Origin of the sequence: Cribrihabitans neustonicus (genome assembly GCF_048820895.1) — a bacterium.
Lineage (GTDB): Bacteria > Pseudomonadota > Alphaproteobacteria > Rhodobacterales > Rhodobacteraceae > Cribrihabitans_A > Cribrihabitans_A neustonicus.
This window is the reverse complement of sequence record NZ_JBMERQ010000002.1, coordinates 221,832-276,892: the sequence shown is the minus strand read 5'-3', so window position 1 is coordinate 276,892 and position 55,061 is coordinate 221,832. Positions and strand designations below refer to the sequence as shown.

The 55,061-nt window shown below is 65.1% G+C and carries 55 protein-coding genes and 1 tRNA gene (2 of these 56 cut by a window edge); 27 read left to right on the top strand and 29 right to left on the bottom strand.

What is annotated here, in order from left to right; translation table 11 throughout:
- Both ACOHWE_RS06465 and mutS read left to right on the top strand, forming a co-directional pair.
- On the top strand, positions 1–445 hold the 3' portion of the coding sequence (locus ACOHWE_RS06465) for a flagellin N-terminal helical domain-containing protein (RefSeq protein WP_420665081.1). Its footprint begins 401 nt before the window's first position; 445 of the gene's 846 nt are visible here — the last part of the coding sequence; its start codon lies off the left edge, out of view; its stop codon occupies positions 443–445.
- Between the two features lie 101 nt (positions 446–546).
- Entirely contained in the window at positions 547–3,180 is a 2,634-nt protein-coding gene (gene mutS / locus ACOHWE_RS06460; protein WP_420665080.1) for a DNA mismatch repair protein MutS, read from the top strand.
- A gap of 106 nt (positions 3,181–3,286) precedes the next feature.
- Here the strand turns inward: mutS and ACOHWE_RS06455 are convergent, their stop codons facing one another.
- Both ACOHWE_RS06455 and hrcA read right to left on the bottom strand, forming a co-directional pair.
- The gene (locus ACOHWE_RS06455; RefSeq protein ID WP_420665078.1) at positions 3,287–3,850 is read right to left on the bottom strand and encodes a nucleotide exchange factor GrpE; all 564 of its coding nucleotides are present in this window, start codon (positions 3,848–3,850) and stop codon (positions 3,287–3,289) included.
- Positions 3,851–3,859: 9 nt separating this feature from the next.
- On the bottom strand, positions 3,860–4,924 hold the full coding sequence (hrcA, locus tag ACOHWE_RS06450; RefSeq protein ID WP_420665077.1) for a heat-inducible transcriptional repressor HrcA: 1,065 nt from the start codon (positions 4,922–4,924) through the stop codon (positions 3,860–3,862).
- 143 nt (positions 4,925–5,067) lie between these two features.
- Between hrcA and rph the strand changes: the two genes are divergently transcribed.
- The 4 genes from rph to ACOHWE_RS06430 are packed head-to-tail and all read left to right on the top strand — an operon-like array spanning position 5,068 to position 7,897.
- The gene (gene rph, locus ACOHWE_RS06445; protein WP_420665076.1) at positions 5,068–5,781 is read left to right on the top strand and encodes a ribonuclease PH; all 714 of its coding nucleotides are present in this window, start codon (positions 5,068–5,070) and stop codon (positions 5,779–5,781) included.
- Entirely contained in the window at positions 5,778–6,392 is a 615-nt protein-coding gene (gene rdgB, locus ACOHWE_RS06440; RefSeq protein ID WP_420665074.1) for an RdgB/HAM1 family non-canonical purine NTP pyrophosphatase, read from the top strand. Before rph ends, rdgB begins: the two co-directional genes overlap by 4 nt.
- Entirely contained in the window at positions 6,385–7,539 is a 1,155-nt protein-coding gene (hemW, locus tag ACOHWE_RS06435; RefSeq protein ID WP_420665072.1) for a radical SAM family heme chaperone HemW, read from the top strand. Before rdgB ends, hemW begins: the two co-directional genes overlap by 8 nt.
- 4 nt (positions 7,540–7,543) lie before the next feature.
- Complete coding sequence (locus tag ACOHWE_RS06430) at positions 7,544–7,897, top strand: YbaN family protein (protein ID WP_420665071.1); 354 nt, start codon at positions 7,544–7,546, stop codon at positions 7,895–7,897.
- On the opposite strand, the gene ACOHWE_RS06425 is transcribed toward ACOHWE_RS06430, so the two are convergent.
- The 7 genes from ACOHWE_RS06425 to ACOHWE_RS06395 form a co-directional block, all read right to left on the bottom strand.
- Positions 7,887–8,783: a ParB/RepB/Spo0J family partition protein gene (locus tag ACOHWE_RS06425; protein ID WP_420665070.1), complete on the bottom strand. Its 897-nt coding sequence runs from the start codon at positions 8,781–8,783 to the stop codon at positions 7,887–7,889. The genes ACOHWE_RS06430 and ACOHWE_RS06425 overlap by 11 nt on opposite strands.
- Before the next feature lie 26 nt (positions 8,784–8,809).
- A complete protein-coding gene (locus ACOHWE_RS06420; protein ID WP_420665068.1) occupies positions 8,810–9,619 on the bottom strand; it encodes a ParA family protein in 810 nt (269 codons plus the stop codon).
- A complete protein-coding gene (rsmG, locus tag ACOHWE_RS06415) occupies positions 9,612–10,220 on the bottom strand; it encodes a 16S rRNA (guanine(527)-N(7))-methyltransferase RsmG (protein WP_420665066.1) in 609 nt (202 codons plus the stop codon). The genes ACOHWE_RS06420 and rsmG overlap by 8 nt, the downstream gene beginning before the upstream one ends.
- An 11-nt stretch (positions 10,221–10,231) precedes the next feature.
- Positions 10,232–12,115, bottom strand: a complete 1,884-nt coding sequence (gene mnmG, locus ACOHWE_RS06410) for a tRNA uridine-5-carboxymethylaminomethyl(34) synthesis enzyme MnmG (protein WP_420665907.1) — start codon at positions 12,113–12,115, stop codon at positions 10,232–10,234.
- 13 nt (positions 12,116–12,128) lie between these two features.
- The gene (mnmE, locus tag ACOHWE_RS06405; protein WP_420665064.1) at positions 12,129–13,415 is read right to left on the bottom strand and encodes a tRNA uridine-5-carboxymethylaminomethyl(34) synthesis GTPase MnmE; all 1,287 of its coding nucleotides are present in this window, start codon (positions 13,413–13,415) and stop codon (positions 12,129–12,131) included.
- A 30-nt stretch (positions 13,416–13,445) separates the two neighbouring features.
- The gene (gene rho, locus ACOHWE_RS06400; RefSeq protein WP_420665063.1) at positions 13,446–14,717 is read right to left on the bottom strand and encodes a transcription termination factor Rho; all 1,272 of its coding nucleotides are present in this window, start codon (positions 14,715–14,717) and stop codon (positions 13,446–13,448) included.
- A 172-nt stretch (positions 14,718–14,889) separates the two neighbouring features.
- A complete protein-coding gene (locus ACOHWE_RS06395; protein ID WP_420665061.1) occupies positions 14,890–15,345 on the bottom strand; it encodes a CopD family protein in 456 nt (151 codons plus the stop codon).
- A 407-nt stretch (positions 15,346–15,752) separates the two neighbouring features.
- Between ACOHWE_RS06395 and ACOHWE_RS06390 the strand changes: the two genes are divergently transcribed.
- Genes ACOHWE_RS06390 through dnaQ form a run of 4 tightly spaced genes read left to right on the top strand, consistent with a single transcriptional unit; the run spans position 15,753 to position 18,493 of the window.
- Entirely contained in the window at positions 15,753–16,352 is a 600-nt protein-coding gene (locus ACOHWE_RS06390; protein ID WP_420665060.1) for a Maf family protein, read from the top strand.
- Positions 16,349–17,182 carry a shikimate dehydrogenase gene (locus tag ACOHWE_RS06385; protein ID WP_420665058.1) on the top strand — a complete coding sequence of 278 codons (834 nt, stop codon included), beginning with the start codon at positions 16,349–16,351 and terminating at the stop codon, positions 17,180–17,182. Before ACOHWE_RS06390 ends, ACOHWE_RS06385 begins: the two co-directional genes overlap by 4 nt.
- Positions 17,179–17,769, top strand: a complete 591-nt coding sequence (gene coaE, locus ACOHWE_RS06380; protein ID WP_420665056.1) for a dephospho-CoA kinase — start codon at positions 17,179–17,181, stop codon at positions 17,767–17,769. The genes ACOHWE_RS06385 and coaE overlap by 4 nt, the downstream gene beginning before the upstream one ends.
- Positions 17,762–18,493, top strand: a complete 732-nt coding sequence (gene dnaQ, locus ACOHWE_RS06375; protein WP_420665055.1) for a DNA polymerase III subunit epsilon — start codon at positions 17,762–17,764, stop codon at positions 18,491–18,493. Before coaE ends, dnaQ begins: the two co-directional genes overlap by 8 nt.
- Before the next feature lie 80 nt (positions 18,494–18,573).
- Here the strand turns inward: dnaQ and secB are convergent, their stop codons facing one another.
- Together secB and ACOHWE_RS06365 are read right to left on the bottom strand one after the other, a co-directional pair.
- Positions 18,574–19,071: a protein-export chaperone SecB gene (gene secB, locus ACOHWE_RS06370; protein WP_420665054.1), complete on the bottom strand. Its 498-nt coding sequence runs from the start codon at positions 19,069–19,071 to the stop codon at positions 18,574–18,576.
- Between the two features lie 55 nt (positions 19,072–19,126).
- A complete protein-coding gene (locus tag ACOHWE_RS06365; RefSeq protein WP_420665053.1) occupies positions 19,127–19,618 on the bottom strand; it encodes an FxsA family protein in 492 nt (163 codons plus the stop codon).
- Positions 19,619–19,734: 116 nt separating this feature from the next.
- Here ACOHWE_RS06365 and ACOHWE_RS06360 point away from each other — a divergent pair, with 116 nt between their 5' ends.
- From ACOHWE_RS06360 to ACOHWE_RS06350, 3 genes are read left to right on the top strand one after another with little or no spacing between them, the layout of a single operon-like run.
- A complete protein-coding gene (locus tag ACOHWE_RS06360) occupies positions 19,735–20,391 on the top strand; it encodes a Tim44/TimA family putative adaptor protein (RefSeq protein WP_420665052.1) in 657 nt (218 codons plus the stop codon).
- Positions 20,388–21,440, top strand: a complete 1,053-nt coding sequence (gene mltA, locus ACOHWE_RS06355; protein WP_420665051.1) for a murein transglycosylase A — start codon at positions 20,388–20,390, stop codon at positions 21,438–21,440. The genes ACOHWE_RS06360 and mltA overlap by 4 nt, the downstream gene beginning before the upstream one ends.
- The gene (locus ACOHWE_RS06350; protein WP_420665049.1) at positions 21,440–22,027 is read left to right on the top strand and encodes a Smr/MutS family protein; all 588 of its coding nucleotides are present in this window, start codon (positions 21,440–21,442) and stop codon (positions 22,025–22,027) included. The genes mltA and ACOHWE_RS06350 overlap by 1 nt, the downstream gene beginning before the upstream one ends.
- Before the next feature lie 7 nt (positions 22,028–22,034).
- On the opposite strand, the gene ACOHWE_RS06345 is transcribed toward ACOHWE_RS06350, so the two are convergent.
- The 4 genes from ACOHWE_RS06345 to hslV form a co-directional block, all read right to left on the bottom strand.
- Entirely contained in the window at positions 22,035–23,132 is a 1,098-nt protein-coding gene (locus ACOHWE_RS06345; protein WP_420665047.1) for an alpha/beta hydrolase, read from the bottom strand.
- 87 nt (positions 23,133–23,219) lie between these two features.
- Positions 23,220–24,530 carry an ATP-dependent protease ATPase subunit HslU gene (hslU, locus tag ACOHWE_RS06340; protein WP_420665046.1) on the bottom strand — a complete coding sequence of 437 codons (1,311 nt, stop codon included), beginning with the start codon at positions 24,528–24,530 and terminating at the stop codon, positions 23,220–23,222.
- A gap of 13 nt (positions 24,531–24,543) precedes the next feature.
- A complete protein-coding gene (locus ACOHWE_RS06335) occupies positions 24,544–25,614 on the bottom strand; it encodes a hypothetical protein (RefSeq protein WP_420665044.1) in 1,071 nt (356 codons plus the stop codon).
- 1 nt (position 25,615) lies between these two features.
- Entirely contained in the window at positions 25,616–26,188 is a 573-nt protein-coding gene (hslV, locus tag ACOHWE_RS06330; protein ID WP_420665042.1) for an ATP-dependent protease subunit HslV, read from the bottom strand.
- Between the two features lie 280 nt (positions 26,189–26,468).
- On the opposite strand from hslV, the gene ACOHWE_RS06325 reads away from it, so the two are divergent.
- The gene (locus ACOHWE_RS06325) at positions 26,469–26,660 is read left to right on the top strand and encodes a DUF1127 domain-containing protein (RefSeq protein ID WP_420665041.1); all 192 of its coding nucleotides are present in this window, start codon (positions 26,469–26,471) and stop codon (positions 26,658–26,660) included.
- Between the two features lie 222 nt (positions 26,661–26,882).
- Here the strand turns inward: ACOHWE_RS06325 and trxA are convergent, their stop codons facing one another.
- From trxA to regB, 8 genes are all read right to left on the bottom strand, one after another.
- On the bottom strand, positions 26,883–27,203 hold the full coding sequence (gene trxA / locus ACOHWE_RS06320) for a thioredoxin (protein ID WP_420665039.1): 321 nt from the start codon (positions 27,201–27,203) through the stop codon (positions 26,883–26,885).
- 62 nt (positions 27,204–27,265) lie between these two features.
- Complete coding sequence (gene addA, locus ACOHWE_RS06315; RefSeq protein ID WP_420665038.1) at positions 27,266–30,622, bottom strand: double-strand break repair helicase AddA; 3,357 nt, start codon at positions 30,620–30,622, stop codon at positions 27,266–27,268.
- Positions 30,619–33,552, bottom strand: a complete 2,934-nt coding sequence (gene addB, locus ACOHWE_RS06310) for a double-strand break repair protein AddB (protein ID WP_420665036.1) — start codon at positions 33,550–33,552, stop codon at positions 30,619–30,621. Before addB ends, addA begins: the two co-directional genes overlap by 4 nt.
- Positions 33,542–34,234 carry a nucleotidyltransferase family protein gene (locus ACOHWE_RS06305; RefSeq protein ID WP_420665035.1) on the bottom strand — a complete coding sequence of 231 codons (693 nt, stop codon included), beginning with the start codon at positions 34,232–34,234 and terminating at the stop codon, positions 33,542–33,544. The genes addB and ACOHWE_RS06305 overlap by 11 nt, the downstream gene beginning before the upstream one ends.
- The gene (locus ACOHWE_RS06300; RefSeq protein WP_420665033.1) at positions 34,234–35,232 is read right to left on the bottom strand and encodes an aminoglycoside phosphotransferase family protein; all 999 of its coding nucleotides are present in this window, start codon (positions 35,230–35,232) and stop codon (positions 34,234–34,236) included. The genes ACOHWE_RS06305 and ACOHWE_RS06300 overlap by 1 nt, the downstream gene beginning before the upstream one ends.
- Positions 35,229–35,705 carry a tRNA (adenosine(37)-N6)-threonylcarbamoyltransferase complex ATPase subunit type 1 TsaE gene (gene tsaE / locus ACOHWE_RS06295; RefSeq protein ID WP_420665031.1) on the bottom strand — a complete coding sequence of 159 codons (477 nt, stop codon included), beginning with the start codon at positions 35,703–35,705 and terminating at the stop codon, positions 35,229–35,231. The genes ACOHWE_RS06300 and tsaE overlap by 4 nt, the downstream gene beginning before the upstream one ends.
- A gap of 47 nt (positions 35,706–35,752) precedes the next feature.
- Positions 35,753–37,300 carry a PAS-domain containing protein gene (locus tag ACOHWE_RS06290; protein WP_420665030.1) on the bottom strand — a complete coding sequence of 516 codons (1,548 nt, stop codon included), beginning with the start codon at positions 37,298–37,300 and terminating at the stop codon, positions 35,753–35,755.
- Positions 37,301–37,389: 89 nt separating this feature from the next.
- Positions 37,390–38,817, bottom strand: coding sequence for a sensor histidine kinase RegB (regB, locus tag ACOHWE_RS06285; RefSeq protein WP_420665029.1), 1,428 nt, complete (start codon positions 38,815–38,817; stop codon positions 37,390–37,392).
- A gap of 115 nt (positions 38,818–38,932) precedes the next feature.
- Here regB and ACOHWE_RS06280 point away from each other — a divergent pair, with 115 nt between their 5' ends.
- From ACOHWE_RS06280 to ACOHWE_RS06270, 3 genes are all read left to right on the top strand, one after another.
- Positions 38,933–39,553 (top strand): SCO family protein, encoded by a 621-nt coding sequence (locus tag ACOHWE_RS06280; protein WP_420665027.1) that lies wholly within the window; start codon positions 38,933–38,935, stop codon positions 39,551–39,553.
- Between the two features lie 78 nt (positions 39,554–39,631).
- On the top strand, positions 39,632–40,186 hold the full coding sequence (locus ACOHWE_RS06275) for an ActR/PrrA/RegA family redox response regulator transcription factor (RefSeq protein WP_420665025.1): 555 nt from the start codon (positions 39,632–39,634) through the stop codon (positions 40,184–40,186).
- Positions 40,187–40,207: 21 nt separating this feature from the next.
- Positions 40,208–41,377: a glycosyltransferase 61 family protein gene (locus tag ACOHWE_RS06270; protein WP_420665024.1), complete on the top strand. Its 1,170-nt coding sequence runs from the start codon at positions 40,208–40,210 to the stop codon at positions 41,375–41,377.
- 15 nt (positions 41,378–41,392) lie between these two features.
- On the opposite strand, the gene ACOHWE_RS06265 is transcribed toward ACOHWE_RS06270, so the two are convergent.
- Positions 41,393–41,989 carry an HD domain-containing protein gene (locus tag ACOHWE_RS06265; RefSeq protein WP_420665023.1) on the bottom strand — a complete coding sequence of 199 codons (597 nt, stop codon included), beginning with the start codon at positions 41,987–41,989 and terminating at the stop codon, positions 41,393–41,395.
- Positions 41,990–42,221: 232 nt separating this feature from the next.
- Between ACOHWE_RS06265 and ACOHWE_RS06260 the strand changes: the two genes are divergently transcribed.
- From ACOHWE_RS06260 to ACOHWE_RS06245, 4 genes are all read left to right on the top strand, one after another.
- Positions 42,222–42,539: a hypothetical protein gene (locus ACOHWE_RS06260; RefSeq protein ID WP_420665021.1), complete on the top strand. Its 318-nt coding sequence runs from the start codon at positions 42,222–42,224 to the stop codon at positions 42,537–42,539.
- A gap of 139 nt (positions 42,540–42,678) precedes the next feature.
- Positions 42,679–44,067, top strand: coding sequence for an adenosylhomocysteinase (ahcY, locus tag ACOHWE_RS06255; protein ID WP_420665020.1), 1,389 nt, complete (start codon positions 42,679–42,681; stop codon positions 44,065–44,067).
- Between the two features lie 213 nt (positions 44,068–44,280).
- A complete protein-coding gene (locus ACOHWE_RS06250; protein WP_420665018.1) occupies positions 44,281–44,919 on the top strand; it encodes a PRC-barrel domain-containing protein in 639 nt (212 codons plus the stop codon).
- Positions 44,920–45,097: 178 nt separating this feature from the next.
- Positions 45,098–45,439, top strand: coding sequence for a DUF2853 family protein (locus ACOHWE_RS06245; protein ID WP_420665017.1), 342 nt, complete (start codon positions 45,098–45,100; stop codon positions 45,437–45,439).
- A gap of 304 nt (positions 45,440–45,743) precedes the next feature.
- Here the strand turns inward: ACOHWE_RS06245 and ACOHWE_RS06240 are convergent, their stop codons facing one another.
- Genes ACOHWE_RS06240 through tsaD form a run of 5 tightly spaced genes read right to left on the bottom strand, consistent with a single transcriptional unit; the run spans position 45,744 to position 48,935 of the window.
- Entirely contained in the window at positions 45,744–46,139 is a 396-nt protein-coding gene (locus ACOHWE_RS06240) for a DUF1761 domain-containing protein (RefSeq protein WP_420665015.1), read from the bottom strand.
- Between the two features lie 43 nt (positions 46,140–46,182).
- A complete protein-coding gene (locus ACOHWE_RS06235) occupies positions 46,183–46,605 on the bottom strand; it encodes an EVE domain-containing protein (protein WP_420665013.1) in 423 nt (140 codons plus the stop codon).
- Entirely contained in the window at positions 46,605–46,877 is a 273-nt protein-coding gene (locus ACOHWE_RS06230; RefSeq protein WP_420665011.1) for a YciI family protein, read from the bottom strand. Before ACOHWE_RS06230 ends, ACOHWE_RS06235 begins: the two co-directional genes overlap by 1 nt.
- 1 nt (position 46,878) lies before the next feature.
- Positions 46,879–47,841: an NAD(P)H-dependent glycerol-3-phosphate dehydrogenase gene (locus tag ACOHWE_RS06225; RefSeq protein WP_420665009.1), complete on the bottom strand. Its 963-nt coding sequence runs from the start codon at positions 47,839–47,841 to the stop codon at positions 46,879–46,881.
- Positions 47,838–48,935, bottom strand: coding sequence for a tRNA (adenosine(37)-N6)-threonylcarbamoyltransferase complex transferase subunit TsaD (gene tsaD, locus ACOHWE_RS06220; protein WP_420665008.1), 1,098 nt, complete (start codon positions 48,933–48,935; stop codon positions 47,838–47,840). The genes ACOHWE_RS06225 and tsaD overlap by 4 nt, the downstream gene beginning before the upstream one ends.
- Before the next feature lie 71 nt (positions 48,936–49,006).
- Between tsaD and ACOHWE_RS06215 the strand changes: the two genes are divergently transcribed.
- From ACOHWE_RS06215 to ACOHWE_RS06190, 6 genes are all read left to right on the top strand, one after another.
- On the top strand, positions 49,007–49,732 hold the full coding sequence (locus ACOHWE_RS06215) for a uroporphyrinogen-III synthase (RefSeq protein WP_420665006.1): 726 nt from the start codon (positions 49,007–49,009) through the stop codon (positions 49,730–49,732).
- A gap of 51 nt (positions 49,733–49,783) precedes the next feature.
- Positions 49,784–51,241 carry a COG4223 family protein gene (locus tag ACOHWE_RS06210; protein ID WP_420665004.1) on the top strand — a complete coding sequence of 486 codons (1,458 nt, stop codon included), beginning with the start codon at positions 49,784–49,786 and terminating at the stop codon, positions 51,239–51,241.
- A 13-nt stretch (positions 51,242–51,254) separates the two neighbouring features.
- Positions 51,255–52,763, top strand: coding sequence for a heme biosynthesis protein HemY (locus ACOHWE_RS06205; protein WP_420665003.1), 1,509 nt, complete (start codon positions 51,255–51,257; stop codon positions 52,761–52,763).
- A gap of 73 nt (positions 52,764–52,836) precedes the next feature.
- Positions 52,837–52,912 (top strand) — tRNA-Thr (locus tag ACOHWE_RS06200).
- 292 nt (positions 52,913–53,204) lie between these two features.
- On the top strand, positions 53,205–53,633 hold the full coding sequence (locus ACOHWE_RS06195) for a TetR family transcriptional regulator C-terminal domain-containing protein (protein WP_420665001.1): 429 nt from the start codon (positions 53,205–53,207) through the stop codon (positions 53,631–53,633).
- Between the two features lie 908 nt (positions 53,634–54,541).
- Positions 54,542–55,061: the 5' end (the start) of a long-chain-fatty-acid--CoA ligase gene (locus ACOHWE_RS06190; protein WP_420664999.1), read on the top strand. Its footprint extends 1,106 nt past the window's final position; 520 of the gene's 1,626 nt are visible here — the first part of the coding sequence; its start codon is at positions 54,542–54,544; its stop codon lies beyond the right edge, outside the window.

Genomic DNA, 55,061 nt, shown 5'->3' with positions numbered 1-55,061 from the left:
GGCCACTGATGTTGACGGCAATGGCGCCACCGGCATTTCAGTGGCCGCGTCGCTCGACCGGCAGGGCGCGGGCAGCACGACCCTCTCTACCATCACCGTCGACAGCGTGAACTTCGAGGGCGACGCCGCCTTTGACCTTGGCAACCGCACACCCATCACCGACAAGGCCTCCGCAATGGCGGCACTGGACGAGATGGAGGGCTTCATCCAGTTTGCCATCGACGGCGCCGCCCTGCTCGGTGCCAGCACCGAGCAGATGTCCAATCAAAGCGACTTCATCGGCAAGCTTGCGGATGTGGTGAAACAGGGCCAGAGCAGCATGGTGGACACCAACATGGAAGAAGCCGCCACAAAATGGCACGCACTGCAAGCGCAGCAGCAGCTTGGCTCGCTCTCGCTTTCGATTGCCAACGCAGCTCCGCAGGCGTTGAAGGCGTTGTTCTAGAGCCTCCCGGCAAGCCTCAGCCGGGCCCCCCTGATATCCGGGTTTTCCTCGGACCGGCGCCATAGTAGACATCCCCGGCACGAAACCGGTGGGGGCCCGTTATGACTGTCACGCCCATGATGGCGCAATATCTTGAAATCAAAGAGCAATACCCGGACGCCCTGCTGTTCTACCGGATGGGCGACTTCTACGAGATGTTCTTTGACGACGCTGTCGCCGCGGCGGAAGCGCTGGATATCGCGCTGACCAAGCGGGGCAAGCACAACGGCGCAGAGATCCCGATGTGCGGCGTGCCCTACCATGCCGCCGAGGGCTACCTGCTGACCCTGATCCGCAAGGGCTTCCGCGTCGCCGTGGGCGAGCAGCTGGAATCCCCGGCCGAGGCCAAAAAACGCGGCCACAAGTCAGTGGTGAAGCGCGACGTGGTGCGGCTGGTGACCCCCGGAACGCTGACCGAGGACTCGCTGCTGGAGGCGCGCCGCCACAACTTCCTGGTCTCCTATGCAGAGCTGCGCGACGAAGCGGCGCTGGCCTGGGCCGATATCTCCACCGGCGCGTTCCACGTGATGCCGGTGGCCCGGGTGCGGCTCTCGCCCGAGCTGGCCCGTCTCGCGCCCTCGGAGCTGCTGGTGGCCGACGGTCCGGCCTACGAGCACGCGCGTCCCTTGGCGGAGGAATACAAGATCCCGCTCACGCCGCTTGGCAAGGCCAGCTTCGACAGCACGTCCGCGCAGCAGCGCATCTGCGCCCTGTTCCACGTGAGCGCGCTGGACGGTTTCGGCACCTTCAGCCGCGCCGAAGTCTCCGCCATGGGGGCGCTGATCGACTATCTGGAGATCACCCAGAAGGGCAAACTGCCGCTCCTGCAGCCGCCGCAGCAGGAAGCGCAGGACCGCGTGGTGCAGATCGACGCCGCCACAAGGCGCAACCTGGAGCTGACGCGCTCGCTGTCGGGCGGTCGCGCGGGCTCGCTCCTGTCGGTCGTCGACCGCACCGTCACCCCCGGCGGCGCGCGTCTGCTGGAGCAGCGCATCGCAAGCCCTTCGCGCAGCCTCGACGTGGTGCAGGCGCGGCTCGCGGCTCTGGATCACGCGGTGGAGGCGCCGCAATGGGGCGAGGACCTGCGCGCCGCCCTGCGCAAGACGCCGGACCTGGATCGGGCGCTGTCCCGCCTGGCGCTGGAGCGCGGCGGCCCGCGCGACCTCGCCGCGATCCGCAACGCTCTGACCCAGGCCGAGATCATCACCGAATACTGCGCCACGCAGGATCTGCCGCCGCTCAGCGCCGAGGCGATCCAGAGCCTGCAAGGGTTCACTGATCTCCTCGCGCTGCTCGACGCCGCGCTGGTGGCCGAGCCGCCACTCCTGGCGCGAGACGGCGGCTTCATCGCACCCGGATACGACCCGGAACTGGACGAGGCCCGCACCCTGCGTGACGAGGGCCGTTCGGTGATCGCGGCGATGCAGAAGCAGTATGCCGAGCAGACCGGCATCTCCTCGCTGAAGATCAAGCACAACAACGTGCTTGGCTACTTCATCGAGACCACCGCCACCCACGCGGACAAGATGCTGTCGCCGCCCCTGTCGGAGACCTTCATCCACCGCCAGACCACGGCGAACCAGGTGCGTTTCACCACCGTGGAGCTGAGCGAGACGGAAACCCGCATCTTGAACGCCGGCAACCAGGCTCTGGAGATCGAAAAGCGGCTCTATGCAAGGCTTTCTGGCGCGGTTCTGGAAGCCGCCCCCCGGCTCAGCACCGCCGCCCGCGGTTTTGCCGAACTGGACCTGGTGACCGCGCTGGCCGATCTCGCCCGCGGAGAAAACTGGACCCGGCCCCGGGTCGATTCCTCCCGCGCGTTTGACGTGGAGGGCGGCCGCCACCCGGTTGTGGAACAGGCTCTGCGGCAGCAGAGCGGCGACACGTTTGTTGCCAACGACTGCCAGCTGACGGCCGAGGATGGCGCCGCGATCTGGCTGCTGACCGGCCCCAACATGGCCGGTAAATCGACCTTCCTGCGGCAAAACGCGCTGATCGCGCTGCTGGCCCAGATGGGCAGCTACGTGCCCGCCGAACGCGCTCATATCGGCCTTGTGAGCCAGCTGTTCAGCCGCGTTGGCGCGTCAGACGACCTCGCCCGGGGACGCTCCACTTTCATGGTGGAGATGGTGGAAACCGCCGCCATCCTGAACCAGGCCGACGACCGCGCGCTGGTGATCCTGGACGAGATCGGCCGCGGCACCGCCACCTATGACGGCTTGTCGATCGCCTGGGCGACGCTGGAACATCTGCACGAGGTAAACCGCGCCCGCGCGCTGTTTGCCACCCACTACCACGAGCTCACGCAGCTCGCCGCCAAACTGCCGGGCGTGGAGAATGCCACCGTTGCCGTGAAGGAATGGGAGGGCGAAGTGGTCTTCCTGCACGAAGTACGCAAGGGCGCCGCCGACCGCTCCTACGGGGTGCAGGTGGCGCAGCTTGCCGGCCTGCCGGCGTCGGTGGTAGCGCGCGCCCGCGATGTGCTCGACATGCTGGAACAGGGCAGCCGCGACGGCGGCGCGAAGATCCAGATCGACGACCTGCCGCTGTTTGCCGCCGCCCCCGCGCAAGCGGCGCCAAGACCGGCGCCCGGCCCCTCCCCCGTGGAACAGATGCTCGGCACAATTCAGCCCGACGATCTCTCCCCGCGCGAGGCGCTGGACCTGCTCTACCAGCTCAAACAGGCCGCGGACTGAAACGAGAAAGGGCGGCTCCAACCGGACCCGCCCATTTCATCTTTCTCAAAATACTCCCGCCGGAGGCACAGGCCCGCGAGGGCCTGTTCAACTCACTGGCGCAACGTCAGCTCGCCGGCGTCGAGGATACGCCCACCTGCGCCGGCCGCAGCAGGCGGTCGTGCAGCATGAAACCCTCGGCCGAAACCTGGATGATGTCGCCCGCCTTGGTGCCCGGCACCGGCGCTTCGAACATCGCCTCATGCATCTGCGGGTCGAACTTGTCGCCGACCGCGGGGGAAACCACCTTGACGCCGTGCTTCTCGAACACGCCGAGCAGCGCCCGCATGGTCAGCTCCACACCCTCGATCAGCGCCGAAGCTGCCTCGCGCTGCTCGTCGGTCGCGGCTTCGACGGCGCGTTTCAGGTTGTCATAGACCGGCAGCATGTCGCGGGCCAGTTTCGACCCGCCATACTGCTCCGCTTCCCGGCGCGCGCGGTCGCCGCGCTTGCGCGCGTTCTCGGCATCCGCCAGCGCCCGCATGAACCGGTCCTTCAACTCATCCCGCTCGGCCCGCAGCGCGTCGATCTCCAGCGCATCGTCGTCAATTTCCTCGGTCTGCGCCGCAAGCTCCTCAGCCTCGGCATCGGCGATGTCGTCCAGAAAGTCTTCGTTCTTGAGCTCTGCCATATTTCACCTCTAACTCCGGTCCGACAACAGCTTGCCGACCAGTTGTGCCGTATAGTCCACAATCGGCACGATCCGTCCGTAGTTCAGGCGCGTCGGGCCGATCACCCCCACCGCGCCGATTATCTTCCGATCCGCGTTCATATAGGGAGACACCACCAAAGAGGAACCCGAAAGTGAGAAAAGTTTGTTCTCGGAGCCGATAAAAATCCGCACCCCCTCGCCTTCTTCCGTCAGTTCCAGGAATTCGGCAATGTCCCGCTTGCGCTCCAGATCGTCGAACAGGTTGCGGATGCGCTCAAGCTCCTCGGCGGCGCCGGATTCGGCAAGGAGATTCGACCGGCCACGCACAATCAGACGGGCCTGATCGCTGCCGTCATCCTCCCACGCCGCCAGCCCGCTTTCGATCATCTCCTGCGCCAGCGTGTCGATTTCCTGCCTCCGGGAGGAGATCTCTTTCTGGATCTCGCGCCGCACATCGCTGAGTGTGCGGCCTTCGATCAGCGCATTGAGAAAGTTGGCCGCCTCCCGCATCGAGCTGGGCGTCTGCCCTGGCGGCGGTGCGAACAGGCGGTTCTCCACGTGGCCGTCCGAGAACACCAGGACCACCAGCGCCCGGTCATGAGCCAGAGAAACGAACTCGATATGGCGCAGCTCGGCCTCGTGCTTCGGCGTCAGCACCAGCGAGGCGCCATGGGTGACGCCCGACAGCGCCGAGCCGATCCGGTCCAGCATACCGCCGACATCGCCCGCGTTGCGCCCCAGCGTCGCGTCGATCTTTTCGCGGTCCTGCTCGTTGAGGTTCTCGACCTCCAGCAGCCCGTCGACAAACATCCGCAGGCCGAGCTGCGTCGGCACCCGGCCGGCACTCACATGCGGGCTGTCGAGCAGGCCCAGGTATTCGAGGTCCTGCATCACGTTGCGCACTGTCGCGGCGCTTACCTTCTCGCTGAGCGAGCGGGTCAGGGTGCGGCTGCCAACCGGGTCGCCGCTATCCAGGTAATTCTCCACAACCGCCCGGAACACATCGCGGGAGCGGTCATTCAGATCCTCCAGAATTTTGCGTGTATCCTTCATGTGCGTCTCTCGGAGATTTCCGGTTTCAACATAGGTATGCAAGGCCTGAATGTCATTAAGGAGCAGCGCGTCAAAAGGTCAATCAGGCTTGCATCCACGGCCCCGCGAAGGCTATCCCCGGGCCAGCAAAAGAAGGATCTGACATGCGACCCTCCGGACGAGAACTGAACCAAATGCGCCCTGTCTCGATCGAGACCGGTTTTACCAGACACGCCGAAGGCTCCTGCCTGATCAAGGCGGGCGATACTCATGTCCTGTGCACCGCCACCATCGAAGACCGGGTGCCGCCCTTCATCAAGGGCACCGGCCTGGGCTGGGTGACCGCGGAATACGGCATGCTGCCGCGCGCCACCAACACCCGGATGCGCCGCGAGGCCGCAGCCGGCAAACAAGGCGGCCGCACCGTCGAGATCCAGCGCCTGATCGGCCGGGCCCTGCGCGCCGGCGTTGACAGGGTAGCTCTGGGGGAGCGTCAGATCACCGTGGATTGTGACGTGCTGCAAGCCGACGGCGGCACCCGCTGCGCCGCGATCACCGGGGGCTGGGTGGCGCTGCGCCTCGCGGTGAACAAGCTGATGAAGGCCGGCGACGTGAAAATCGATCCGCTGGTGGATCCGGTATCGGCCGTCTCCTGCGGCATCTACGCAGGCCAGCCGCTGCTGGACCTCGACTACCCCGAAGACTCCGAGGCGGGCGTGGACGGCAACTTCATCATGACGGGCTCGGGCAAGCTGATCGAAGTGCAGATGTCGGCCGAAGGCTCGGTCTTCTCGCGCGAACAGATGGACGCGCTGATGGATCTCGCGGTCAAGGGCACCTCCGAACTCGCCGAGATCCAGAAGGCCGCCTGCGCATGACCCGCAAGTTCGAAGGCAGCCAGCTTCTGGTCGCCACCCACAACAAGGGAAAGCTGGAAGAGATGGCGCATCTCCTCGCGCCCTACGGCGTGGAGGTGATCGGTGCGGCACAGATGGACCTGCCGGAGCCTGAAGAGACCGAGGACACCTTCGTCGGCAACGCCCGGATCAAGGCCCATGCCGCCGCCAGGGCGACCGGCCTGCCCGCCCTTTCCGACGACTCCGGCATTACCATCGATGCCTTGGGCGGTGCGCCCGGCGTCCATACCGCGGACTGGGCTGAAACCGGAAGCGGCCGGGATTTCATGCAGGCAATGTCCCGCGCGCATGAGGAGCTGGAGGCCAAGGGCGCGGGGCACCCCCGGCTGGCGCAATTCCGCTCCACCCTGGTTCTCGCGTGGCCCGACGGGCATGACGAGGTGTTCGAGGGCGTCGCACCCGGCCATCTGGTCTGGCCCGTGCGCGGCGAAGGCGGCTTCGGCTACGACCCGATGTTCGTGCCTGAGGGATATGACGTGACCTTTGCCGAGATGGACCGCTGGGAGAAGAACAAGATCAGCCACCGCGGCAAGGCAGTGGCCAAGTTCATCGAGGGCTGCTTCGGTGGATGACTGGCGCAATGGGGGCTTTGGCCTGTACGTGCATTGGCCGTTCTGCCAGGCCAAATGCCCCTATTGCGACTTCAACAGCCATGTCTCGGCCAATATCGACCAGAGCGCCTGGGTCAGGGCCTATCTGAGCGAGCTGGAGAGACTCTCGCACGAGCTGCCGGGCCGGGTGTTGAACACCATCTTTTTTGGCGGCGGCACCCCCTCCCTGATGCGTCCCGAAACGGTCGCCGCGGTGATCGAGGGCGCGCGCTCCATATGGCCTTTTGCCAACGACATGGAAATCACGCTGGAAGCCAACCCCGGCTCGGTCGAGGCAGGCCGTTTTGCCGGCTACCGCGACGCCGGCGTCAACCGCATATCCATGGGCGTACAGGCCCTGAACGACAAGGATCTGCGCCGGCTCGGCCGTATCCATTCCGTGGCCGAAGCCCGCGCCGCCTTCGATATCGCGCGGAACTGTTTCGACCGGGTCAGCTTTGATCTGATTTATGCCCGCCAGGGGCAGACGCTTGCGGATTGGAAGGCGGAGCTGAACGAAGCGCTGTCGATGGCGATCGACCACCTGTCGCTCTACCAGCTCACCATCGAAGAAGGCACCGCTTTCGGCGACCGTTATGCCCGCGGCAAGCTGCGCGATCTGCCAAGCGATGACAGCGCCGCGGACATGTATCTCGCCACTCAGGAGATCTGCGCCGCGAACGGCTTGCCCGGCTACGAGATTTCCAACCACGCCCGGCCCGGCGCGGAGTCGCGGCACAACCTGATCTACTGGCGCTATGGCGACTACGCCGGCATCGGGCCTGGTGCGCATGGCCGAATAACCCTTAACGGGACCCGCTACGCCAGCGAAACCCACCGCGCGCCCGGCGCCTGGCTGGCCGCAGCCAAAGCCGGCAACGGAGAATCCCTTCGCGAACCGCTCACAGCCGAAGATGCTGCGGCTGAATACCTGATGATGGGGATGCGCCTCTCCGAAGGTCTGGATATGGGGCGCTACACCCAGCTTGCCGGCAAACCGCTGCCGCAAAAAGCCCTCGCCAACCTTGTGGAGCTCGGCATGGTGACTATCTTTGACCAGAGGCTCCGCGCGACCGGTCAAGGCCGCGCTGTTTTGAATGCCGTTCTGCGCGAACTGTTGATGGATTGAAGATATGCGATTTCTCTATGCCGGCCTCGGACTGCTTTGCGTTGCCCTGGCCGCCATAGGGATTGTGCTTCCCCTGCTCCCCACCGTCCCCTTCCTGCTTCTGGCAGCCTTCTTCTTTGCCAATTCCTCCGAACGCCTTCATGACTGGATCCTGGCGCATGCGGTCTTTGGCCCGATGATAGTCGACTGGCGCGAACGCGGCGCAATCCGGCCGCGCGCAAAAAAGGCGGCAACCCTGTCGATTACCGCCGTCTTTACTGTGTCTCTGGCCTTAGCAGTGCCAGTCCATGTGCTGGGCATTCAGGCCGTAGTGCTGAGCCTGGTGCTGCTGTTTATCTGGACCCGGCCTAGCGGCTGAGCAGATTGCAGAGTTCGTCCAGCTGATCGAGCGTGTCGTAGCTGATCGTTACCGAACCGGATTCGCCGCCCGGCTTGTGATCGATGGAAACGTTCATCTTCAGAGTTGCTGACAGATCCCCTTCCAGCGCTTTGGTGTCCGCATCCTTTTCCGCCGCGGTTTTCGGTTTACGCGGCGAATTGCTGGCAACGCCGGCGGCATCCTTTTTCACCAGCGCCTCGGTCGCCCGCACCGACAGGCCGCCCTTGACGATTCTCTTTGCGAGGTCCGAAGCATTGTCAGAGGTGATCAGCGCGCGGGCATGGCCGGCAGAGAGCTTGCGTTCCTGCACCAGCTGGCGCACGTCCTCGGGCAGATGCAGGAGCCGCACCAGGTTGGCGATATGGCTGCGGCTCTTGCCAAGCGCCTCCGCCATCTTCTCCTGGGTGTGGCCGAATTTTTCCATCAGCTGCTTGTAGCTCAGCGCCTCTTCCATCGCGTTCAGATCCGAGCGCTGGATGTTTTCGATGATGGCCACTTCCATCATCTCCAGATCGGAATATTCGCGGATCAGGACCGGCACTTCATGCAGCTTGGCGGCCTGCGAGGCGCGCCAGCGGCGTTCGCCGGCAACGATTTCATACTGCCCGCCCGCCTTCGGCCGCACGATAAGCGGCTGCAGTACGCCTTTCTCCCTGATCGAGGCCGTAAGGTCGTCCAGCTCCTCCTGCAGGAATTGCCGGCGCGGCTGGTTCGGGTTAGCGACAATCTTCTCGATCGGCACCAGGGTTTCGGCACTGCTGCGCGGTGCCTCGGCAAGGGTGCTCACGGGTTCCGGGTTCACATCCGCCATCAGAGCCGACAGCCCCCGGCCCAGCCCGCGCGGTTTTGCCTTTTTGTCTGCCATGACTGCCTCCGCATATTCTTCTGCATTCAAGCCGCTATTCTTTGGTGTTTGTTGAGAAGCTCCGCTGCCAGCGCCCTGTAAGCCTGGGCGCCCAGCGAATTGGTATCATAGTTGAGGACCGGAAGCGCATAAGACGGTGCCTCGCTGACCCTTACATTACGCGGGATCTTGGTCTGGAACACCAGATCGCCGAGGTTGTCGCGCGCATCCTGCTCCACCTGCTGGGAGAGATTGTTGCGCCGGTCGTACATCGTCAGCACAATGCCTTCTATCCGGAGCTCCGGATTGGCCGATTGCCGCACTTCCCGCACCGTCAGCATCAGCTGCGAGACCCCTTCCAGCGCGAAGAACTCACTTTGCAACGGTACCAGCACCGAATGGGCTGCCACCATCGCGTTGACGGTCAGAAGGTTCAGCGATGGCGGGCAGTCGATCAGCACATAGTCCCAATCGTAGTCCTCCATCGCCGACTGGCGCAACGCGTCGTGAAGGAGGAAGCTGCGCTTCTCATTGGCAAAAAGCTCGATATCCGCCGAGCTGAGGTCGACAGTGGCCGGGATGATGCAGAGATCTTCAATCTCTGTACTGCGGATCACCTCCTGCAGTGGCGCGTCATCAACCAGGAGATCATAGCTGGTCAATTCGCGTTCCGAAGCCTCTATGCCCAGCCCGGTCGAGGCATTGCCCTGCGGGTCGAGATCCACCACAAGCACCCGCAAGCCAGTTTCCACCAGCGCGGCGGCCAAGTTTATGGCTGTGGTTGTCTTCCCTACCCCGCCTTTCTGGTTGGCGACCGCGATAATACGAGGCCCCTCCGGGCGGGCGAATTCAGACACGGGCCACTCCCCTTATTTTTAGGATCACTGCTTCGTTTTCTGTAATACTACTAACTGGTTCCGCATCAAACCGCCATCTCCCCTGCGCGTTATCCACCTCTTTTTTCCAGCTCGCGCCCTTCGGAAACAGCGCGACGCCGCCGGGCTTGAGATGACGCTCGGTAAACTCGAACAGCAGTGCAAGATCCGCCAGGGCGCGGGCGGACATGATATCGGCCTCCTGCGGCGGAGCTTTTTCGATCCGCTCACTCCGGACCTCTACTTTAACACCGCACTCCCGCGCGGCGGTCCGGAGAAACGCGGCCTTGCGCTGGTCACTTTCAATCAGCACAACCTCAAGATCCGGAGCTTCCTCGGCAGACAGAATGGCGATAATCAAGCCAGGGAATCCTCCCCCGCTGCCGATGTCCACCCACTTCCCGGCCGGCGCTGAACCGGCACAGCGGAATACCTGGATCGAATCAACGATGTGCCGGGTCCAAAGATCTTTCAGGCTGTGCCGGGACACCAAGTTGATTTTTGGATTCCACTTGCAGATGACCTGCTCGAATTTTTCCAGCCGGGCTAATGTTTCACGTGAAACATCCAGCTGCTCCAGCATAGCCCGCGCCATCAGCCCGCTTTATCCTGCAAGTCCGCTTGGCTGGCGTTCCGGCGCAGTCGCGCCAGGAGCAATGCCAGAGCTGCCGGGGTCATCCCGTCAATCCGCGCCGCCTTGGCCAGAGTTTCCGGTCGCGCCGCCCCCAGTTTCTGCCGAAGTTCCTTGGAGAGACCATCAATACTGGCATAGTCGAAGCCGGGCGGAATAGCATAGCCTTCGTCTTTTTTCATCGCGGAAATTTCCCGTTCCTGTCTCGCGATGTAATTGGCGTAGAGCGCGTCGCGCTCAAGCTGGCGGCGGATCTCTTCGTCCACGCCGCCAAGCTCGGGCATCAGAGGCAGAATATCTTCAAAGCCTACATCCGGAAACGCAAGAACATCCTGGCCGCTGCGCCGGTTGCCATCTTGGTTTACACGGATACCAGCGGCGGCAACTGCCTTGGGAGTAAAGTGGGAGGACTGCAGCACGGCCCGCGCGCTCTCAAGCCGCTCCATCTTGTCGAGGAACACAGATTTCCGCTCTTCGCTTGCGCAACCCAGGTCCAGGGCTAGCGGCGTCAGGCGCTGATCCGCGTTGTCGGCGCGCAGCGACAGGCGGAACTCGGCGCGCGACGTAAACATGCGATAGGGCTCGGCCACGCCATTTGTGGTCAGATCATCAATCATCACCCCGATATAGCTGGAAGACCGGCTAAAGATCACCGGCTCCTGCCCCAGACTGCGCCGGGCGGCGTTCAGACCGGCTACCAGACCCTGCGCCGCGGCTTCCTCATAACCGGTGGTTCCGTTGATTTGGCCGGCGAGATAGAGCCCGGGAACGTCTCTCAAAGAGAGGTCCAGCCCAAGCGCCCGCGGGTCAACGTAGTCATACTCAATGGCATAACCCGGCTGCAGGATCTCTGCGTTTTCCAGGCCGGCAATGGAGCGCACGTAGGCTTCCTGGACGTCCTCCGGCAGGCTGGTGGAGATACCGTTGGGATAGACCGTATGATTGTCCGCGCCCTCCGGTTCCAGAAAGATCTGATGCGAAGTTTTGTCCGCGAAGCGAACGATCTTGTCCTCGATCGATGGACAGTAGCGCGGGCCGACTCCATCAATATGGCCGCCATACATCGCCGATCGGGTCAGGTTCTCCTGAATGATCTCATGGGTGCGCGGGTTGGTATGGGTGATGCCGCAAGCAACCTGCCGGGCAGAAACAGATTTGGTCAGGAAAGAGAAAAACACCGGATCGTTATCGCCAGGCTGGGCGTCGAGGATGTCCCAGTTAATGGTCCGCCCGTCCAGCCGGGGAGGCGTGCCGGTCTTCAGCCGCCCCAGAGGCAATGCGAAACTGTCAAGCCTTTCCGCCAGTTTAACCGAGGGCTGGTCCCCCATCCGTCCGCCGGGCCGCGAGACATCGCCAATGTGGATGACGCCGCGCAGGAAGGTGCCGGAAGTGAGGATCACGCTTCGGGCCGGCAGCGCGCTGCCGTCCGCCAGACGCACCCCGGAAACGGTGTCTCCGTCCATCAGGAAATCGGTGACTTCCCCTTCGAGGATGTCCAGGTCAGCCTGCTTGTCAGTGGCCTTCAGCATTTCCGCGCGGTAGATCTTGCGGTCGGATTGGGCCCGGGGCCCCTGCACTGCCGGCCCTTTGCGCCGGTTGAGCAGGCGGAATTGGATACCGGCCAGATCCGCCACACGGCCCATCACGCCGTCAAGCGCGTCGATCTCGCGCACGAGATGGCCTTTTCCCAGGCCACCAATGGCGGGGTTGCAGGACATCACGCCAATGTCTTGCCGGCGCAGGGTCACCAGCGCGGTGCGGGCTCCCATGCGCGCTGCGGCATGCGCCGCTTCGGTGCCGGCGTGGCCGCCGCCAACCACAATCACGTCATATGATGAATGTTTCACGTGAAACACTCCCCTATTTCCCAAGGCAGAAACTCGAAAAGATCTCGTCCAGAAGATTTTCGACGCCGATCCGCCCAACCAGCATTTCCAAGGCGCGAATCGCCGAGCGCAGTTCCGCGGCCGCTATGTCATAAAACTCCGGCCCGCGCTGCAGAATATCTTGCGCCGCGCGCAGGTTTTCAAGGGCAGCATTCATTGCCGTGCGATGGCGTTCGTGCGTGGCGATGCCGGCGTGGGCCGAGCGCTCCTTCAGGACGGAGGCGATATGGGCAACGAGCTGATCGACCCCCTGCCCCGACCGGCCGGAGATCGCCCCGTCGCTGTCATCGCGCAGGTCTGCCTTCGGCTTCAGCCGGATGTCGCCTGCGCGCATGCCAACGTCGAGCAGTTCGTCCTCTTCGGCGAGGAACACGCGCAGGTCGGCGGCTTCGGCCCGTTCCCGGGCGCGCGCGATGCCGATGCCTTCGACATGATCATCCGTATCACGCAGTCCGGCGGTATCCAGCAGTGTCACCGCCAGGCCGGCAAGATCCATCCGCACCTCGATGATGTCGCGGGTGGTGCCCGCGTATTCCGAGATGATCGCGGCGTCGCGGCCGGCCAGCGCATTCAGCAGCGTCGACTTTCCAACATTCGGTGCGCCGACAATAGCGACCTCGAAACCCGATCGGATGCGTTCGGCGATTCCCACGCCGACCGTCTCGCGCTCCAGGCCGGCTTGCACATTGGCGAGCAGCGCCAAGACCTCCGGTGTCACATCCACCGGCACCTCTTCATCGGCAAAATCGATGGTGACCTCGATCAGCGAGGCGGCGCGGATCAGGTCGCGGCGCCAGTCCTCGGCCAGCTTGCCGAGCCCGCCGGCGAGCACGGTCTGCGCCTGCTTGCGCTGCGCCTCGGTTTCGGCGTCGATGAGATCGGCCAGCGCCTCCACCTGGGTGAGGTCGAGATTGCCGTTTTCCAGGGCGCGCCGGGTAAATTCCCCGGGCTCGGCCATGCGCAGCCCGTCGATCGCGCCGAGTTCCCGCAGAACGGCCGCGACCACGGCGGTGCTGCCGTGGGTCTGGAATTCGACCACGTCTTCGCCGGTGAAGCTTTTCGGGGCGGTAAAGCTGAGCACCAGCGCCTCATCCAGCCGCTCGCCGGCGCCGTCGCGCAACAGGCGCAGCGCACTGCCCCGCGCCGGCAAATCGCGGCCGCAGAGGATCTTGCCGGCAAAGTGCGCACGCGGGCCGGAGACGCGGATCACCGCGACCCCGGCCTTTCCTTGGGCGGAGGCCAGCGCAAAGATCGTGTCCATGGGGTGGCCCTTCTTCCTTGCCGGCCCGGGTCAGGTATTCATCGAGTCGAAGAATTCGGAGTTCGACTTGGTCTGCTTCAGCTTGGAGAGCAGGAACTCGATGGCGTCGGTGGTGCCCATCGGGTTGAGGATCCGGCGCAGAACAAATGTTTTGGCGAGATCGCCCTTCTCCACCAAGAGATCCTCTTTCCGGGTCCCGGACTTGAGAATATCGATGGCCGGGAACACGCGCTTGTCGGCGATCTTGCGGTCGAGCACGATCTCCGAGTTACCGGTGCCCTTGAACTCTTCGAAGATGACCTCGTCCATCCGGCTGCCGGTGTCGATCAGTGCGGTGGCGATGATGGTAAGCGAGCCGCCTTCCTCGATGTTCCGGGCGGCACCAAAGAAGCGTTTCGGGCGCTGCAGGGCGTTGGCGTCAACACCGCCGGTCAGAACCTTGCCGGAGGACGGCACGACGGTGTTGAACGCCCTACCAAGTCTTGTGATAGAGTCGAGAAGAATCACAACATCTCGTTTATGTTCGACCAGGCGCTTTGCCTTTTCGATGACCATCTCCGACACCGCCACGTGGCGCGTCGCCGGCTCGTCGAAGGTGGAGGAGACAACCTCACCCTTCACCGAACGCTGCATGTCGGTCACCTCTTCCGGGCGTTCGTCGATCAGCAGCACGATCAGGTAGCACTCAGGGTGGTTCTTCTCGATCGAGTGCGCAATATTCTGCAGGATCACCGTTTTGCCTGTCCGCGGCGGCGCCACGATCAGCGAGCGCTGGCCCTTGCCGATAGGTGCCACCAGGTCGATCACGCGGGCGGAGCGGTCCTTGATGGTGGGATCCTCGATCTCCATCTTCAGGCGCTCGTCCGGGTAGAGCGGGGTCAGGTTGTCGAAGGCGATTTTGTGGCGCGCCTTCTCCGGCTCCTCGAAGTTGATCATGGTGACGTTGGTCAGCGCAAAATAGCGCTCGTTGTCCAGGGGCGCCTTGATCTGGCCCTCGACGGTGTCGCCGGTGCGCAGGGAATACTGACGGATCATGTCGGGTGAGACATAGATGTCATCCGGGCCAGGCAGGTAGTTTGCCTCGGGTGAGCGCAGGAAGCCGAAGCCGTCCTGCAGCACTTCCAGCACGCCGTCGCCGCCGATCTCCCAGCCTTCATCCGCGCGTTCGCGCAGGATCTGGAACATCATTTCGCCCTTGCGCATGGTCGAGGCGTTTTCGATCTCCAGCTCTTCGGCCATGGCGAGCAGCGACTTGGGGCTTTTCGCTTTCAGATCGGACAGATTCAGGGATTGGACGGTCATATATATACAGCCTCTGATCCCCCGCTTGCCCGGGGGCGGTCATGTGACAGGTGTGGAAGATTCGAGGCCCGGACGGGCTCGTTGAGAACGATACATAGGGACTCGCTGAGGGTGAGTCAAACGCCGGCACGGGCGGTTCCGCCCGCCCTGCCCCTGTTTCAGCGCTTCTGCGTCAGAATTTGAAGATCACCGAGACGACAATGATGACCATCAGCACCGTCGGCACTTCGTTCATCAGCCGGTAGCGCCGGCCGGAGAGCTGATTCCGCCCCGCCTCGAAATCGCGGTGCCGCATCAGGAGCCAATGGTGATACCAAGTCATCGCAATCACCGCTGCGCCCTTGGTCCACGGCCAGATGTAACTCCAGTCCACCATTCCCGGCGTCAGCACGATGAACAGCCCTGCTGCCCAGGAGACATACATCGCAGGCCGCATGATCACACGCAGCAGCTTCTCCTGCATCTCAAGGAATATCGGCTTAGCGTCCTGCACCTTCTCAGCCTGCTCCACGTGATACACGAACAGACGGGGGAGATAGAACAAACCCGCCATCCAGCTCAGCACCGCCATGATGTGCAGAGATTTGGCGTAGGGGTAGAGCGGGATCATCAGCTCGCCGAGGTCCATGGGCTTTCCTTGGGCCGGATCAGTCCCCCTAATTAAAAAAGAAATATTAGAAGGATGATGTTTTTGTAGGGTGTACCGAGTCCGGTGGATAAGTGACTCTTCCCCCCGCTTATCCTCACTGTGAATAAATTTCCAGCGCTTGCAGGCGCTTGCCGGGAAAAACCGCAGCGCACCATAAAAACAAGGGATTTCAGACGGGTTCCTGCCGGCAGTGGCCTGGGGATAAATCCGGGATGAAATGGGGGTAGTGCAGATATCCACGGATTTGCAGTTATCCTCATCCACGCTGGGCGACTCATCGGGCTGAATCCCGGCGCACCCGTCAAGCCCTGTGGTCTTTACTTGCGCCCCCAAAACCATACAAAACGTCCTGCAAAGATCAGCTTCTTTCCCACGGGGTTTTCCACATGGCTGCCCACATCGTTCTGGCCTCCGGTTCCGAAATCCGGGCGCATCTGCTGCGTCAGGCAGGCGTGAATTTCACCGTCGACGTGCCACGCCTGGACGAGGCGGCGGTCAAGGCGGCGCTGCTGGCCGAGGGTGCGCCGCCGCGTGACGTAGCGGACGCGCTGGCGGAGGCGAAGGCCCGCAAGATCAGCGCGAAACACCCAGGGGTGCTGGTGCTTGGCTGTGACCAGGTGCTCGATTTCGAAGGCGCGCTGCTGTCGAAGCCTGAAAGCCCCGCAGAGGCGCTCGCGCAGCTGAAGGCGATGCGCGGCAAGCGGCACATGCTGCTGTCTGCTGCGGTGTTCTACCGCGACGCAGAGCCCGTCTGGCGCCATGTCGGCCAGGTGCGCCTGTCGATGCGCAATGCCTCGGACACCTACCTGGAGGATTACGTGGCGCGCAACTGGGACAGCATCCGACAAGCAGTGGGAAGCTACAAACTCGAGGAGGAAGGCGTGCGCCTGTTCACCCAGGTTGACGGCAGCTATTTTAACGTTTTGGGTTTACCGTTGATCGAGCTTCTTAGTTACCTCGGGTTGCAGGGTGTTATTGCGCAATGACAGTTGAGATTATTCCGCTGGCCGGTGTGATCGGCTGCCCGGTTGCCCATTCCAAGTCGCCGCAGCTGCACCGTCACTGGCTCACTACGCTGGGCATTCCCGGCCATTACGTGCCGATGCACGTGGAGCCCGGCGACCTGGAAGCAGTGATCCGGATGATGCCAAGAATGGGCTTTGCCGGTGCCAACGTGACGATACCGCACAAGGAGGCGGTGATGCAGGTGGCCGACAAGGTGACCGACCGGGCGCGCCTGATCGGGGCGGCCAATACGCTGATCTTCCGCGGCGACGGCTCGGTGCTCGCCGACAACACAGATGGCTATGGCTTCATCACCAATCTGCACCAGGGCGCACCGGACTGGGATCCGCAGGCGGGGCCCGCAGTTGTGCTCGGGGCCGGCGGCGCCTGCCGGGCGGTTGTGGCCTCGCTCCTGGAGGCCGGGGTTCCGGAGATCCTGCTCACAAACCGGACGCGCGAACGCGCCGACCGGCTGCGCAGCGAATTTGGTGCCCGCATCCGGGTGGTCGAATGGGTGCAGGCCGGCAATGTGATCGAGGAAGGCGCGCTGATCGTGAACACCACCTCGCTGGGCATGACCGGCAAGCCGCGGCTGCGGGTGCCGCTCGACGGTCTTCGGCCGGATGCGGTGGTGACAGACCTCATTTATGCGCCGCTGAAAACCCATCTGCTGGAGGTGGCGGGGGAAACCGGCTGCACCGTAGTCGACGGCCTCGGGATGCTGCTGCATCAGGCGGTGCCGGGGTTTGAGCGCTGGTTCGGCCAGCGCCCGGTGGTGGACGCCGCCACCCGCGAGGCGATCCTGGCATGAGTTTCAGCCTTGGCCTCACCGGTTCCATCGGCATGGGCAAGAGCACAACCGCCCGCCTGTTTGCGGACCGCGGCTGCGCGGTCTGGGATGCCGACGCCGCGGTTCACCGGCTCTACGGGCCCGGAGGCGCCGCTGTGGCGCCCATGGCCGCGGCTTTCCCCGAGGCAGTAATTGAAGGCACCGTCGACCGCAGCGCGCTAAAGCGCATCATTGCCGCGGACCCGGCGGCGCTCTCCCGGATCGAGGCCATCGTGCACCCGCTGGTCGCTGCTGACCGCGCCGCCTTCCGGGCATCTGGCAGCGGCATCCTCGTGTTCGATATCCCCCTGCTTTTTGAAACCGGCGGCGAGGCGGAGATGGACGCGGTTGCCTGCGTCACCGTGGACCCCGCCACGCAGGAGGAGCGGGTTCTCGCGCGCGGTACGATGACGGTTGAGCAATTCCGGCAGATCCTGCAGAAACAGATGCCGATCGAGGAGAAGCTGGCGCGCGCCGATTATGTGATCGAAACCGCCACGCCGGAACAGGCGGCCGAGGCCGTCGACCGCATCCTCGCCGATATCAGGAGCAGGACCGCTAATGCGTGAAATCGTACTCGACACCGAAACCACCGGCTTTGATCCCGAATCCGGCGACCGGATCGTGGAAATCGGCGCGGTGGAGCTGCTCAACCACATGCCCACCGGGGAGACGTTCCACGTCTATATCAACCCCGAGCGCTCGATGCCGGCGGAAGCCTTTGGCGTGCACGGCATCGGCCCCGACCTGCTGGAGCCGCCGCAGCAGCCCGCGCCGGGCCAGGTGACGCTGCGCGACAAGCCGGTGTTTGCCAAGGTGGGGCAGCAGTTCCTCGATTTCGTGCGCGATTCCCGCATGGTGATCCATAACGCCAGCTTCGACATGAAGTTCCTCAACGCCGAACTGCGCTGGATGGGCCTGCCGCAGCTGCCAATGGAGCAGGCGCTCGACACTCTGGCGATGGCACGCAAGCGCTTTCCCGGCTCGCCGGCGACGCTGGATGCGCTCTGCCGCCGCTTCGGCATCGACAACTCGAACCGGACGCTGCACGGCGCGCTGCTCGACTCCGAGATCCTCGCCGATGTCTACCTGGAGCTGATCGGCGGCCGCCAGCCGGACTTCGGGCTGAGCAGTGGCGGCTCAGGCGGCACTTCCGAGGTCCAGGACGCCTGGCGCCCCGCCCCCCGTCCCGTCCCGTTGCCGCCGCGGCTGACCGCCGCTGAACAAGCCGCCCATGAGGCCTTTGTTGCCAAACTGGGCGAAGACGCGCTCTGGAACAGCGCTAGCGGCTGAGCCGGGCCGGCACGGCATGCACAAAAAATAACGCCGCTGAGGGGTTCAGCGGCGTTCTGCGTTACAAACTTCGGGCAGTCTTATTGCTCCGGCGTCTCCGGTGCGGTGGCTGCAGCCGCCTGCTGGCGCCGGGTCAGCTCGTTGCGGTAGAGCGCCACGAAGTCGATGTTGTCGAGGTTCAGCGGCGGGAAGCCGCCGTCGCGGGTCACATCCGACACGATGCGGCGCAGGAACGGGAAGGTCATGCGCGGGCATTCGATCAGCAGATAGGGGTGCAGCTGATCCTCCGGCACGCCGGTGATGCTGAACACGCCGACATATTCCAGTTCGAACAGGAACAGCACGTTGCCGCCGTCCTTGTTCTTGGATTCGATGGTCAGCTTGGTTATGACCTCGTACTGGTTCTCCGCCGAGCGCTTCTTGGCGTCGAGGTTGACCTGCACGCTGACGTCCGGCTGGACCTCGCCGCCGGCGCCTTTCTGCGACATCACGTTCTCGAAAGACATGTCGCGGATGAACTGGGCCAGAATGTTCATCTGCACTTGCGGCTGCTGCTGGGCTTCGCCGTTCTCTGCCATCGTGGTACTCCTGAAGAATTGTTTTGCAAGTGCTTAGCAGCTTGCCCGTATCAGCTCAACGGGGGCCGTCAACCCAGCCCGATGGCCCTTCGCTGCGGCGGCCGGGGGTGACGTCCTCGTAATCGCCGTCGATGACATCGCCACGCCCGCCAGGCTGGCGCGGCGGCTGCTTCGGCTGCGGCCCCATACGGAACTGGGTGACGCTGACCCGGCTGCGGAGGTAGTTGAAGACTGCGCGCCGCACCGGCGGCGTCAGCAGCGCAAAACCAACCGCATCGGTGAAGAACCCCGGCGTCAGCAGCAGCGCACCCGCAAACAGGATCATCGCGCCGTTGGCCAGCGGCTCGGCCGGGTCGGCGAGCCGCTCAAAGGAGGATTTCAGCTGCCCTATCGCCATCCGGCCTTGCGTCTTCACCAGCCAGGTGCCCAGCACCGCCGTCAGCACCACGACAGCCAGGGTCGGCCACAGGCCGATCAGGCCGCCGACCTGGATGAACAGGGCGATTTCGATAATGGGGACCAGCAGAAAGGCCAGGAAGAGATACATCGCAGGGTTTCCTCAGAACATACGCCGGAGCGGTAGACTTGGCTCCGCCCGTCACCTACATAAGGCGGGAAGGCTTTGGTTTCAAACAAGGCCCCAATACCTAGCATGAGGTACGCATGGAGTCGCCCGTGATACAGCTTTTGGTTCTGGCCGGTATCGCCGTGTTCCTGATCCTGCGCTTGAAAAGCGTTCTGGGAACACGCGAAGGGTTCGAAAAGCCGCCACTGCCGAAAGCGGAAACCCGGAGCCGCCGCCCGGATCTGGAAGTGATTGAGGGCGGTCCGGACCGTGACATCACCGACTACGTGCCCGAAGACAGCCCGCAGGCGCTGGCGCTGACCCAGATGAAGCGGGCCGAGCCTTCCTTCCAGGTGCAGGAATTCGTCCAGGGCGCCCGCGCCGCCTACGAGATGATCATCATGGGCTTCGAGCGTGGCGATCTGGACAGCATTCAGCCGCTATTGGCCGAGGATGTTTTTGAGAGCTTCGTCGATGCCGTCGCGGAGCGCGAGGATAAGGGCTACAAGATCGAGGCCGAGTTCATCGGCGTGCGGGAAACCACCCTGGCCGATGCGCATTTCGACGAGCAGACCCAGCGGGCCGAGATCACCATGCGTTTCGTGGGCGAGCTGACCTCGGTCGTGCGCGACCGCGGCGGCGACATCGTCGAAGGCGATCCCAAGTCGGTGAAGCGCCAGAAGGACACCTGGGTCTTTGCCCGCAACATGGGCAGCGACGACCCCAACTGGCAGCTGGTCGCAACGGACGCATGATTGCCGCGCTCCGGAGGGCACTGGCGGGGGCAGCGCTTGCAGGCACTGTCGTGACCGCTTCCGGAGCACAGGGCGAGCCCGTGCTGACACTGCTCGACTACTCGCAGCTGGAAGGCTGGCAGGAGGACGCCCACGCCGACGCGCTGGCGGTGTTTCTGGAGACTTGCCGGGACCTCCAGGACCCGGATTGGACCGCGCTTTGCCGCGCCGCCTCGGAGCAGCCGCCGGAGGGCGCCCGCGCTTTCTTCGAGCTGTTCTTCCGCCCGGTATTGATCGAGGACGGCAGCGCTGCCCTGTTCACCGGCTATTTCGAACCTGAGCTGGATGGCTCCCGCGTGCGGACAGAGCGCTTCCGTTACCCGGTCTACCGAATGCCGCCCGAGGCGCGGCAGGCGGAGATGTGGCTGCCACGGCAGGAGATCCTGACCTCGGATGTGATGCGGGGCCGCGGGCTGGAGATCGCCTGGGTCGATGACCCGGTGGAGCTGTTTTTTCTGCAAATACAAGGTTCTGGCCGAATTCGCCTGCCAGATGGCACGATGCTGCGGGTGGGCTATGGCGGCGCTAACGGCCACCCTTACCGCTCGATCGGCCAGGAGCTGGTGCGGCGCGGCATCTACAAGGCGCACCAGGTGAGCGCACAGGTGATCAAGGCCTGGGTGCAGCGCAATCCCGCTGCGGGCCGCGAGCTCCTGCTCCATAACCCCTCCTATGTGTTCTTCCGCGAGCTGCGGCGCCTGGCGGCCTCCCGCGGGCCCCTGGGGGCAATGAACCGCTCGGTGACCCCGATGCGCACGATTGCCGCCGACCCCGCCTACACGCCGCTTGGTGCGCCTGTATGGGTGGAAAAGGACGGCGTTCTGCCGCTGCGCCGGCTGATGGTGGCGCAGGATACAGGCTCTGCCATAAAGGGCGCGCAGCGAGCCGATATCTTTGTTGGCACCGGTGATGGCGCGGGCGAGATCGCGGGCCGGATGAAAGATCCGGGCCGGATGGTGGTGCTGCTGCCCATTCAGCGGGCCTACGCGATGCTCCCGGAAGACCTGTGATGACACGGCGCAAATTAACAGAGGAGGAAATCGGCCTCTGGAAGAAAGTCGTCGAGCATACTGAGAAGCTGCATCCGGGCGCTTGTTCCACGCCCCCTGCCCGGCCCAAACCGAAACCGAAGCCGGTGAAACACCCGGAGCCGCGGCTGGCGCCTTTCGAATTGGGCAGCCGGGCCAAGCCTGCGCCGGCACCCCACGACCTGAAGCCGTCGATCGCACGCGTGCTGGGGAATGCGCCGCTCAACATGGATGAAAAGGCCTTCCGCCGGATGAAGCGCGGCAAGCTTCGGCCGGAGGCCAAGCTGGATTTGCACGGCATGCGCATTGACAGCGCGCATCCGGCGCTGATCCGCTTCATCCTGTCGGCGCAGGCCTCGGGCAAGCGGCTGGTGCTGGTGGTGACCGGCAAGGGCAAGGACCGCGACGAGCCGGGACCGATGCCGGTGCCGCGCGGTGTCCTGCGCCATCAGGTGCCGCAATGGCTGGCGATGCCGCCGCTGGCGCAGGCGGTGCTGCAGGTGGCGCCCGCGCATGTCAGCCACGGCGGCGGCGGCGCCTACTACGTGTACCTGCGGCGGGCGCGCTGAACCCCGGTCACTGCGATCCGGAGAGGGATAGCTGCACGGCCCGGCCGCGCCGCTCGGCGCGGGCCGGCAGAAGCTGCGCGGCCCCGGCCTCCCGGCCAAAGGCTTGCGCGGTTGCGCGGGCTGCGCTCAGCAGCGCGATCAATGCGGGCGATGTGGCAGCGACGAAATGGCCGGACTCTGCGGAGTCCGCATAGGCAGTTGTGTCGATGACCTCGACCGGCAGATGGGCGATCCTGTCCAGCGAGCCAAGGTTGCCGAGCCGCTCGCCGCTGCGCCGCCCGCGCAGCCCCTGGGAGAGGGTCAGAACCTTGTCGCTGCGAGAGACAAAAATCAGGAAGGGCTGCGGCACTGTCCGGAACTGCGCGATCTGCGACTTGAAGACATCGATATCGAGGTCCGGGGACATCAGGATCACCCCGCCCAGGTTCTCTGCAGCCCAGCCCGGCGACTTGATTTCGATCTGCCGCAGCGCCTCCATCGTCAGCTGTGCCCCGAGCGAGTGCGCCACCAGCACGGTACGGCGGAAGCCCGCCGCCCGGATCTGCAGCAAAAGCTGCTCCAGCCCGTCTCGGGCAAACAGAACGCTGTCGGCGTCATAGGCGTAACCAAGGGGGCTGCCCTGGCTCGGCCAGGAGTAGATCACCGTTGCGCCCGGCAGGCCAATGTCCTGTGCCAGCTGTGCGGCCCGGAAGGCGGTCTTGGGCAGAGTTGCGTTGAAACCATGCACGAACACGGTCGCGTCGTGGCCGCCGCCGGTGCGGCGAGCCTCCGCGCGCAGGCGGCGGGTGAAGCTCTCAGCATCCGGAAACCGCCGGCGCTCCGCGATGGCAAACTGGGTCCGGGGATCCGGCGTGCCGTCGGCCGGGATAAGCGAGCCGGGGCGGCGCAGCGGCGGAATGGAGACCGTGAGCTCCAAGTGGCTGAGCCTGCGCGACCGGCCGGGACCAAAGGTACGGTCTGGCCGTTCCGCGCGGGTGGTGGCGGCAAAGACGGTCCTGGGTGTGCCAACCTCCAGCGCGTCCGGCACGGTGGGCGCAGCCGGCAGGGCGGTGCAGCCGGCCAGCAGCACCAAACCCAAAGATAGCGCCGCGCGCAGCCGCCACATTCCGCCCCGCCCTCCAAAGACGTGGCGGCAGGCTATTACACCTGCCGCCAAAGTCCAGCGTCCTGCTCTTGGCAGCAGACTGAGCGCTTAGAGCACGTAACGGCTCACATCGGCTGAGCGGCTGAGCTCTCCGAGGTTTTTCGACACGAAAGCCGCATCAACGGTGATGCTCTCGCCAGGACGGTCCGGCGCGGTGAAGGACAGCTCCTCGAACACCCTCTCCATCACGGTATAGAGCCGCCGCGCGCCGATGTTCTCCACCGACTGGTTCACCTCCGCAGCGATCTTCGCGAGCGCGGCGATACCGTCTTCGGTGAAGCTCACCTCGACCTCTTCGGTGCCCATCAGCGCGGTGTATTGGCGGGTCAGCGCGTTGTCTGTCTCGGTCAGGATGCGCACGAAGTCTTCCTCGCTCAGCGCCCTGAGGTTCACCCGGATCGGCAAGCGGCCCTGCAGTTCCGGCAGCAGGTCGGAGGGTTTGGCGATATGGAAAGCGCCGGAGGCGATGAAGAGGATGTGGTCGGTCTTCACCGGCCCGTGCTTGGTGGAAACGGTGGTGCCCTCGATCAGCGGCAGCAGATCGCGCTGCACGCCTTCGCGGCTGACATCGCCGCCGCGGGCTTCCTGGCGGGCGCAGACCTTGTCGATCTCGTCGAGGAAGACGATGCCGTTCTGCTCCACCGATTCCAGCGCAGCCTTGGTCACGGTCTCGTCATCCAGAAGCTTGTCGGCTTCCTCCCCGATCAGCACCTCGTAGCTTTCGGCCACGGTCATCCGCTTGCGGGTGGTGCGACCGCCCATGGCCTTGCCGAATAGATCGCCGAGGTTCAGCATGCCCATGTTGGCGCCGGGCTGGCCGGGAATGTCGAACATGCCGCCCATCGGGTTGGAGGTGTCGGCCACGTCCAGCTCGATCATGGTGTCGTCGAGCTCGCCCGCCTTCAGCTTCTTGCGGAACATCTCGCGGGTGGCCTCGCGCGCGTCGCTGCCGGCGATGGCCTCGACCACCCGGTCCTCGGCCGCCTTGTGGGCCTTGGCCTTCACCTCTTCGCGCATGTAGGCGCGGGTTTCGAGGATCGCGGTGTCCAGCAGATCGCGGATGATCTGCTCCACGTCGCGGCCGACATAGCCGACCTCGGTGAACTTGGTGGCCTCGACCTTGATGAAGGGCGCGCGGGCGAGCTTGGCCAGGCGGCGCGAGATCTCGGTCTTGCCGACGCCGGTGGGGCCGATCATCAGGATGTTCTTGGGGTAGACCTCGTCACGCAGGTCGTCGGGCAGCTGCTTGCGCCGCCAGCGGCTGCGCAGGGCGACGGCAACGGCGCGCTTGGCCTCTTTCTGGCCGATGATGAAGCGGTCCAGCTCGGACACGATTTCGCGGGGAGTAAGGTCGGTCATGGGTGTATCCGTTTCAATGTGCGGGCGGCAGCCGGTCAAGCGGCAGGAGCCCTGACAGGGGCGCGAGAAGGACGGCGCGGATGCGGGACCAGAAGGCCCCGAGCGCGACCAGCACCACGCCGAGGAGAAGGATGGTGGCCGCAGCGCCCTCGCCGTCGAAGACGGTGCCGGCGAGGGTGACGCTGTAGCCGATGGCGGCAATCAGGAAGGAGCGGCGGTCGATCACGATGGCGACCAGTGCAAAGCCCAGAAGGATCGCCACCAGGAGCATGTGGGCAGTCTGGGTGCCGCTTTCCAGCAGGCTCAGCGCGATGGTGTTCACCAGCGCCGGTGCGGCCACCAAGTGCAGCCAGAACGCCTGCGCCGAGCGGCGGGTGACCCGGTGCGGGTCGCTGAGGTCAAAGGCCATGGCGGCGGCAAAGACGCCAAGTCCCACCAGCAAGGTGATCCAGGCAAAGGGGCCGCTGGCAGACAGCAGGAAAAAATCGCCAAGGTTTGCGGGCGTGCCCGCCTGCACCGCGCCGGCCAGCAGCGCCAGCACGAAGACACCCAGCGCAATCAGCGCCATCGCGAAGGGCACCCGGAAGCGGGCCCAGAAGACGGCGATCGCGGCAGTGCTCAGCGCGCAGGGCAGGAGCAGGCTGGAATAGTCGTTCTGCGCCACCATGAAGGGCTGGGCAAACTGCGCCATCAGCCCCGACCCCGCGTTCACCGCCCAGAGCGCCGAGAGCGCAATCGCCGGCGCCACCATACGGCGCCGGCGGATGAAGTATTCCGACAAACCCCAGAGCGCGAGCGCCGCCAGCACGGCCGAAGCCACTGTTTTGCCCTGGAAGCCGCCCAGCCCGCCCGACAATACCGCGGTGGTAGCCGCGGCCCAGCCGGAGGCAAGGATCATCAGGCCGATGACAATGAAGATCTCGTTGAAGCCCTTGAACAGCTCGAACGGCTCATCGCCCGGCGCGAGGTTCTCCCGCGCGCCGCGGCGGCTCTGCGCGAGCGCCAGCAGCGAGGCTGCCTGCGCCTCGCTCAGGAGACCGGAACCAACCGCAGCGCGCAGGTCGTTCTGATCGATCTCCGTCACCTCAGACTCCCGCGCCGCCGGCGGTGATGGTTTCCACGGTCAGGTTGCCGTTGGTGTAGACGCAGATGTCGGCGGCAATCGCCATGGCGCCGCGGGCGACCTCCTCGGCAGACTTGCCGCTGTCCATCATCGCGCGGGCGGCGGCCAGCGCGTAATTGCCGCCCGAGCCGATCGCGGCCACATCATGCTCGGGCTCCAGAACGTCGCCGGCGCCGGTGATCACGAACATGTCCTTGCCGTCGCTGACGATCAGCATGGCCTCCAGCTTCTGCAGGTACTTGTCGGTGCGCCAGTCCTTGGCCAGTTCGACACTGGCACGGGCGAGCTGGCCGGGGGTGGCTTCCAGCTTGGCTTCCAGCCGCTCCAACAGCGTAAAGGCGTCGGCGGTGGAGCCGGCAAAGCCTGCTACCACGTCGAAGCCTCCGGGCGACAGCCGGCGCACCTTGCGGGCGGTGCCCTTGATCACGGTCTGCCCCAGCGACACCTGGCCGTCGCCGGCGATGACGACGGCTCCGTTCTTCTTGACACCGATGATGGTGGTGCCGTGCCAGCCGGGGAATTGATCGTCTGCCATAAATGCCTCCAATTGGGTTGCCCCCTATATGGAACCATCCCCCTGCCGGCACAAGGGAGCGGCGGAGTGCTGTCCGGGGCAGGCGGCAGAGGGGCGGCGCCAGGCCTTGTGCCGGGCCTCTGACAGGGCGGCTGTGGCGGAGCTGCAAGGGTGTGTTGCAGCTATGCAGCAGGTGCAAATCGGGGCTGCTCAACGGACAATTGTGAGTCGCGGGTGGCCTCTCTAAATCAGGCTCACAACCGGCACGGGGCCGGCTGCTTCTCATCAAGGACATGCGCAAATGACGACCGCAAACCTCCATGCGCCGCTCGGGGCAGTCACCGTTCTCCGCGTGGTCGATTCGATTCTGGACGTGAAGAACAGCGTTGTAACCTGGTACCTGTCGCGCCAGACCCGCAAGGAACTGTCAAAGCTGACCGACAGCCAGCTGCACGACATTGGCCTGACCCGCCTGGACATCGCCAAATTCTGAGCTGATGCCTGATCTGCCTTCGGGCAGCCAGACCTCCCAAAGCCGCCCACGGGGCGGCTTTTGATATTTTGACCCCCGCACCCGGCTGTTCCCGTCCCGGCCCCCTGCAGATTGAGGATAGGGCTCTAAGGCTGGCCTGACTGCAGATTGCGGGCGCTGTCTGGCGGCAGCAAAAAAGGCCGCCCTGAAGGGCAGCCTTTCGCTAATCCGGGTCAGCGCGGATCAGATCGATTCGTCGATCCAGCTCTGCAGCGCGGCTTTCGGGGCAGCGCCGGCACGGTTGGAAACCACCTGGCCATCCTTGAAGATAAACAGCGCCGGGATGCCGCGCACGCCCATGGCAGCGGCGGAGTTCGGGTTGCTGTCGACATCAACCTTGGCAATCTTGATCTTGCCATCATATTCCTTGGCCAGCTCCTCCAGAGCCGGGCCGATCTGCTTGCAGGGCCCGCACCACTCGGCCCAGAAATCCACCACGACGGGGATATCGGAGTTTTTGACTTCGGCGTCGAAGGTGGCGTCGGTGACGGCTACGGTGGACATATGCATGTCTCCATGAGTGTGTGGCAACTGGAGTCGGAACCTAGGTACGGGTTTTCAGATCGTCAAGGTTCCAACCGCCGCTTCAGAGCCGCTGACACGAGATCGTGCGGCAGCGGCATAAGCATCGCGGTGCGGGTCCAAAGAATTGCGGTCTCCACCTGCCGGCCGGGGTAGATTTGCGACAGTGCATGGGCATAAGCACCCATCTGCCGCAGCAGGCCTTCGGGGCAAGCTTCCGGACTGTGCGGCACCGTGGCGTTAGACTTGAAATCCACCGCCAGAACTTTCTCCGGTGTAAGGATCAGGCGGTCGATGATGCCGTGAATCCGCTCCCCCTCCAGATCGGCGGTGAAGGGCACCTCGGCCAGGGTCCCGGCATCAAAAACATGGATGCAATCGGGGTTGCGCAGCGCTGCCGCGGCCTCGGCCAGCAGCGCGCCGCCGTCTTCTGCCTCCGGCAGCAAGGACTTGGCCAGCGCGGGCCAATCTGCCTCTGGCTTGCCGGGCAGGTGTTCCAGCAGCAGGTGCAGCCTCGTGCCGCGGGATTTGGCGGATTCTTCCTCCATCCCGGCTTCGCCGGGCAGCGCTTTGGCGCCCCCCAGGTCAGAGGGGCTGAGCGCAGCGATGGGCGCAACATAAGGCCGCGCGGGCTGGCGGAACAGCGCGGGCAGCACCGGCTTTTCGGGCTCGGCGACGGGATGATGCACCAGCGGCAACGCGTCCCAGCCGCCATGCTGCAGGCGCAGACCGGCGCCGCCGGGCATCTTGCATTCCGCGGCGCCGCCATCCTGCAAGGCGCGCTCGACCATCTGGTACCAGCTGCTGCCATCCGGGCTCAGCTCACCCGCCGCGGCGACGATCAGCCATTTCTCGGCCCGGGTCAGCGCCACGTAGAGCAGCCGCAGCCGCTCGTTCTGGAGCTTCTCCTGCGCCGCTTCCCGTGCGGCGAGCATGGCGTCGGGCATCTGGTCCTTGGGCACCTTCCACAGCGGCACCTCACCCGCGGTCATGATCTCCGGGTCGGTGGGCGGGCGGCGCTTGGCGGTGTCGGGCAGGATCACGATCGGCGCTTCCAGACCCTTGGAGCCATGCACCGACATCACCCGGATCATGTTGCCGGCGCTGCCCATCTGGCGCTTGATCTCCAGATCGTCGGTCTGCATCCAGACCAGGAAGCCGGTGAGGCTGGGCACGTCCGAGCGCTCGTAGGCGAGCGCCTGCGACAGGAGAGCGTTGATCCCGTCCTCCGCTTCAGGCCCCAAGCGGCCAAGCAGCTTCTGCCGGCCCTGGTGGCGGGTCAGGATGCGCTCGATCAGATCGTAGGGCCGCAGGAAATCGGCGTTGGCGCGCAGATCGTCGAGGATTTCGAGCGTCTCCGGGAACTCCGCCGCACGCTCGCGCAGGGTGGACCACAAGTAGGGGCCGTCGCGCCGGTGGGCGAGGTCGAATAGCATCTGCTCGCTCCAGCCGAAGATGGGCGATTTCAGCGCCTCGGCCAGCGACAGCGAGTCCTCCGGCAGCGCCAGGAAACGCAGGAGCGCGGCAATGTCCTTCACCGCGAGTTCCGCTCCGACCTTCAGCCGGTCGGCGCCGGCGATGGGCAGCTCGGCCTTCTTACAGGCGCGGATGATCTCGGAAAACAGCTCCGAGCGGCGCTGCACCAGGATCAGGAAATCGCCGGCCTGCACCGGCCGGCGCTGAAATGTGCCGCGTTCGGGACCGTCTTCGGGGATGGTCACGCCGCTGTCGATCATCTGCTTGATCGCGCCGGCGATGCGTTCGGCCAGGATCACCGTGTGGTGGCGGCGGCCGGGGCGGTCCACCGGGGAGGTCCAGTCAGGCTCTTCCTCGTCCTCGGTCTTCTCCACCACCGGCCAGAGATCGACGCGGCCGGGCAGGTCGGACTTGAAGGCCTGGTGCAGCGCCTCCTTGCGGAAGCCTGCGCGCGGGCTGTCGCGGAACACCAGGTCCACCAGCTTCAGGATCGCGGCCGACGAGCGGAAGGAGAAATCGAGCGAGGCGTTCTGCAGCCCGGGCCCGGTTTCCTCCAGCCGGCGGCCAAATTCGGCCTGCATCCGGTCGAAGGCATCGGGATCGGCGCCCTGGAATGAATAGATCGACTGTTTCTTGTCGCCGACCACGAAGATTGTGCGCTCCACCTCCGAGCGCGCGCCTTCGCCAGCGGTGAACTCCTGCGCGAGCTTCTCGATCACGTCCCATTGCACCGGGCTGGTGTCCTGCGCCTCGTCCACCAGGATGTGGTCGATGCCGCCGTCCAGCCGGTAAAGCACCCAGGCCGCGACGCCCGGATCGTTCAGAAGCTGGCGCGCCTTCAGGATCAGGTCGTCGAAGTCGAGCCAGCCGCGCTGCTGCTTGCGGCGCTCGTATTCCGGCAGAAAGGCGGCGGCAAAGCGGTGCAGGTCGGCGGATTTGCGCGCGGCGGAAAGCGCCAGCCGCTTGGCGCGGGCATCCTCGATCCGCAGCATCAGCGGCTCGAGCTGGTCCATCAGGGACAGGTTGGCCTCGCGCAGTTTCTTGGTCGGGAAGCTGCCGACCTTGGCGCTGAACGGGGCCTTGGCGCCGGCACCGGTGAGGAAGACGTTTTCCAGCACATCGAGATCCGCCAGCGTGGGCCTAGCAATGCCCGCGAGCTTGGCCGCTGCGCGCTGGTCGGTGGTGCCGCCTTCAGCGAGCATGATGCGGGTGCGGGCCAGCAGCTCTTCCTCGCCGCCGAGGAACACCAGCGCCTCCAGCGCCTCCGTGTCGAAACCTGCGGGCAGGCCGAACAGCTCCAGGAGCGCGTCGCGGTCCAGCGGCGGGTCGAAATTGGCGCGGCGCTGGCAGAGCGCGGCGGTGAGCGTCTCGAAATCGCTGTCGCTGACGTGCCGGGCGAGCGCGTCGAGCAGGGGGGCTTCGGACCCTTGCGCGAAATCCTCCATGATCTCCGCCCGCAGAAGCGTGGCGGCGCGGTCGTCCATTTCGGAAAACTGCGGGCTGACGCCGGCTTCCAGCGGGAAGCGGCGCAGGAGCGACGCGCAGAAGGAGTGGATGGTCTGGATCTTCAGGCCGCCCGGGGTTTCGATCGCGCGGGCAAAGAGCGTGCGCGCCTGGGCGAGGCCCTCGGGGGAGATCACGTCTTCCGCGCCCAACTCGGTCAGCGCCGCCACTAGCTTTTCGTCCGCCAGCATTGCCCATTCACCTAAGCGTTTGAACAGCCGGTTCTGCATCTCGCTTGCCGCCGCCTTGGTGTAGGTGAGGCAGAGGATATGCTGCGGCTGCACGCCCCGGAGCAGCAGCCGGGCCACCCTGTCGGTCAGCACCTTGGTCTTGCCGGATCCCGCGTTGGCGGCAAGCCAGGTGGAGGCATCGGGGCGGGCGGCGCGGAACTGCGCCTCGGAGGCGGCGTCGCGAGGGGTCATGTCAGGGTCTCCGGTTCCGCGTCCTTGCTGCGGTCCCATTCGCCGTAGCGGGCGAGGTGGTCGTAATCGCCGGCAAAATCGTCCTTATGCACCATCCGGCGGCTGGTGTAGCCCTGGTCCGGCTCGAAATAGGCACCGATCAGGGTGCGCAGCTCGTCCCAGACCTTGGCCGGCGGGTGCTCCGTCAGCGGCGCGGGCACCTCCTTGAGGCTGCTGCCCAGCCCGATGAACAGCGCGCGCGCCACCTCGGCGGCGCCAATTTCCGTAAAGGCGCCTTCCTCGGCCATCGCGGCCTCGATCAGGAGCTGTTTTTCGAACTTCTGCTGCTGCTTCTCGCTCGGCGGCGCGCCGGTCTTGTAGTCGTAGAGATGCAGGAAGCCGCGGTCGTCCATGTCGATGCGGTCGGCACGGCAGGCAATGGTGAAATCGAGCGGGTCGAGCCGGGCGCTGCCCTTGGCCTCGAACGCAACGGGTTTGGCGCGGGCCTGACGCTCCTGCTCGCCTTGCACGAAATCGCCGGCAATGCGGCGGATGCGGCTGAGCCAGAGGATGCGCGCGACCGGCCAGGGCACGTGTTCTTCCAGGAGGGCGCGGGATTTCTCCACCAGTATCTCCGGGTTCAGCAGGGAAGGGTCCGCCAGCGCGTCCTTGATGAAATGCTCGAAGACCTCATGCACGACGATGCCGCGCAGCAGTGCATCCGGCTCCTGCACCAGCGGGTTGAGCGGATGCAGGCGCAGCACATGTTTAGCGTAGATCGCGTAAGGATCGCGGATCAGCCGCGGGATCTCGGTGATGGTCAGGCGCCGCGGCCGTGCGATTACCGGCGGGCGCGGTGACGGGCGGGGGGCAGGGGGGAGCGGTGCGGGTTCCTCCAACGCGGCGGCCCAGCCCAGCCATTCGTTGCCCCGCGCCTTCATCGCCTGCCACGCATCAAGCCCGCCCTGATCCGGCAGGCCCTTCAGCAGGTTGGTCATCCGGTTCAGCCATCGCGAAGGCACGGTATCAGCCTCCTCCGAGCGGATCGCGCGGGTGAGCCAGACCTCCGGCGCGGCGACCGCCTGCTGGAAGTCATGCGCCGACAGGCCAATGCGGCGTTCCGGCAGCAGCAGCCCCGCCTGGTTGCGCAGCTGGCGGTTCAGCCAGGGATCGGGGCTTGCGGCCTCGGGCCAGCTGCCTTCGTTGAGGCCGCCGAGGATCACCAGATCGGCGCCCTGGACACGGGCCTCCAGCGTGCCCCAGATCATGATCGAGCCATAGGGCGCGTCGCGGTCGCGCACCTCGCCCTGGCTCAGCAGCGCGCCGAGGAGGTCGGCAAAGTCGCGCGCCGCCATCTCGCCGCCGTGCGGGGCCTGGGCCTCCAGCTCCTCGATCAGCGCAAGCGCGCTTTGGCCTGCCTTCTTGTCCCAGAGCGTGCCCGCGCCCGCGGCCTGACTGCCGGCGGCGATGGCTTCGGCCAAGGTGCGCAGCCGGGCGACCCATTCAGTGAGCGGGAGGGCGCCCTCGGTCTTCTGGCCGTCGAAACAGTTGCTCAGCCAATCGGTCCAGCCGGGCGTCAGGTGGCGTTTCTCACTAAAGGCAGCAAAGGCCTCGGCATCGGGGAAGGGCGGGCCGTTGCGGCGCAGGGACAGCTCCAGTTCGCGGGTCTGGCGCAAGTGGTCGCCGCGCCCGGCGCCGTCATGGGTCAGCGGGTGTTTTAAAAGCGTGAGCAGGCTGTCGCAGGTGAGCGGCCGGGTGAACAGCCCCGCCACATGGCGCAGGAACCGTCCCGGCGGTGACAATTGCAGCGGCTGGCCGGCGGAGTCGTCCGGGAGGATGTCCCAGCGGTCGAGCGCCGCCGCCACCTGCCGCGTCAGCATCCGGTCCGGGGTGATCAGCGCCGCGGTCTGCCCGTCCTCTGCCGCCTTGCGCAGACGCAGGGCAATGGCGAGCGCCTCGGCCCGCGGGCCGGGGGCTTCCAGAAGGGTGAGGTTTTGCGTCGCAAGATCCAGCCCGGTGAGCTGCGGGCCTTCGCTCATCCATGCGTCGGTGACGGGCGCTGGGCGCAGCGCGAGGGAGACCAGCCGGTTGCGCTCGGGGGAGGCCGGGGGGGCATCGGTCCAGGTCTGCACGTCCCCGGGGGCAAGCTCCAGGTCCTTCATCAGCCGGTAGAAGCGGTACTGCGGGTGATCTTCCGAGATCAGCGGATCGTCCAGGCCGGACCAGACGCTTGCGGGCTGGTCGAAGTCGAAGCCGGGCAGCACCACGGCGCCCTGCGGCAGGCGGGCGATTGCCTCCATCAGCATCAGGGTGGTTCCGCGCGAGCCGGTGGAGCCTGCGAGTATCACCGGGTGCTGCGGCGGGGTTCGCTCCCAATCTCCGATCAGCGAAAGCACCGCCTGGCGCTGCCGGGCCTGGCTGTCCAGCGCGCCTTCGTGCAGGGCGGTGAACTGGTCGGCGATGCCGATGAAAGCCTGCGCCCGCGCCCAGTGGCCCGACATGTCGAAGATGTCTAGATTGCGGATGTCCTGCGGCGTGACGCCTTCGCTCTGCATCTCGTCGATCAGCCCGGCGAGGCTGTCGGAAAGGTCATAGAGCGAGGCGCGCGCAGCGAGGTCGGGCTGGGCCTCCAGCAGCTTGGCGATGAGCTGCGCAAGCTCCAGCCTGCGCCGCAGCGGCGGCAGGGCGGGCGGCAGGCTGCCGGGGGAGGCGCGTTCGGCAAGATCGGTGAGCAGCGACAGGCGCGGCAGCAGCATGGCAGGGCCTGCGTCGAACAGCCCGCGCACCCGGCGCGCCATGCGGGCGGTATTCACGATCAGCTCGGCCCGCGCCAGCGCCTCGGGCGGCAGGCCCGCACTGCGCGAAATCAGACCCTGCACAAGGCCTTTCGGGAAATCCACGCCGCAGGGCAGGGCAAAGAGGCGCGGCTTGGCTGCGGGCTCAAACATCATCGGCTGCAATCAGCTCCTCGGCGGTCCGGATGCCTTCGGGGTGGCCGACATCGCACCAGTGACCGGGATATTCCAGCCCGAACAGCCGCCCGGCCCCGGCCATGCGGTTCCACAGGAGGTTCAGCGAAAAAGCGCGGTCCGGGATTTCGGCCAAGCCATCGGTCTTCACGATCTGCGCGCCGCCATAGACCAGATCGCCGCCGCGGTGCAGGCGGCCTTCCGGATCGGTACCGAAATCGCCTCCGCCTGTGCGGCCGCGGGTGCGGGCAAGCGGGACGCAAACCAGAAGCGCATCCATCCGCGCCGGGTCCCAGGCCGCGCGGGCCAGCGCCAGCGGGTTCGGGCCCTTCCAGATTGCGTCCGTATTCAGCGTGAAAACCGGACCACCGCCCAGGAGCGGCAGCGCTTCGCGCAGCCCGCCTCCAGTGTCGAGGATCTCCGGTGTTTCGTGGCTCAGCGCTACGCCTTGCGTCTCCAGAAAGGCTTTCAACAGCTCTGGCTTGTAATGCAGGTTTGCCGCCACCCGGCGCGGATCGATGCCTCGAGCCACCTCCAGCGCATGGGCGATCAATGGCCGGCCCGCGACCTCGATCATCGGCTTCGGATGGTCGCGGGTCAGCTCCTTCATCCGCGTGCCGAAGCCGGCCGCAAACAGCATGACGGAGTCGGGCGTGTCCTGCATCATCGCCTCAGCTTGTTCAGGTTTTCCGGTGTGGGTTCGGGTAGTGTCTCCTGCAACAGAGCCGCTGCAGGTGCCAGCGCAGGGTGTTCCAGGCCGCGGATAAGATGCCCCCAGACTCGCGGGATCAGATCGACGTAATGCGGTTTGCCGTAGTCGAGGCCAAGCCGGGCAAAGACACCAAGTATGCGCAGGTTGCGCTGCACGCCCAGCACCTCGTAGGCAGTGCGGAAGCCGGTCTCCTCCGCGCCGGCGGCGGCGAGGTAGCGCTCGATCATCTGTTCTTCCAGGGCCGGCGTCACGTCACGGCGGGCGTCCTGCAGAAGCGAAACCAGATCATAGGCCGCGTGGCCCGCCCGCGCGTCCTGGAAGTCCAGAAGGCCCACCCGGGCAACGCCCTCCCGCTTTGGCAGCCAGAGCAGGTTCTCGGCGTGGTAATCCCGCTGCACCAGCACCGGATCGCCACTCACCGTCCCGCGCAGGATATCCTCGAAGGCGCTTTCGAACCGCGCCTGCAGGTCCGCATCATGCTGTTCGAGGATGCCCGCGCGATACTTTGCCAGCGCCAGGCCCGACAGCTCCGCCATCAGCCGCGGGCCGTAGGGGGCCAGTTCCGGCATCGGGGCGGCGTGCAGAGTCACCAGCGCGTCGGTGGCGGCCTCGTAGAGGGGGCGTTCCAGCGCGGGATCGGCGGCGATCACGCGGGCGTAGAGGTCATCGCCCAGATCCTCCAGCAGCAGGAATCCCTGCGCCTCTTCCGCGGCGAGGATTTCCGGCGCGCTGAGGCCTTGTGCGGCAAGATGCCGGGCGATGCACACGAACGGCCGCACGTCCTCGCCCTTCTCTGGCGGCGCGTCCATCAGCACCACGGTGCGGCCATCCGGGCCGATCAGCCGCTCGTAGCGGCGGTTGGAAGCATCGCCGGCCAAGGGCCCGCGGCGCCAGGCCGAGTAGCCTGCATCGGCAAGGAAGATTTCACATCGGGCGGCGCGGTCGGTCATGCGCAAAGGCGCTCCATCAGGGGCTGCCACTTGGGGTCGCTCCAGGCGAAGCTCAGGTGGCGGCGGTCTTCGTGTTCAGGGTCGGGGCTCAGCGACAGGGTAAGCGCGTGGGCCGGGGTTAGTTCACCCAGCCGGTCTGGCCATTCCACTAGGCAGATCGCCTCGTCGAAGGCCGCTGTCAGGCCCAGCTCCTCCACCTCGTCGAGGCTGCCGAGGCGGTAAAGATCTGCGTGCCAGACCTCGCCCGCAGGCACCTCGTAGGTCTGCACCAGGGTGAAGGTGGGCGAGGGGACGTCCTCCGGCACCGGCATCAGGGTTTGCAGCAGGTGGCGGGCGAAATGGGTTTTGCCCGCGCCGATCGGGCCTTCCAGCAACAGGCAATCGCCGGGGCGCAGGGCCCCGGCGATCTGTCCAGCCAGCTCGGCCGTATGTTCAGGTGAGTTCAGCGTCAAACGCGCGGTGCTCGTGATCATGGCGCTAGAATGCCGCTGCGGCGAAGCCGCCGCAAGCCGGTTTCCGGTCAGCCCTGGCCGGCCGCGGGAAAGCGCTCCTGCGCGGCCGGGGCGGCCACGGTTTCGGGCTGGCGGAAGCTCACCATGGTGGCGCCGTTCTGGATCGCGGAGACCTTGCAGATCAGCGGTGTGCCGTCGCGGAGCTGCACCTTGCACCACCAAGGCTCGCGCGCCTCACCGCCGGCGGTGAAATCGCGGATCTCACCCCAGGCCGGGGTCGGCGCGCAGGTGTCCTGCCAGACCCGGCTTGCGTCCATGATGGAAACCTTGGCAAAGCTGGTCTCCGGGTCCATCCGCCACAGTTCGTGATAGGCCTGGTTGGAGAAGCTCATGGTGCCGTCGCCGGCAAAGACCGCAATCGCCTCGTCCATCTGGTCCATGATCGATTGGCCCATCTCCAGCTCGGAGCGGAACTGGCGGGTGAGGGTGATCTCGGCGGTGATGTCCTCGAACAGGAAGGCGATGGCGCCATCGGGATGCGGCCGGCCGGAAACCTTGTAGACCGAGCCCGAGGGCAGCGACCAGGTCTCCTGGTAGCGGCCTTCGGCGGCGGCTTCCAGAACATCGGCCATCTGATGGCGCCAGCTCGAGTAGTTCTTGGGCTCCGGCATCATGCGCTGGTCGCGCAGCCGGTCAAAGAAGGTGAGCAGGTTGGGCCGCGACGACAGAAAGTTCGCGGGCAGTGCGGTGAGGTCGATCAGCACCGGGTTGAACAGCACCAGCTGGCGGTTGCGGTCAAAGATCGCCAGGCCGATCGACAGCTGGGCAAAGGTCTTGGCCAGGGTCTGCACAAAGTTGCGCTGGGCGATCTCCGCGTCGACCACCGCGTTCACGTCGACCGCGTGGCACAGCCAGCCGGCCTCCGTCTCTGTGGTTGAGATGTTGTACCACAGCTTCTTCTTCGTCTCCGGCAGCGGGATCGAGATGCGCTCGGGTTTGCCGCTGGCCATCGGGTCCTCGAGGTCGGCAAACAGCGGTTCGGCAAAATCGGCATCGCGGCCGCGGATCTTCTGGCTGAGGTTGTCATACGCGAGGTTTGTCCAGGTGACATGGCCTTCGTCCGATTGCAGCCAGACGGGGTAGGGTGCCTGATGCACCGCGGCGCGCAGGGTGGTAAGCTCCTGGTCCAGAGACTTGTTCTGCTCTTCCAGCGTGCTGCGGCGCAGCTGCACCCGGGTCACGCCGTCGATCCATTCGCAATGCGCCTCGCGGCTTTCGGCATTGGCGGTGCCGGAGAGCACCAGCGGGCCCACGTCCTTGAGAAAGCCGGGCGATTGAGGCAGGCCGGGGTAGCTGCGCGCGAGCTGGTCGCGGAGCATGCTCCAGCTGAAATTGTCGGCCTGGTCTCCGATAAACTTGCGCGCACCCGAGGACCAGCCGATCAGCGTGGTGTCGTCGAACAGGAACACCGCATCGGTACGCCCGTCGCTGGCAAGCAGGTCCTGCTCCAGCCCGTGGCGGCGCTGCGGCGGCGACAGCCACCAGACGGCGGCGGCTGCGGTGGCGGCGCACAGTGCCGCCAGTACAAACCATTCGATCGAAACGATGTCCTGCATGTCGTCCTGCCTCGGTTAGCTATCGTTTTTCCGCATGGTTCATCAGAAAAGGTTAAATCAAGTTTAATTGGTTGCCGAAAAATGAATAGTTAAAATTCTATCGGTTTGTTCTCGCCAAGCCCCTGCCGGCCGCCCTTGCTGCTGCCGCCGCCCTCGGCGCTGTCCGCCGCCTGGGCATCAATGGCGCTGCGCGGCCAGGAGACCTCGACGATGGCACCGCAGCGGTCGCCGTAGGGGCAGAGCGTCTGAAAGGGGTCGGAGCCATTTGCAAAGCGCAGCTGCGCGCCAGTGCGCTCCAGAAGAGTTTTGGCGATGAACAATCCCAGCCCCATGCCTTCGTACTCCGGGCGCAGGCGGCTGTCGCTTTCGCTGCGCCGCCGCCGCATGAAGGGATCGCCGATCCGTCCCAGCATCTGCGGCGGGTAGCCCTGGCCGTCGTCGCAGATCCGAAGGGTAATGCGGTTGTCGTTCCAGGCCGCGTCGATCCACACTGTGGACTTGGCGAAATCCACCGCGTTCTGGACCAGATTGCGCAGCCCATGGATGATCTCGGGCATGCGTTGCACGGTGGGCTGCTGGAAGTCGCCGCCTTCCAGCGGGCCTTCGTGGTAGAGCACCGCCTTGCCGCGCTGCATGTGCGGCTCCGCGGCCTCGTTCACAACGGTGGAGAAGGGCGCCTGGCGCAGGTGGAGGTCGTCCTTGCCGGCCCGGCCCATGCCGCGCAGGATGTCGCGGCAGCGGTCAGCCTGTTCCCGGATCAAGGCGGCGTCCTCGCGCAGGTCCGGGCGGTCGCCGAGCTCGTCGATGAGTTCGGCGCTGGCCAGCTTTATCGTTGCCAGCGGCGTACCCATCTCATGCGCGGCCGCGGCCACCACACCGCCCAGGTCGGTGAGCTTCTGCTCCCGCGACAGCGCCAGCTGGGTGGCGCTCAGCGCTTCGGACATCGAGCGCATCTCGTTGCTGACGCGGAAGGAATAGCCGCCGATGAACAGGATGGCGATGACGATGGCGGTCCAGTTGCCGAAGATGAAGATGTCCGGCACCCGCAATACGAACCCCTGTTCGGTGCGCAGGGGGAGGTGGAACTCGGCCATCAGGGTCACGAGGATGACCGCGGTGGCGCCGATGACCAGAGTCTGGCGCAGCCGCATCACCGCCGCCGAGATGGTGACCGGCCCCAGCACCAGCAGCGCAAACGGGTTGTTGAGCCCGCCGGTGAGGTAGAGCAGGAAGGCCAGCTGCAAGAGATCAAAGAGCACCATCAGAAAGTTCTCGAAGTCCGTCAGCCGCCGGTTTTCGGGAAAGAAGAAAATCAGCAGCAGATTGCCCGCCACCGAGATGCCCACCGCCAGGTAGCAGAGCTCCAATTCCAGCCGCAGGCTGTACATCTGCTGGGCTACGGTTATCGCGATGAGCTGGCCGGCAATTGCCACCCAGCGCAACAGGATCAGGGTCCGCAGGCGGATCCAGTGGCTGCCGGGCCGGCTGGCCGCCAGCCAAATGTCGCGATCGCTCATCTTTGCGCCTGCTCCCGCAGATGTGACCCCGTGCAACAGTTGCAACGGGTTGTTTTCTTGATAGGTCTGGCGCCCGGAACGATCAACAACCCTTCTAGCCGCAAAGTGTGATCCTATGACGCGCCTTTATGCCCTTCTTGCCGCCCTGTTTGTCGCTTCCCTAGTCGGGGGCGCCTGGTATCTGACGCGCGGCGGCAGCGGCGGCGACAGATACGCACAATGCCGCAGCAGCCAGATCGCCGGCGGCACCGCTGCCATCGGCGGCGCCTTCGAGCTGGTCAACGCCAAGGGCGAGACGGTCACCGACAAGGACGTGATCACCGAACCCTCGATCGTCTACTTCGGCTATACTTTCTGCCCTGACGTCTGCCCGATGGATTCCGCCCGCAATGCCGATGCGGTGGACCTGCTGGCCGAGCGCGGCTACAGCGTGACGCCGGTGTTCATCTCGGTCGATCCAGAGCGCGACACGCCGGAAGCGGTAGGCGATTTTGCCGGCAATCTGCATGAGAAGATGATTGGGCTCACCGGCTCGCCCGAGCAGATCAAAGCCGCCAGCAAAGCCTACAAAACCTACTACAAGAAGAACAGCGGCGACGACGACTACTACCTGGTCGACCACTCCACTTTCTCCTACCTCGTCCTGCCGGAGGAAGGCTTTGTCGAGTTTTTCCGCCGCGACGAGACCGCCGAGCAGATCGCCGGAAAGACCGCCTGCTACATCGAGAATAGCTGAGGCATCTTAGCCGTTTGACCTTTCCGGCTCCCCGGTCATATTCTGCCTTGCACAATGAATTTCGGGGGAGGACCGGGCATGGCGGAGATTGCTTTGCAGGACATCGGATCAGACAACACGCTGCTGCTGGTCGATGATGACGAGCCTTTCCTGCGGCGGCTTGCAAAGGCAATGGAAAAGCGCGGCTTCGAGGTGGAGACCGCGGACTCGGTTGCCGCGGGCAGCGCCATCGCCACTGCGCGCCCGCCCGCCTATGCGGTGGTGGATTTGCGGCTGGAGGACGGCAACGGTCTCGACGTGGTGGAAGTGCTGCGCGAGAAACGCCCCGATAGCCGGGTGGTGGTGCTGACTGGGTATGGCGCGATTGCCACCGCGGTGGCTGCGGTAAAGATCGGGGCCACTGACTACCTGTCGAAACCGGCCGATGCGACCGACATCATGAACGCGCTGCTGGCAAGCGACGACGAGCTGCCGCCGCCGCCCGAGAACCCGATGAGCGCCGACCGGGTGCGCTGGGAGCATATCCAGCGGGTCTATGAGCTCTGCGACCGCAACGTCTCGGAAACCGCGCGGCGGCTTAACATGCACCGTCGCACGCTGCAGCGCATCCTGGCCAAGCGCAGCCCGCGGTAAGCCCGGGTGCAGCAGCCGGACGTGTCCAGCCCGGAACACCAGCCGCTGCCCGAGGGCGGCTGGTCGGAGGGCATCTCCACCCTTGCCGGCGCCTATGTGGTGCCGCCTGCCGAAAGCGCCTTCGTTCAGCCCGCAGGGGTGCTGCACGCCGATGGGCGCTACTGTGCCGAAGGTGCGCTCTGGCGGCGGTACCGGCCGATCACCACCTGCCCGCCGCAACCGGGCAGCGGAGTAGACCGGCTGCCGGGCCGCTGGCTCTGGGGCGGGGTGCTTTGGGCGCATTTCGGGCATTTCCTGGTGGAGAGCTCCTCCCGGCTTTGGGCGCTGGCCTATCTGGATCAGCCGGTGGACGGTATCCTGTTCATCCCGAAACGTCCCTCTACCGGGGACGGGACGCGCGGATTCCAGCATGAATTCCTTGGACTTATGGCGCCGGATCTGCCGCTGAAGGTCGCGGACCACGCACTGCAGGTGGAGGAGCTGGTGGTGCCGGGGCAGGGGTTCGGCCTGGGCAGGATCACTGCGGGCACCCGCAAATTCCGCACCGCGATGCACAGCCGCTTTGCCCGCGGCGTGGCAGGCGAAGGGCCGGAGAAGATTTACATCTCGCGTTCGAAACTGGGGCTCGGCAAAGGCGGGCTCCTGGGGGAGGAGCAGATGGAGGAGCTGCTGCGCGCTGAAGGCTACGAGATTTTCCACCCGCAAGAGCACAGCCTGCGCACCCAGCTTGCCCGCTACAAGGCGGCACGGAAGGTGGTGGCGGCCGACGGCTCGGCGCTGCATCTCTACGCGATGGTGGGGCGGCCCGATCAGAAGGTGGCGATGGTGCTGCGGCGGCAGGCCGGCGCAAACAACCTGCTGGCCGATCACGTCGCGCATTTCTGCCGCTGCGAACCGCTGGTGATCGATGCGCTGCGCACCGAGTGGGTGCCTGCGCACAAGCAGAAGTCCAGCCGGCTCAGTTTTGGCGAGCTGGACCTGGCGGCGATCGGCAGGGCGCTGGCGGCGCAGGGGTTCATCTCCCGGGAGGCCAAGTGGCCGGAGATGAGCGAGGCTGACCGTCAGCAGGTGCTTGAAGCCAAGGGCTTGGGCGGCAACAGCAATTTTACCGAGGCGCCGGAGGCCAAGCGGCAGCGCGTCCGCGCCTTGCGGCGTGCGCGCCGGGCGCAGAAGGCCGAGACGCAGGGCTGAGGCGCGAGCCGCGCATTACATCTCGCCCAGCAGTTCCGCATGGCGCGCCAGCAGCGCCGCCCGCGTCTCCATCGGCGGGCGTAGCACGATCGCAAGCCCCTCCATCAGCTCGGGCCGCGGGCGGCCGAAGAAACGGCTGGCCTCGGCCTCCGAAAAGCCCGCGATCTGCACCGCCTCCATCCAGGCGCTCACCTTGTCGGCGCGTTTGATCTGCGCCTTCACAGTTTTGGGAAGAGCAGCAGGCAGGCCAAAGCGCAGATGGATCGCCGCAGACAGCCGCCGGTCCAGCTCGCCGTAGCCGGGGCCGACGGCAGCCTTCACCGGCGAGATCATGTCGCCGATCACGTATTCCGGTGCATCATGCAACAGCGCCGCCAGCCGCCAGCGGACCGGCGCATTGGGGTTCATCCGGGCAAACAGCGCTTCCACCAGCAGCGAATGCTCGGCCACCGAATAGGCGTAATCGCCGCTGGTCTGACCATTCCAGCGCGCCACGAAAGCAAGTCCGCGGGCGATATCCTCGATCTCGATATCCATCGGCGTCGGGTCCAGCAGGTCGAGACGCCGACCCGACAGCATGCGCTGCCAGGCGCGGGCAGGTCTTGCGGGCATGCGCCCCTCCTGTCGCAGCAATTTTCCCCCTGAGTATCCGCTGTTGCGCGGCCGGGCAATGCCGCAGGAGCACCGGGTTCCCTGCCGGCCGGACACACGCGGAAACACTGTATTTACTGCCCGTGAAATTGAAATGCGCTCCGCAGACCCAATATTATGTGTAGGTGAGGGGCACTGCCCCCCAAATGGCAGTCCCTTCCCTGATGTACCGCGCACAGGAAAGGAGACAGTCATGTTCAAGCGCGTATTGGGAATCGGCCTCGTATTTGGCATGGCGGCTACTGCGCCGCCGGCGTTTGCCGCCAGCTGCGGAGACCGCGAATTGATGGTTCGAAAGCTGGAAAGCGGCTATTCCGAACGGCTTACTGTAGGCGGATTGCAGCGGACCCGGCCCGCCGCCACCATTCTGGAGGTCTGGGCCTCGGAAGAAACCGGCACCTTCACGGTCCTTGTCACCCATGCAAACGGGATCAGCTGCGTGGTGGCAACCGGCTCCGAGTTCTTCCATATCCCGGCCACCGAGGTGGCCGACCTTGGCACGCCAAGCTGATTTACGGGTACTGCGCAGCTCGCTCCTCCCGGCCCCTTCCCGGCCAGGGCGGCCCGGCTGCCGCCATCTTCGTTGAATGTAAACGCCTGCGGTGCTAGGCCAAGCTCCAATTCGTCCCGCAACCGATATGGAGCAACACATGGCCGGGGATTACATCGTCAAGGATATCGCGCTGGCCGGTTATGGCCGCAAGGAACTGGACATCGCCGAAACCGAGATGCCGGGCCTGATGGCGCTGCGCGCGGAATATGGCGACAGCAAGCCGCTGAAGGGCGCGCGCATTGTCGGTTCGCTGCATATGACGATCCAGACCGCAGTACTGATCGAAACACTGGTAGCGCTGGGCGCTGACGTGCGCTGGGCATCCTGTAACATTTTCTCCACTCAGGACCACGCCGCCGCCGCCATTGCCGAGGCGGGCATCCCGGTCTTCGCCATCAAGGGCCAGTCGCTGGAGGAGCATTGGGATTACCTCGACCGCTCGTTCCAGTTCCCTGAGGGCGCCAACATGATCCTCGACGATGGCGGCGACGCGACGCTCTATGTGCTGCTGGGCGCCCGTGCCGAAGCCGGTGAGGAAATCATCCCGGTTCCGCAGTCCGAGGAAGAAGCCGTGATCAAGGCGCAGATCCAGAAGCGCATGGAAACCTCCCCGGGCTGGTTCACCAAGACCCGCGACGCGATCAAGGGCGTTTCCGAGGAGACCACCACCGGCGTGCACCGTCTTTATGAACTGGTGAAACAGGGCGAGCTGCCCTTCCCGGCGATCAACGTGAACGACAGCGTCACCAAGTCGAAGTTCGACAACAAGTACGGCTGCAAGGAATCGCTGGTCGACGGCATCCGCCGCGCGACTGACACCATGATGGCCGGCAAGGTTGCCGTGGTCTGCGGCTATGGCGACGTAGGCAAAGGCTCCGCCGCCTCCCTGCGCGGCGCCGGCGCCCGGGTGAAGGTGACTGAGGCCGACCCGATCTGCGCCCTGCAGGCGGCGATGGACGGCTTTGAAGTGGTTCTGCTGGAAGATGCCGTGGCCACCGCTGACATCTTCATCACCACAACCGGCAACAAGGACGTGATCCGCATCGAGCACATGCGCGAGATGAAGGACATGGCCATTGTCGGCAACATCGGCCATTTCGACAACGAAATCCAGGTCGCCAATCTGCGCAATCACAAGTGGACCAACATCAAGGAACAGGTGGACATGATCGAGATGCCCTCGGGCAACCGTATCATCCTGTTGTCCGAAGGCCGCCTGCTGAACCTCGGCAACGCGACCGGCCATCCTTCCTTCGTGATGTCGGCCTCTTTCACCAATCAGGTTCTGGCGCAGATCGAGCTTTGGACCCGCGGTGATAAATACGAGAACAAGGTATACATCCTGCCCAAGCATCTCGATGAGAAGGTCGCCCGCCTGCACCTGGACCGCATCGGCGTTAAGCTGACCCAGCTGTCATCTGAGCAGGCCGCCTATATCGGCGTGACGCCGGAAGGCCCGTTCAAACCCGAACATTACCGCTACTGAGCGGACGCAGACGCAGGAATTGGCAGAAGGCCCCGCCCACGGCGGGGCCTTTCGCGATTTTGCGGCGGCCGGCGGGAACCTGCGCGGCGCGGCAATCCGAGGTGGCAGGAACCCGCTTGCTGCCCGGACGGGGCGCGAAACCCGCAGGAACGCTGCCCGGACCCAGACGTTGGGTGGGGGACGGTAATCGCAACAGAAGGAGTTCTACCGATGATGACCGCGCTGAAAACCAAGGCCCGTATCCTGGCTTCCGTGACCGCTGCCGCGCTGATCGCGGGTCCTGCTCTTGCCGCTTCCAGCGATCTGAGCGCTGACGTGAGCCAGGAGGCTGCTCCGGCCGGCTCCCTGCAGACCGAAGGAAACCTTCAGGGCGCAGTCGAAGGCCAGGGCGCCATGGCAGAGGCCGAAGCAAACGCCGGTACGGATATCACTGCTGAGCCGGGCTCGACTTCCTATGAAGGCGGCACCACGGCCGAAGCCGATGCGGCAACCGATGTCGAAACCGGACTTGCGGATTCCTCCGCAGCGGCCGGTGCCGATCTCGATCTTGCCAATATGACTGCTGGCGAACTGACAGGCAAAAAGGTCCTCAGCGCTGACGGCAACGACGTTGGCGAGATTGACTATGTGATCAAGCAGGGCGGCAAGCTGGCTGGTGTGGTCGGCGTCGGCGGCTTCCTTGGGATGGGCGAGCACACCGTTGCCATCCCGCTGGAGGACTTCAAGCTGATCGAAGACGAACAGCTGCAGTTGAGCGCGCAGACCGAAGCCAATCTGAAGGCAATGGCGGAAGTGGACGAGAGCCAGATTTCGCCGCTGCCGGAAGACGAGAAGCTGGCGAAGCATCTGTAACTGCTGTCACGCAGCAGTTTCGGGGCGTCCCTTCCGGGGCGCCCTTTTTTGGCTGTCGCGGTCCGGATGTCTCCGGCGGCCGGAAGATCCCCGCTTGATGGGCTGCGGCGCGCCTATAGGATGGATGTATTCTGGCAGGCCCGCCCGGGGCTGGTTATTGAGAAAAGGAGGGTATTTTATGGGAAAGCGGGATGAGCTGATCGCAAAGTATGCAGAGGACCTGAAAACCAAATGCGGGGTGGAGCCGGACATCGGCCTGCTCACCAAGGTTACCATCGGCTGCGGCCCGTCGATCTATGACGCGGATGCCGCTACCGTTGCCTCCAGCCAGCCCGGCGAGCTGGAAACCGTGAAGAACAACTTCCTGATCAAGAAGCTGGGCTTGGCGGATGGTCCAGAATTGATGCAGGCTATCGATCAGGCGGTGGAGACCTACGGCCGTTCGGAGCGCAACAAGTACCGCGCCGTAATCTACTATCTGCTCACCCGCCATTTCGGAAAAGAATCGGTCTACGGCTGAGCCGGGAAGTTCCGCCGCGGAGAGCGCCCCGCGGCGGGCGTATCCGATTTGATGAGGATTGTCCGGGTTATTGCTTTGCGGAATCAACCACCGGGCGTCTATATCTAAGGGCACCGGCCAGGATGGCCAGGAACCAGATTTTCATACGCGTGTGGTGGATAGGAGCACGCGGGGTGGAAGGGAAGGTCCTGGGTATCCCCGGGATCTTCCCTTTTTCGTTTCCACGCTCTCTACGGCCGCACCGGGCAAATTTTGGGCCGAGACTTAAACGCCGCTTCGCTTTTGGAAGCTGCGGTTCCGCCGGTCAAAACAGCGTCAGCACCAATCCCATTACTGCACAGGCCAGCGCCGCATAACCGCCGTCGATCAGCGTCAATTTCGCCGGGCGCATGCCATAGAGATTGTTGAGCGCAAGCCAGGGGCTTATGAAAAACAAGCCAACCCCGGCGCCGCCGACAAGGCCTGCGCCAAGCGTCTCGATTCCGGACAGCGCAAACACGTGCCGCATCATGCCGGCCACGACCAGCTGCAGCACAAAGGCGATGGCATAGATCTTTTTGTCATCCGCGCCCTTGGGCCGTCCGTCCGGGCCGCGCGGAATGCGGGCGGCTTCCATCCAGGGCTTTGCCAGGGCGCCGTAATAGCCCGCCCCCAGCGCAAAGGCTGCAACGGTTGCCAGAAGCACACTTAAAAATTCCATGCCAGCTCCATAACTCCGGTGAAAGTACAACGAGAATGGCGGGTCACGAAGGATCCGTCTGCCCCAGCGCACAGACCGCCTGCCATTCCTCCTCGGTCACTGGCTGCACCGAAAGGCGCGAGTTTTTGACCAGAACCATATCCTGGAGCCGCGGGTCAGCCTTGATTCCGTCCAGGGTCACCGCTTGCTCGAAGGGGCGCACCGCCTTGATGTCGACGCACTCCCAGCGGCCGTCTTCGGTGGTGCTGTCCGGGTGTGCCTCTGCGCAGACCTCGACGATGCCGACCACGGATTTTTCTTTCTGCGAATGGTAGAAAAAGCCGCGGTCCCCGACTTTCATTTCGCGCATGAAATTGCGCGCCTGGTAGTTGCGTACGCCGTCCCATTCCTCCCCCGCGTCGCCCTTGGCCATCTGGTCGTCCCAGCTCCAGGCAGAGGGTTCGGACTTGAACAGCCAGTAGCGCATCAGCCGATGACCTTCTTCCAGGTGATCAGTTCCACCGCCTCGAACAGGCCCGCCTTGCTGTAGGGGTCATTCGCCGCCCATTCCTCACCCGCGGCCATGTCCTCGACGTCGAGGATAATAAGCGAACCCGCCATCTCGCCATCCTGATCCAGGAGCGGGCCCGCCTGGGCAACGCAGCCGGTGGCTTTGATATAGGCAAGGTGCGCATCGCGATTGTCGAGACGGGTCTGCAAATGGCCGGGTTTATCGCGGGCAATCAAGGCGATGAGCATTTTATTCCTCTTTTAACGGTCTTTTAAGCAGTTGATCCGCCGCCTCCGCAATCGTCAAGCGCTGATCGAGCAAAAGGGTTACTGTCTGTGTTATCGGCATATCGAGCTGCATCTTCCGCGCCTGTTCCGCCACCGCATGCGCGGTTGCGGCGCCTTCCACCGTGATGCCCGAATCGAAGGGCTCGCCGCGGCCGATCGACAAGCCCAGGCGGTAGTTGCGCGACAGGTCCGAACTGCAGGTGAGCGTCAGGTCGCCGAAGCCCGAAAGCCCCGCCAGAGTTTCGGGCCGGGCGCCGCAGGCCAGCGCCATGCGCTGCATTTCGGCATAGCCGCGGGTCATCAGCGCGGCGCGGGCGCTGTCGCCGAGGCCTGCCCCGATCACCGCGCCGCAGCCGATGGCGATCACGTTCTTCAGGGCACCGCCCAGCTCGGCGCCGATGGTGTCCGTGGTGCGGTAGAGCCGCAGGTTGGAGGTGGTGAGTTCGGCTTGCAGCATTTCGCCCAGCTTGGCGTCTTCGCACGCAAGCGTCAGCGCGGTAGGCAGTCCCCGGGCGATATCGGCAGCAAAGCTCGGGCCCGTCAGCAGCGCCGCGCGGGCGTTGGGAAGAACCTGCCGGATCACCGCAACCGGACCGAGGCCGGTGTTCAGTTCGACCCCCTTGCAACAGGCGACCAGCGTTTTGCCGCCAAGCTGACCGGCGTGGGCTTCCAGCGCGCCGCGCAGCTTTTGCATCGGTACCGCCAGCAGCAGGGTTTGCGCCTGCGCAGCTTCGGCCAGGTTGGACGTGACGGTGAGCGCGGCGGGCAATTCCACACCGGGCAGCCGCGCCTCGTTGCGGCGGGAAGCCTGTATTTCCGCCGCTTGCCGCGCATCGCGGGCCCAGAGCGTGACCGGCCCGTTGCCAGCCAGCGAGATCGCCAGCGCCGTGCCGAAGGCGCCGGAGCCGAGGACCGCGACGCTCATGCCTTGGCTCCCTTGCGGCCCGAGCCGATCAGTGCCGGGGCGCTCTGGTCCAGCGGCCAGCGCGGCCGGGCGGTCAGGTCAAGTCCGTCGCGTGCGCCCGCCTTGTAGCGCTCCAGCCCGGCGTAGGCGATCATTGCGGCATTGTCCGTGCAGAGACTGAGCGGCGGGGCGGTGAAGGCGGCGCCCGCCTCGGCACATACTTCCTCCAGCGCGGCGCGGATCGCGGTATTGGCTGCCACACCGCCGGCCACGGCCACGGTTGGCTGCGCAGGGCTTTCTTCGAGATACAGCGCCAGCGCGCGGCGGGTCTTGGCCGCCAGCACATCTGCCACTGCGGCCTGAAATCCGGCGCAGAGATCGGCGCGGTCCTGCCGCTTCAGCCCGCCATTTTCCGCGACGATCTGGTCGCGCATCCGCAGGAGTGCGGTCTTGAGGCCCGAGAAGGACAGGTTGCAATCCGCCCGGTCCAGCAATGGCCGCGGGAAGCGGAAGCGGGTGGGGTCGCCGCCTTCGGCCTCGGCCTGCACCGACGGCCCGCCGGGCTGGGGCAGGCCAAGCAGCCGCGCGGTCTTGTCGAAGGCCTCACCCGGGGCGTCGTCGATGGTGCCGCCGAGGCGGGAGAATTGCTCCGGCCCGTGCGCAACCAGGAACTGGCAATGGCCACCCGATACCAGGAGCATCAGGTAGGGGTAGGCAATGCCGTCGGTCAGCCGCGGTGTCAGCGCATGGCCCGCCAGGTGGTTCACCCCGATGAGCGGCAGTCCGGTTGCGGCTGCGATCCCCTTGGCGCACATCACGCCCGACATCACCCCGCCGATCAGCCCCGGCCCGGCGGTCACCGCCACCGCGTCCAGCCCGTCCAGGGTCACGCCCGCCTCGGCCAGCGCCTCCCGGACGCAGATGTCCAGCTTTTCGGCATGGGCGCGGGCGGCGATTTCCGGCACCACCCCGCCATAGGCGCTGTGCAGCTCGGTCTGGCCGAACACAACTGAGGACAAGACCTGCGGCCGGCTGTCCTTCTCCTGCCGCACCACCGCGGCGGCGGTGTCGTCACAGCTGCTTTCCAGCCCCAGTATGGTCAGGGTCTTAGTCATGGTCTTACCGTTGCATTGAATTGGCGCCGGGGCTACCACCTTAACGGCGAGCAAACAACTGGGAGCAAGCGATGGCGGGCCTGTTGATGACGCGCCCGCTGGAGGCGGCGCAGCGGTTCGTGGCCAGCCTGCCGGGGGCGGCGCTGGACGGGCTGGAGGTGATCTATGCGCCGCTGATCTCCATCGAACCGGTTGCCAGGCCGCTGGAACTGGGTCCGGCCCAAGCGGTAATCTTTACATCAGCAAACGGCGTGGCGGCCGCTTCACGTGAAACCAGCAGGCGCCTGCCCGCCTACTGCGTCGGCACCCGCACCACTCGGGTTGCCGCGGCCGAGGGCTGGCAGGCTGTCTGCGCCGGTGCCACGGCGGAGCAGCTGGTCGCGAACCTCATCCGGAACAAGCCGTCCGGCCCGCTATTGCATCTGCGCGGCAGCCATGCCCGCGGTGAGGTTGCGCAACGGCTCAACGCCGCCGGGAACGAATGCCGCGAGCAGGTCGTTTACCATCAGGAGCTGAAACCGCTGAATGACCGGGCGCTTGAGGCACTTGCAGCGCGAGACGGCGTGATCGTGCCGCTTTTTTCGCCCCGGACCGCGCAGCAGTTTGCCGTTTTCTGCGCAAAGGCGCCCAATCTGCACCTGATTGCCCTAAGCGAGGCGGTGGCGGTGCCATTGAAAGGCTTGAATTGCAAGACGTTGCGGGTATGTACTTCGCCGGATGCCATGGCCATGGCGCAGGCTGTCCAGGATGCCGCAGCCGGCCTGCGGCGGCTTGAGGACGGGGGGGCTGCGCAGTAATGTCCCGGGGTGTTCGCGCAAATGAATTTGGTAATCTGAGGGGAGGCCGGCGTGGCTGACAAGAAAACTCCGGAAGAATTGAACGAGCCCGGCCCCGCCGCAGCGGAAGCAGGCAAGGCTGCCCCGGATACCGGCGCCGAAGGCAATCCGGAAGCGAAGAAGCCGCGCGAGGCAGCCGAAGCGGAGGTTGACGCAGGCGCGCTCCAGGAGTCCTCTCAGACCGAGACCGAGACCGAGACCGAGACCGAGACCGAGACCGAGACCGAGACCGAGACCGAGACGGAACCGTACTTGGAGGAAAGCGCGACACTGGCCGATCCGGCAATCATGCCCTCCACGGAAGCGGAGGAAGCCGCCGGAGAGGAAGCAGGTGAAGCCACCAAGGAGGCAGACCCTGCCGCTCCCGCCTACGCCTCCAGCGTTGAAGGCAGCGACTCTGGTGACACATGGCGCGATGAGAATGGCACCGCTGACGCTCCCGAGGCTGCTGCGGCGCCCGTGCCCGTGGAACGCATCGTCGAGAAACGCGGCGGCTTTGGCGCCGCGCTGCTTGGCGGCGTGGTGGCTGCGGTTCTGGGCTTTGCCGCTGGGCAGGCAGGGTTGCTCGATCGGCTCCTGCCCGAGACGATGCGGTCTGGCCGCAGCGGCGAACTCGCGGCGCTGGCTGAGGCACATGCCGAACTGGAGGCGCAGGTGGCGGAGCTCCAGGAAGCGGCCGCCGCCCGCCCGGTCACCGACCTGCAGCCGCTCGAGCAGCGCGTGGATGAGCTGGCGGCCAGTCTCGAAGGCCTGAGCGAAGGGCAGGGCAGCAGTGGCGAGGCGCTCGCTGCCGAGATCGAAGCGCTGACTGACCGGCTGTCCGAGCTGGAAACCCGCCCGCTTACTGAGGGCGCCTCCGCCGAAGCAGTGGAAGCATTCGAGGCCGAGCTGGCCAAACTGCAGGACAGCTTCACCGTACAGCGCACCGAGGTGGAACGGATGCTGGACGAGGCCCGCGCCGCCGAAGCCGCCAGCGCCGAGAACGCGCGCCTTGCCAGCGCCCGCACCATGCTGGCGCGGCTGCGCGCTGCGCTCGATGCCGGCAGCAGCTATTCCGGCGTGATCGCGGATTTGGGCGCGGTGGGCGTCGAAGTGCCGGAACCCCTGTCGGCCCATGCCGATACCGGCGTTGCGACCCTTGCCAGCCTGCGCGACAGTTTTGCTCCTGCCGCGCGGGAAGCGCTGGCTGCGGCACGGGACGAAGACACGGGCACCGGCATCACCGCCTACATCCAGCGCCAGCTGGGCGCGCGCTCGGTTGCCCCGCGCGAGGGCGATGACCCGGATGCAGTGCTGTCGCGTGCTGAAGCGGCCGTGAAGGCCGGCAATCTGGACGAAGCCTTGCAGGGGCTGGAGATGCTGTCCGGGGAGGCGCGCAAAGCGCTTTCGGGCTGGGAGGCCGCCGCCAGGGCGCGCCTGGCCGCAGTCGCCGCCGCCGATGACCTGGCCCAACGCCTGAACGACAAATAAGGAAGCCGCCGATATGCTCTGGTCCCTGTTGAAGATCCTCGTTTTTGTCGCGATCGTGGCGGTCCTTGCCTTTGGCGCGTCGCTTCTGATGGAAACTGCGGGCGGTGTGCAGATCACCGTCGCGGGCACGGAATACACGCTGAGCGCGCTGCAGTCGGTGATTGCGCTGGCGGTGCTGGTGCTGTTGGTCTGGCTGTTTTTCAAGCTGCTGTCGCTCCTGGCGGCGACGCTGCATTTCCTCAACGGCGATGAAACCGCACTTTCGCGCTATTTCGACAAGAACCGCGAGCGCAAGGGGTTCAAGGCGCTGTCCGACGGGATGATGGCGCTCGCTTCGGGCGAGGGGCGGCTGGCAATGGCCAAGGCTGCGCGGGCGGAGAAGTACCTGCAGAAGCCCGAGCTGACCGACCTGCTCACCGCGCAGGCCGCGGAGATGGCGGGCGACACCCACAAGGCGGCCGAAGCCTACAAGCGCCTGCTGGCAAACCAGTCCACCCGCTTTGTCGGCGTGCGCGGCATCATGCGGCAGAAGCTTTCCGAAGGCGATCAGGAGACTGCGCGCCAGCTGGCCGAAAAGGCGCTGGCGCTGCGCCCGCGCCACGAGGAGGTGCAGGACACGCTGCTGCGTCTGCAGGCTCAGGCTGAGGATTGGCCGGGTGCGCGCAAGACGCTGGCGACCAAGCTCAAGACAGGCACCTTGCCGCGCGATGTCTACAAGCGCCGGGACGCGGTGCTGGCGCTGTCCGCGTCCCGGGCGATCCTCGAAGGCTCGGCCACGCCCGAGCAGCTGGACCAGGCGATCGAGGCCAACCGCCTGTCGCCGGATCTCGTTCCAGCCGCGGCGCTGGCGGCACGGGCCTATGTGGCCAAGGGCAAGGCGCGCCCGGCAGTGCGCCTGCTGAAGAAGGCCTGGGAGACCCAGCCGCACCCGGATCTGGCCCAGGCCTTTGCTGCCATCGAGCCGGAGGAAAGCCCCTCGGCCCGGGTGCAGCGCTTCGAGCATCTGGCGCGGCTGGCGCCGCATCACGAGGAAACCCGCCTGGTGATGGCCGAGCTCAACATCGTGGCGGAGGATTTTCCGGAGGCCCGCCGCTGGCTGGGCGATTTGCCCGACCGCGCACCGGACTCCCGGGCGCTGACGCTGATGGCCGCCATCGAGCGCGGGGAGGGCGCCGACGACATGGTAGTGCAGGGCTGGCTCACCCGGGCGCTGACCGCGCCGCGCGGGCCGCAGTGGGTGTGCGGCAACTGCAACCACATCCACGCCGAATGGGTGCCGGTCTGCGAGCATTGTTCGAGCTTCGACACGCTGGCCTGGAAGCGGCCGGAGACGCCGGAAATCGCGAACCTTGCTACCGCGCATATGCTGCCGCTGATCACCGGCAAACCTGAGGTGCCGGAGGCAGAGGAAGCGCCGGAAGAGGACCATCTGCCCGCCGCCGCGAAACCCGCCGCAGCGTCTGAGCCAGACCAAACGCTGACCGCTCAGGGGAACGCGGACGAGCCGAAAGCCGCCATTTAGGGCTTTCCCAAACGGCGCGCCAATGCTATGAGCGCGCCGCATAGCCCTTTCGAACCGCGCGCCGGTTCCGGGCGCCGCTGTAGCTCAGCTGGTAGAGCACGTCATTCGTAATGATGGGGTCGGGGGTTCGAGTCCCTTCAGCGGCACCACCTTTCCTACCAAAGCATTGTTCGGCATCAGCTTTTTCTCGTGCTACGGCGGAGCGCAGAATAAATTGGAGACCATTTCGCGCGGCTAAGAACCTGTCCCGGTTTGTTGCCGCTTATTCGATCGCATTTTTTGCTGGCGGCTGCGATCGTTTGACACCGATCAGGCGATTGAACAGGCGATGCTGCTGTTTTGGGAGCGGGGATATGAAGCCGCGTCCATGACCGAGCTCAGTGCTGCCATGGGGTTGATCCCCCCAGCATCTACGCGGCCTTGGCAGCAAGCAGGCACTGTTTGAACGGTGCGCGGCCCCAATATGCGCAGAGTGTAGCGGCCTACGCCCCCTGCGTTCTTGGCGAGGAAGCAACCGCCGCAAAGGCACTGCGCTGCTATGTGTCGGAGGCCATCGAGGGATTTTGCGCGGAAGAGAGGCCAAAAGGCTGTTTGCTTGTCAGCGCCGCAACCAATTGCAGCAAAGGCAGCACCAGCGTGCAGGATCTTCTTGCCGGATACAGGCAAGCCAGCGAAGCAATGACTGCAGACCGGATCCGGCGCGGTATCGAGGAAGGAGACATGCCTGAACCCACCAAACCGGATCTGTTGGCAGAATATGTTTCGGTACTGATACAGGGGCTTGCTGCGCAAGCCCGTGACGGGGCGGCAGTTGAGGAATTGCACGGGGTGGCAGAACTTGCGCTCGGACAGGTTGCGGTTTCACTCTAACGGTACAGGAGGCCAATTTCTGGCTTTCTTCCACACCTAGCCAATACAGCCAGGAAATTCTGGCCGGGACCGAAGTACCCGCGGAATTTCGACTAGCATTAGACCTGTTCCGCACCCATCCACTATAGCAGCAGTATTGTTCGCCTGTCTCACGACTACAGGTGATTTTTCTGCAGGTTGCCAAATTGCTGCAGTTCCTTTTTTTTCGATGCCGCGCTTGGTGTGTGCACGCGGCAGCCATTTGACGGGCCTGAAACAGGTCGGAATCTGCGCTTCACTGCGTCTGGCATTATTTTCGGCTTTCGCGACATCGCCAGAACTTTGCAAGGACCGGTGCCTGTTCAAAGCGGATTTCCTATACATTCCGAATTGTTCCTGCGGCGAACGGCTGCATGGGCCCGCAAGGAAGACATTCAAGCACTGATGCCTTCGCAATAATCTGCGAAGGCGTGTGCGCTCCAAGAAGTCGGTTACAGAGTGTCGTTACCTGCGTCACAAATCCGGCAAGTTGCTTGAGTCACCTGTGGTTTCATGACCAGGTGAGCTAAGCCGCATTTGTGGACCATCCCGCAGGTGTCATATTGCATCTGGTGCGATCAAACATTGGGATTCGATGTAGCACCTGTCCGGTGCTTCTCCGGATGAAAGAGGCCAAATCCAGCGAATTCGCTCCGCCCGCCGCCTCGCGCCGCTCTCGCCCGCAGGGACCCCTTCCTTGCCAAGCCATACCTGCTGCATAGTGGTTGTCTTCTTTTAGTGTCTGCCGCTTTCGGCAGGCTACTTGCGCGCTAATCCTTTGTTTGACGCAGCGTTGGGCGCGCGCCGCTTTTGTCCGCCCGCTACGCTCCGGCGCAAATCGCGGCGCGCCAAAGCCCGCGCGCCGCGGAAACAGGGAGGAATGAGGCCTGATGCTTGGCAAGATGATGCACCAACCGCTCACCATCAGCTCGCTGATTGCACATGCCGCCCGTTATCACGGAGGCACCGCGGTGGCCTCGGTGGAAACTTCGGGCGGGATGGAGCACACCACCTGGGGCGAAGTCGAGGCACGCGCCCGGAAGCTTGCAAGCGCGCTGCACCGGCTTGGGCTGAGACAGGGCACCCGCTGCGGCACGATTGCATGGAACAACCGCCGCCATCTTGAGATCTATTTCGGCGCGGCAGGCGGCGGTATGGTCTGCCACACCCTCAATCCGCGCCTGCCCGCGGAGCAGCTGATCTATATCCTGAATAATGCCGAAGACGAGGTGCTGTTCATCGACGCCACCTTCGTGTCCGCGGTGAGCCAGCTGCGGCAGCAGATTCCTTCGCTTAAGCACATCGTCCTGATGGGCCCATGGGACGAAGATGCGGCGGAGCAGATTCCTGGTCTGCTGTTCTATGACGAGCTGCTTGCAGCCGAGAGCGAAGATTTCACCTGGCCCGAAC

Excerpts from the sequence above, each read along its gene's own strand:
- tsaE (WP_420665031.1), bottom strand. The coding sequence starts at position 35,705 with ATGATCACGAGCACCGCGCGTTTGACGCTGAACTCACCTGAACATACG.
- ahcY (WP_420665020.1), top strand. The coding sequence starts at position 42,679 with ATGGCCGGGGATTACATCGTCAAGGATATCGCGCTGGCCGGTTATGGC.
- coaE (WP_420665056.1), top strand. The coding sequence starts at position 17,179 with ATGAGTTTCAGCCTTGGCCTCACCGGTTCCATCGGCATGGGCAAGAGC.
- mutS (WP_420665080.1), top strand. The coding sequence starts at position 547 with ATGACTGTCACGCCCATGATGGCGCAATATCTTGAAATCAAAGAGCAA.
- ACOHWE_RS06215 (WP_420665006.1), top strand. The coding sequence starts at position 49,007 with ATGGCGGGCCTGTTGATGACGCGCCCGCTGGAGGCGGCGCAGCGGTTC.
- ACOHWE_RS06360 (WP_420665052.1), top strand. The coding sequence starts at position 19,735 with ATGGAGTCGCCCGTGATACAGCTTTTGGTTCTGGCCGGTATCGCCGTG.
- tsaD (WP_420665008.1), bottom strand. The coding sequence starts at position 48,935 with ATGACTAAGACCCTGACCATACTGGGGCTGGAAAGCAGCTGTGACGAC.
- rph (WP_420665076.1), top strand. The coding sequence starts at position 5,068 with ATGCGACCCTCCGGACGAGAACTGAACCAAATGCGCCCTGTCTCGATC.
- ACOHWE_RS06225 (WP_420665009.1), bottom strand. The coding sequence starts at position 47,841 with ATGAGCGTCGCGGTCCTCGGCTCCGGCGCCTTCGGCACGGCGCTGGCG.
- addB (WP_420665036.1), bottom strand. The coding sequence starts at position 33,552 with ATGATGTTTGAGCCCGCAGCCAAGCCGCGCCTCTTTGCCCTGCCCTGC.
- mltA (WP_420665051.1), top strand. The coding sequence starts at position 20,388 with ATGATTGCCGCGCTCCGGAGGGCACTGGCGGGGGCAGCGCTTGCAGGC.
- dnaQ (WP_420665055.1), top strand. The coding sequence starts at position 17,762 with ATGCGTGAAATCGTACTCGACACCGAAACCACCGGCTTTGATCCCGAA.
- ACOHWE_RS06325 (WP_420665041.1), top strand. The coding sequence starts at position 26,469 with ATGACGACCGCAAACCTCCATGCGCCGCTCGGGGCAGTCACCGTTCTC.
- ACOHWE_RS06280 (WP_420665027.1), top strand. The coding sequence starts at position 38,933 with ATGACGCGCCTTTATGCCCTTCTTGCCGCCCTGTTTGTCGCTTCCCTA.
- ACOHWE_RS06455 (WP_420665078.1), bottom strand. The coding sequence starts at position 3,850 with ATGGCAGAGCTCAAGAACGAAGACTTTCTGGACGACATCGCCGATGCC.
- ACOHWE_RS06385 (WP_420665058.1), top strand. The coding sequence starts at position 16,349 with ATGACAGTTGAGATTATTCCGCTGGCCGGTGTGATCGGCTGCCCGGTT.
- hrcA (WP_420665077.1), bottom strand. The coding sequence starts at position 4,924 with ATGAAGGATACACGCAAAATTCTGGAGGATCTGAATGACCGCTCCCGC.
- hslV (WP_420665042.1), bottom strand. The coding sequence starts at position 26,188 with ATGGCAGACGATCAATTCCCCGGCTGGCACGGCACCACCATCATCGGT.
- ACOHWE_RS06275 (WP_420665025.1), top strand. The coding sequence starts at position 39,632 with ATGGCGGAGATTGCTTTGCAGGACATCGGATCAGACAACACGCTGCTG.
- mnmE (WP_420665064.1), bottom strand. The coding sequence starts at position 13,415 with ATGGACACGATCTTTGCGCTGGCCTCCGCCCAAGGAAAGGCCGGGGTC.
- secB (WP_420665054.1), bottom strand. The coding sequence starts at position 19,071 with ATGGCAGAGAACGGCGAAGCCCAGCAGCAGCCGCAAGTGCAGATGAAC.
- ACOHWE_RS06390 (WP_420665060.1), top strand. The coding sequence starts at position 15,753 with ATGGCTGCCCACATCGTTCTGGCCTCCGGTTCCGAAATCCGGGCGCAT.
- ACOHWE_RS06425 (WP_420665070.1), bottom strand. The coding sequence starts at position 8,783 with ATGGCAGACAAAAAGGCAAAACCGCGCGGGCTGGGCCGGGGGCTGTCG.
- ACOHWE_RS06395 (WP_420665061.1), bottom strand. The coding sequence starts at position 15,345 with ATGGACCTCGGCGAGCTGATGATCCCGCTCTACCCCTACGCCAAATCT.
- ACOHWE_RS06350 (WP_420665049.1), top strand. The coding sequence starts at position 21,440 with ATGACACGGCGCAAATTAACAGAGGAGGAAATCGGCCTCTGGAAGAAA.
- ACOHWE_RS06245 (WP_420665017.1), top strand. The coding sequence starts at position 45,098 with ATGGGAAAGCGGGATGAGCTGATCGCAAAGTATGCAGAGGACCTGAAA.
- ACOHWE_RS06235 (WP_420665013.1), bottom strand. The coding sequence starts at position 46,605 with ATGCGCTACTGGCTGTTCAAGTCCGAACCCTCTGCCTGGAGCTGGGAC.
- ACOHWE_RS06345 (WP_420665047.1), bottom strand. The coding sequence starts at position 23,132 with ATGTGGCGGCTGCGCGCGGCGCTATCTTTGGGTTTGGTGCTGCTGGCC.
- ACOHWE_RS06205 (WP_420665003.1), top strand. The coding sequence starts at position 51,255 with ATGCTCTGGTCCCTGTTGAAGATCCTCGTTTTTGTCGCGATCGTGGCG.
- addA (WP_420665038.1), bottom strand. The coding sequence starts at position 30,622 with ATGACCCCTCGCGACGCCGCCTCCGAGGCGCAGTTCCGCGCCGCCCGC.
- ACOHWE_RS06265 (WP_420665023.1), bottom strand. The coding sequence starts at position 41,989 with ATGCCCGCAAGACCTGCCCGCGCCTGGCAGCGCATGCTGTCGGGTCGG.
- rdgB (WP_420665074.1), top strand. The coding sequence starts at position 5,778 with ATGACCCGCAAGTTCGAAGGCAGCCAGCTTCTGGTCGCCACCCACAAC.
- ACOHWE_RS06290 (WP_420665030.1), bottom strand. The coding sequence starts at position 37,300 with ATGCAGGACATCGTTTCGATCGAATGGTTTGTACTGGCGGCACTGTGC.
- ACOHWE_RS06250 (WP_420665018.1), top strand. The coding sequence starts at position 44,281 with ATGACCGCGCTGAAAACCAAGGCCCGTATCCTGGCTTCCGTGACCGCT.
- ACOHWE_RS06260 (WP_420665021.1), top strand. The coding sequence starts at position 42,222 with ATGTTCAAGCGCGTATTGGGAATCGGCCTCGTATTTGGCATGGCGGCT.
- ACOHWE_RS06240 (WP_420665015.1), bottom strand. The coding sequence starts at position 46,139 with ATGGAATTTTTAAGTGTGCTTCTGGCAACCGTTGCAGCCTTTGCGCTG.
- trxA (WP_420665039.1), bottom strand. The coding sequence starts at position 27,203 with ATGTCCACCGTAGCCGTCACCGACGCCACCTTCGACGCCGAAGTCAAA.
- ACOHWE_RS06300 (WP_420665033.1), bottom strand. The coding sequence starts at position 35,232 with ATGACCGACCGCGCCGCCCGATGTGAAATCTTCCTTGCCGATGCAGGC.
- ACOHWE_RS06305 (WP_420665035.1), bottom strand. The coding sequence starts at position 34,234 with ATGCAGGACACGCCCGACTCCGTCATGCTGTTTGCGGCCGGCTTCGGC.
- rsmG (WP_420665066.1), bottom strand. The coding sequence starts at position 10,220 with ATGCTGGAGCAGCTGGATGTTTCACGTGAAACATTAGCCCGGCTGGAA.
- rho (WP_420665063.1), bottom strand. The coding sequence starts at position 14,717 with ATGACCGTCCAATCCCTGAATCTGTCCGATCTGAAAGCGAAAAGCCCC.
- regB (WP_420665029.1), bottom strand. The coding sequence starts at position 38,817 with ATGAGCGATCGCGACATTTGGCTGGCGGCCAGCCGGCCCGGCAGCCAC.
- ACOHWE_RS06430 (WP_420665071.1), top strand. The coding sequence starts at position 7,544 with ATGCGATTTCTCTATGCCGGCCTCGGACTGCTTTGCGTTGCCCTGGCC.
- ACOHWE_RS06365 (WP_420665053.1), bottom strand. The coding sequence starts at position 19,618 with ATGTATCTCTTCCTGGCCTTTCTGCTGGTCCCCATTATCGAAATCGCC.
- ACOHWE_RS06230 (WP_420665011.1), bottom strand. The coding sequence starts at position 46,877 with ATGCTCATCGCCTTGATTGCCCGCGATAAACCCGGCCATTTGCAGACC.
- hslU (WP_420665046.1), bottom strand. The coding sequence starts at position 24,530 with ATGACCGACCTTACTCCCCGCGAAATCGTGTCCGAGCTGGACCGCTTC.